The organism is Glycomyces artemisiae, from assembly GCF_003002955.1.
Classification (GTDB): Bacteria; Actinomycetota; Actinomycetes; order Mycobacteriales; family Micromonosporaceae; genus Glycomyces; species Glycomyces artemisiae.
Genome location: NZ_PVTJ01000009.1, coordinates 166588 through 221264, shown reverse-complemented (window position 1 = coordinate 221264; position 54677 = coordinate 166588). Strand labels below are relative to the sequence as shown.

Below are 54677 nucleotides of genomic sequence, written 5' to 3'. Positions count from 1 at the left end.
CATCCCGAAGGGAGCCCCCTTGGACGTCCTGTGCCTCGGCGAGTCGATGTGCGTCTTCGCGCCCGCGACCGCCGGACCCCTGCGCACGGCGGTCGAACTCCACGCCGGCGTCGCCGGGGCCGAGTCGAACGTCGCCGTCGCGCTCGCCCGGCTCGGCGCCCGCGCCGCCTGGCACGGCAAGGTCGGCGACGACCCGTTCGGCCTGCGCATCAAGGACGTCCTGGAGGACGCGGGCGTCGACTGCGCCGGCATCGCCACCGACCCCGCCCGCCCCACGGGCGTCTACTTCAAGGACCCCGGCCCGGACGGCACCGTCGTCCACTACTACCGGCGCGGCTCCGCGGCCTCGACCATGGCCCCCGGGCACCTCGCGGGCCTGGAGCCGCCCCGCATCCTGCACCTCTCCGGGATCACCCCGGCCCTGTCCGCGACCTGCGCGGCCCTCGTCGAGGAGCTGCTCGTCGACCGCGCCCTCGCCCCCGCCACCGTCAGCTTCGACGTGAACTACCGCCCGGCCCTGTGGCCGGTCGAGGAGGCCGGGCCCGCGCTCGCGCGCCTCGCCGACGCCGCCGACATCGCGTTCGTCGGCCTCGACGAGGCCCAGACCCTGTGGGGCGTCAAGACCCCCGAGGACGTGCGCGAGCACGTGCCGAACGCCCCCGTCCTCGTCGTCAAGGACGGCGGGAACGGCGTTACCGCGTTCGACGGCGGCGAGCGGCACTACGCCCCCGCCGAGCCGGTCGACGTGGTCGAGCCCGTCGGCGCCGGGGACGCCTTCGCCGCCGGATTCCTCTACGGCCGCTTGCAGGACGCGTCCGTCGCCGCCGCGATGCGCCTGGGCCACCGGCTCGCCGCCGGGGCCCTCCAGACCGTCGGGGACCTCGCGCCCCCGCCCGCACCAGCCACCGTTCGAGCCCTCCTGGAGGACCAGTGACCGTTGACCAAGGCGCCTTCTTCGACCGCCTCTTCGCCGACCAGCGCGTCATGGCGATCTGGCGGGGCCTGCCCGCCGACGAGACCGTCGCGCTCTCCGAGCGGCTGTGGGACGCCGGGATCGACCTCGTCGAGGTCCCGATCGGGCGGCCCGGCCAGGAGGAGGCGCTCGCCGCGGCCGTGAAGGCCGCCGAACCGCGCGGGCACCTCGTGGGCGCCGGGACCGTGGTCACCGCCGGGCACGTCGAGCGCGCCGCCGCCGCGGGCGCGGCCTACACGATCGCGCCGGGCCTGAACCCGGCCGTCCTGGAGGCCTCGCACGCCGCGGGCCTGCCGCACCTGCCGGGCGTGGCGACCGCGAGCGAGGTCGGCCTCGCGCGGGAGCTGGGCTGCACGTGGGTGAAGGTCTTCCCCGCGTCGTCGCTGGGCAAGGACTGGTTCAAGGCGATGAGCGGGCCGTTCCCCGACGTCAAGTACGTGGCCACGGGCGGCGTCGGGCCCGACGAGGTCGACGCGTACCGCAAGGCGGGCGCGTCGGTGATCGGCATGGGGTCGGCACTGGCGGACCCGGCGAACATCGAGAAGCTGCTGGGCTGAGGGCGGACGGGCCCGGTGGTATGTGACGCATTACCGCTGGGTCCCCTGCACAACCCTGCCGCGGAGGTACGACAGTGCGCGGAGTCCGAGGACTCCGCGCATTCGCTTGCGCCGCTGTGGGTCCGGTCGGCGGATCGGGCCCTAGAGCTTGCCGAGGAGCGAGACGACCGGGTGGCCGTCGAGGCGGTCGCGGCCGCCGAGGGCGGCGATCTCCAGGAGGGCCGCGCAGGCGGCGACGGTGCCGCCGAGCCCCTCGACGAGGCGGACCCCGGCGGCCATGGACTCGCCGGTGGCGATGACGTCGTCGACGAGGAGGATGCGGTCGCCCTCGCTCACGGCGTCCGCGTGGAGCTCGACGCGGACCTCGGCGTACTCGCCGCGGTAGGTCTCGACCGCGGCGCGGCGGGGCAGCTTGCCGGCCTTGCGGATCGGCAGGAGCGGCTTCCCTGCGCGGTCGGCGAGCGGGGCGGCCCAGAGGAACCCGCGGGCGTCGAACGCGGCGATCGAGTCGTACGGGTACGGCTCGCAGGCCTCCTGGAGGAGGTCGATCGAGGCGCGGAACGCGTCGGGGGCGGCGAGCAGCGGCGTGATGTCGCGGAAGCCGACCCCGGGTTCGGGGAAGTCGGGGACGACGGGCACGTATTCGGTCAGGTCCACGACGGCAACCTTAGCGGGCGAGCCGGGCGGCTTCAGGCCCCCGGCCGGAGCCGGGGGCCGCGTCTCAGCCCTTGAGGCCGGTCTGGGCCACGCCCTGGACCAGGAAGCGCTGGAGGAACAGGAACACGAACACCAGCGGCAGGATCGCCACGAGCGCGGCGGCGAACAGCTGCGAGAGGCTCACCGTCTGCGCCGTCAGGAACGTCGAGAGGGCGACCTGCACGGTCCACGAGTCCGGGGAGCGGCCGATGACCAGGGGCCACAGGAACGAGTTCCACGCGCCCACGAACGTGATCACCGCGATGGCCGCGAGGAAGCTCCCGGAGTTGGGGATCACGATGCGCCAGAACGCGCCCCAGTGGCTCAGGCCGTCGACGCGGGCGGCCTCCTCCAGCTCCCGCGGGAAGCCCAGGAAGTACTGGCGGCACAGGAACGCCGCGAAGCCCGAGAACAGGCCGGGGATGATGAGGCCCCGGTAGTCGGAGAGCCAGCCGAGGCTGGAGACCATGACGAAGCTCGGCACGAACGTGATCGCGCCGGGGATCATGAGGGTCGCCAGGACCAGGTAGAACACCTTGTTCGCGTGCCGCCAGGGCACGCGGGCGAGCCCGTACCCGGCGGTGGTGCACAGGAACAGGGTGCCCGCGGTGGTGAGGACGGCGACGATCGCGGAGTTGAGCAGCGACCGGGCCATCGGCACCGACGGGTCGTCGAACAGGCGCGAGAGGTTGTCCCAGGCGGGGTCGGGCGAGAACCACATCCAGCCGGGGGCGGTGATCTCCTGGTCGGTGGCGAAGGCGTTCCGCAGGATCAGGTAGAACGGGATGAGGAACAGGAGCGCGAGCACGGCGAGGATGATGAAGACCGCGACGTTCGCGCCCTTCGAGCCGATCCCGGGCCGGTAGCCGACCGGCTTGGCGCGCAAGGGTCTCGATGCCATGGCTACTTCTCCTCCGCGTTGCCGAATCCGAGGAACCTGCCCTGGAGGACCGTCACGATCGCGATGATGAGCGCCAGGATCAGCGCGCCCGCGGAGCCGCGGCCCAGGTCCTGCTGGGTCCCGAGCGCGGTCGTGTACAGGTACATCAGGGGCGGCCGGGCGTAGGCCTGGTTCCCGATGAGGTTGTAGAACTCGTCGAACGCCTGGTAGGCGGCGATGAGGATGAGCATGAGGACCGCCACGGACGTGGCCCGCAGCTGCGGGAGCGTGATGTGCCAGAACGTCTGCCAGCCGGGCTTGGCGCCGTCCACGTACGCGGCCTCGTAGAGGTGCTCGGGGATCTGCTGGAGCGCGGCGATGAACAGGATCATGTAGAAGCCGCACTGGATCCACAGGCGCAGCGTGACGATGACGAGCCAGTACCAGGGCGGGTTCGGGTCGAACAGCCACGGCACGTCCTCGATGCCGAACAGGTCGAGGATCGAGTTCGCCATGCCGTACCGCACGCCGTTGAAGATCGACATCTTCCACACCAGCGAGGCGACCACGTAGGAGCACGCGAACGGCAGGAAGAACACCGAGCGGAAGAACGCCCGCATGAGCCGGACCCGGTTGAGCAGCAGCGCCAGCGCGAGCGAGCACGCGAACGTGAGCGGGACGATGAAGGCCGCGAACACGGTGAACGTGACGAGGCTGTCGGTGAACGCCGCGTCCTGGAGCATCCGGGCGTAGTTGCCGAAGCCCACGAAGTCCTCGGGCAGGGGCGTCACGGTGTTGCGCGCGTCGAAGAACGACAGGTACGCGCTCCAGACGACGGGGATGTAGGTGAAGACGAGGAGCCCGATGAAGAAGGGCCCCACGAAGTACCAGAAGGTGAGTGCGGTCCGCCAACCGCCCGTGCGGCGGCGGGCCCGGGGGGCTCGGCCCCCGGTGCCCGCCGTCCCGGGCGCGGCGGTCTCGGTCGAGACGGCCACGGTGCCCCCGGTCAGCCGAAGATCGAGTCGAGCTCGGTCTGGATGGTCTGGGCGGCGGTGTCGAACTCGGCCGACGGGTCGGCGCCTTCGAGGACGATGTGGGTCATCATGTCGTCGACGGCGGTCTCCATGGTGGGCGTCCAGTTGGGGTCGTCGCCCCAGCCGAAGTCCTGGGAGATCTGGACGGCGGTGGCGGCGGGGCCCTCGGCGAGGGCTTCGGCGCCCGCGGCCATGGACTTGCGCGGCGGGATATGGAAGCCGTAGGAGAGGCACCAGTCCTGGATGTACTCCTCGTTGTCGATCCACAGCCATTTGGCGAAGGCTTTGGCCTCGTCGACGTGCTCGGACTTGGCGTTGACGAAGGTGGACCAGCCGCCGTTGTAGACGGTCTGGGCGCCGCCGCCGAAGCCGGGGAAGGGCATGACGGCGATGTCGTCGCCGTAGGTGTCGATGATCTGCGGGAGGGCCCACAGGCCGCACCACTGGATGGCGCACAGGCCCTGGATGATCGAGGACGGGTCCCAGGCCTCGGTGGGGGCGCCGATGAGGAGGGAGTTCGACTCGTGGAGGGCCTTCACCTGGAGGGCGCCGGCGATGACGGTGTCCTTGTCGAAGCCGATCTGGTGGTCCTCGGTGAGGAGGGTCTGCCCGGCGGAGAACACGATGGGCTGGAACAGCTTCGTGGCGGAGTCGTCGTTGCCGAGGAAGAGGCCCTTGACGTCGCCGGTGGTGAGTTCGGCGGCGGCGGCCATGAGGTCGTCGAAGGTGGCCGGCTCGGTGATTCCGGCGTCGGAGAACAGGGACGGCCGGTAGTAGAGGAACTGCGGGTCGTCGATCATCTGGATCCCGTAGACCTTGCCGTCGATCGAGTTGCGCTTGACGTCGATGTCGGTGAAGTCGTCGAGGACGCCGTCGAAGAGGTCGTCGAGGGGCACGATCTGCCCTGAGTCGACCATGGAGCGGTTGAGGTGGCTCTCGAAGACGTCGGGGTAGTCGCCCGGCTTGTCGGCGAGGAGTCCGGAGGAGAGGGCGGTGTCGTAGTCGCCGGGGACCCAGTTGATGGTGACGGTGGCGTCTTCGTATGCGGCGGCGTACTTCTCGGCGGCCTGCTGGGTTCCTGCCTCGCCGTACTGGTGGTACCACTGGTAGAGGTTGACGCCGTCGCCGCCGTCGCCGCGACCGGTGTTGGAGCCGCACGCGCCCAGTGCGCCCGCTCCGGCGGCGAGGCCGCCGAGCGCGAGCATGCGGCGACGGTTGAACGCCAGGCCGGCAAGCGCCTGCTTGGACGGACGGTCAGTGCTGAAGGCCATTTCTAGCTCCTCGCTACGTTGAGAGGTCGGAAGGGCTCCCGCGCGACTCCGGGTCATGGTCGACGCCGCAGCGGAGATTCGACATCCGTCGATTCGCCTCTCAGTGTTGCGAGGGTCACTCACTTTGTCAATGGGTTGAAGTAAGGCTCGTGGTAACGATTCGTGCGCGGTTCCGTTGAAAGCGCTCGGTTTTTGTGGGATGACCGGCCGATCGGGTCAGCGGCGGCTGCGGGACCCGACGGTGTTGAGCCGGTTCAGGTGGCCCTCCAGGGCGAGCGCGGCCGCGCCGAGGGCGACCATGTTGCGCTCCTGCGTGTTCCGCTTCAGGCGGGCGGCCTTGAGCGGAGCCTCCATGGCGTGGGAGGCGAGGCGGCGCTCGAACTCGGGAACGAGCGCGTCGCCGAGGGCCCAGGTGACCCAGCCGTCGAGGACGACCAGGTCGGGGTTGACGAGGTTGAGGAGGTTCGCGACCCCGGCCGCGAGGGACTCGGCGACGGTCTCGACGGTGCGGACCGCGGAGGGCTCCCCCGCCTCCCAGGCGGCGGCGAGCGCGGCCATGGCCTCGGTCTGGGAGCCTTCGGCGGCGCGGCCGTCCAGCTGGGCCCACTGCCACAGGATCGCGGGCGCTCCTACGTAGGCTTCGATGCATCCCTTTGCGCCGCAGCGGCACTGCGGGCCGCCGGGGTTGATGGTGGTGTGGCCCCACTCCCCCGCTGAGTTGGTGGCGCCGCGGTAGAGCTGCCCGCCGAAGGCGAGCCCGGCGCCCACGCCGGTGCCGAGGATGAGCACGGCGAGGCGGTCGACGCCGCGGCCGTCGCCGAACCAGAGCTCGCCGACGGTGATCGTCTTCAGGGGATTGTCCAGGTAGACCGGGACGTCGAGCTGGAGGCGCTCGGTCAGGAGGCGCCGGAAGGGCACGTCGTGCCAGTTCCAGTTGGGCGCGAACCCGGAGACGCCCCACGCGACGTCGACCTGCCCGGGGAGGCTCACGCCGACGCCGAGGATCGCGCGGTCGCCGAGGCGGGAGCGGACCTGGTCCATCGCGGAGGCGATGTGGCCGATGACCTGGTCGGGGCTGTTCTCGCTGGCCTCCATGCGCTCCTCGACCCGGTCCACCACCGTCAGGGCCAGGTCGTAGACTTCCAGCTGCACGTACGTCTCGGCGACGTCGACGCCGATCATGACGCCGCCGCCCGCGTTCGGGGCCAGGAGCGCCCGGGGGCGTCCGCCGCCGGAGTCCTCGCGTCCCACCTCCACGACGACGCCCAGTTCGATGAGGTCGGTGACCAGGTTCGACACCGTCGCCACCGACAGGTCGGTCTCGCGGGCGAGGATCTGGCGGGAGGTCGGAGCGTCCGCGATGAGGTGCCGCAGCACTGCGAAGCAGTTGCGCAGGCGGATATCGCGCGAGGTGGACTTCATGGCTGAATGCTACGGCGGGTGCGCCACTTTGTAAATGGGTTAGTTGAAGGGGGCCGTTCCAGTGGAGACACGGACGTTGGGCAGGACGGGCGCGAGCGTCGGGGTCGTGGGCTTCGGCGCGTGGCAGATCGGCGCCGACTGGAGCGAGGTCGGCGAGGACGACGCGACCGCGGCCCTGGAGGCCGCCGCCGACGCGGGCGCGACCTTCTACGACACCGCCGACGTGTACGGCGACGGGCGCTCCGAGCGCCTCGTCGGCGCGTTCCGGAAGCGGCACCCGGGGGTGTTCGTCGCGACGAAGATGGGCCGCCGCGCCGAGCAGGTCCACGGGAACTACAGCGAGCAGCACTTCCTGGCCTGGAACGACGACTCGCGCGAGCGCCTCGGCATGGACACGCTCGACCTGGTGCAGCTGCACTGCCCACCCACGAGCGTCTACGGCGACGACGCCGTCTTCGACGTCCTCGACGCGATGGTCGCCGACGGGCGCATCGCGCACTACGGCGTCAGCGTCGAGACCTGCGACGAGGCCCTCGCGGCCATCGCGCGGCCCGGCGTCGCCACGGTCCAGATCATCCTGAACCCGTTCCGGCAGAAGCCCCTCGATCGGGTCCTCCCGGCCGCCGCGGAGGCGGGCGTGGGGATCATCGCGCGCGTCCCCCTCGCTTCGGGCCTCCTGTCGGGCAAGTACACCGCCGACACCCACTTTGCACCCGACGACCACCGCAACTACAACCGCAAGGGCGAGGCGTTCGACGTCGGCGAGACCTTCGCCGGCGTCGACTACGCGACGGGCCTCGAAGCGGTCGAACGCCTCCGGCCGCTCGTGCCCGCGGGGATGACCATGGCGCAGTTCGCGCTCCGCTGGATCCTCGACCAGCGCGGCGTCACCGTCGTCATCCCCGGGGCCCGCAACGCCGAGCAGGCCGCGGCGAACGCGGCGGCCGCCGCGTTCGCGCCCCTCGACGCGGACCTCCACACCGAAGTCCGCGCCGTCTACGACGACCTCATCAGGCCGCAGGTCCACCACCGCTGGTAGTCAGCCGCTCCAGCCGCGCCAGGATCTCCGAGGCCGTCACCGGGTCGAGGTCCACAGGGCGCGGCGGGCGCCGCTCGTCGAACCACCAGCACGGCTCGCCGCGGGAGACCACGGCGCTCCTGACGGTCTGGTCCGGCGACTGCGTCGCCGCGCCCGCCCAGATCCCCGGCTCCAGTGCCACGGCGACCGTGAGGCCGCCGCCGGGCGACCAGGTGAGGCCCGGTTCGACCCCGGCGTCCTCGGGCTTGGCGCGCTGCCAGCCCTGACCCGTGGCGCCGAGGACCCGCACGGCCTCGATGACGGCGCCTTCGGCGCGGGCGAGGCCGCCCGTGGCGCGCTCCTCGTCGGTGAGCGCCAGCGCCGGGCGGGCGAGCTGGTCGAACGGCTGGAGGAGCTCGTAGTCGGCGAACAGTGCGATCCAGTCGCCCGTGCGCTCCCCCAGGAGGACCGGGTGGGCGAGGCGGACCCGGGCGTCCGCGGGCAGCGCGACCCGGGCGTCGTCGGCGTCGGCGTAGCTGCCGTCCTCGGCGATGCGGAATCCCGTTGCGGCGCTGCCGGTCCCGGTCCACCAGACGAGGCGCCGGGCGAGGCGGCGGTTGAGCGGGTGGCCCGCGATCAGCGCTTCGAACTCGGGGACGGACCAGGTGCGGGCCGCGACCATGGCCGCTTCGAGGCGGCGGACCTGGTCCCCTGCAACGGTGCGGAGGTCCTTCTTGAGCGCGGTGTAGCGCCGGTACGCCTCGCCCGCGGCGTCGGCGTCGTCCTTGGCGCCGGGCTTCGGGAGGGCCTTGAGGACCTTCCCGGTGCCGTCGGTGACGCGCAGCGCCAGGTGCTCGTCGGCCTCCACGGTGAACGTGCGGGGGCCGTAGTCGAGGACGATCGGCGCGCCGAGCCCCAGGTCCGGGACGAGCCGGTCGGCGAGCTGCTCACGGCGCAGGCCCAGTCGCTCGGCGGCCGCGGTGAGCCGGCGGCCCGCTTCGTCCTTGAGCCCCTTGAACTTCAGCTTCTCTGAAAGATCGTGGAGCGCCCGGAGCGCGGCCTCGGTGCCCAGCGCGCCGAGCACGGCCAGGCCCGCGGCGGCCCGCTTGTGCTTGTTCGCCTCGGGCCATGCGCGCACCAGTTCGGCGAGGCGGACCGCGGCGGCGTCGCTCGGGAAGTGCGCGAGCTGCGTGAGCGCCCAGCCGTCCTTCGCGGGGGCGCCCGCTGCGCACCACTGCTCGAACAGGGCGAGCCCGAACGCGGCGAGGGACTCCCGGTCGCAGGTCTCGGCGACCACCGCGAGGCCCGGGTAGGGGTAGTCCGGGGTCGCCAGCGCGAGCACGGTGGCGAGGTGGCCGACCGCGTCGATCGGGAGCGCGCGGTCGCGGCCTGCGGTGAGGACCTGCGGGAGCGCGGAGGGCACGAACCATGCGCCGGGCTTGGGAACTTTGACGCTGGGAGTGAGGGGGTCGTCGCCGAGGAGGGGCCGGAGTGCTCGGGCCGCTTCGGGTCCGTAGGGCGCGGCCGCCACCACGGCGTCGGTGCCGTGGCGTGTGGCGAGGTGGGTGAGGGCGGCCGCGGCGCGGCGGCGGAGGTCGTTGTCGGCGCCGAGGGCGTCGGGGACGAGGTAGGGGACGGCGGCGAGGCCGTGGCGGTCGAGCCAGCGGTGCGCGTGGGCCCGGTCGGGGGTGTCGAGCCGCGCGGCGGTCAGGCGGGCGGCGGTGAGGCTGAGGATCGGGCCGGGGAGTTCGGGGCCGGGTGCCTGGAGGAGGACGCGGTCGAGGACCCGCTCGCCGAAGCGGGCGAGGATGCGCCGGAGGTCGCCGGGGTGGTCGGGCGGTTCAGTGCCCTGCCAGTCGGCGAGGCGGGGGGCGGCCTGCTCCATGTCGCCGTAGGCGAGGAACGGGGTCAGGCGCCAGCCGTAGGCGTCGAGGCCGGGGAGTTCACCGAAGCTGCGGAGCCAGAACGCGTTGTGGTCGTCGGGGTCGGGGAGGGCGTTCCAGGCGTCGCGTTCGCCGTCGGCCCAGACCAGGCTGGCGTCGGCCGGGGGTTCGAGGCCGTCGATCACGATCGCCTTGGGGCGCTTGCGGGTCCAGGGCGGGGAGGTGAGCAGCGGCGGCAGGTCGTCGGCGTCGGGGACGCGGCCGGTCGCGGCGGCGAGGCGGTCGAGGGCGGCGCGCTCTGCGTCGGTGAGGTGGACTCGGAGCGCGGGGTCGGCCAGGGCGGCGATGGCCGCGAGCTCGGCGGGTTCAGTGGTGTCGGCGGCGAGACGGGCGGCGGTGCGGAGGGTGCGCAGCGGGAAGGCGGCGGCGGCCTTCGTGGCGGCCTTGAACGCGGATGGCAGGTCGAGGCGGGTGAGGAGGTGCGCGGCGGCGTCGTCGCTGGGGAGCATCGCGATGGCGTGCATGAGGTCGCCGCGGCCGTGGTAGTCGGGGTAGGCGTCGCCGACGGGTCCGGTGAGGACCGGGAGGGCGTCGGTGCCGAGGGTGGCGACGAGGGTGAGCAGGGCGTTGTAGCCGAGCCACGGGTCGTCGGCGTCGGCGAGGCCGACGGCGGCGATCTGGTCGGCGTCGGCGAAGGAGAGCCACAGGAAGTCGTCGTTGTAGGAGTGCTCACGGGACTGCATGAAGTCGGCTCCGGCTTCGAGGAGCCACGCGGGCTCGTCGGGCAGGAGGACCATGGCGGCGATGCGCTTGGCGGGGTGTCGCGGTGCGCGGCGACGGCGGCGACCGCGGCGGCGTACTCGTCGTCGGAAGCGGCCGCGAGGAGGGCCCGGACGGCGGGGACGCCGTGGTCGATCTCGCGGTCGAGGACTTCGAGGCGCCCGGCGGGGGTCTCGGCGAGGACGCGCCGGTGCAGCGGCGGCAGGTCGAGGTAGGTCTCGGTCTGCTCTTTGACCACGAGGAACTCGACGGCCGCGGCGGCGGCGAACGGCAGGCCGTGGTCGCTCACCCAGGCGTCGAACGCGGGCCGGAGCCACGAGCTCCCGTACAGCTGATCGGGTTCGGTGAGGAGCACGGCGACGGCAGCCGCGCCGCGGGGGTCGGGGGCGCCGTCCAGATGGGCGCGGCCCGCGGCGGCGTACGGGGCGTTCCCCGCGAGGTCGAGCGCGGCCCGCAGCCCGCCGTCGCGGTCGGCGCGCTCGCGGGCAAGGTCGGCGCGGACCTTCGCGTCGGCGAGCTCCACGGGCTTCTTGGCGGGGCGCCCCCGGCGGGGCATCACCCGTGAGGCCCAGGAGGCCGGGATCTTCAGCTTGTCCTCTTGCGGCACACGGGGTTTCGTCATCTGCGTCCTTCGCTCGGCCGGGAATACCGCACCGAGGATAGACAATCGGTGCGACATTCCCGTTCCGTCACGAATCGCGCACTAGTACCCCGTGGACATGCCGTCGACGGCGTCCTTGGCCTCCTTGAGGCCAAGGCCGGTGTGCTCGCGGTACAGCTTGATGGCCTGGATCTTGCGGCCGGAGCGGATCTCGGAGCGGACCTGGGCGAGCCAGGGCTCCTCGGGCGGGGCGGACTGGGGGATGCCCAGGTGGGCCATGATCATGTCGAGCTTGTACTCGATGCGGGACAGCGCCTGCATCGTGATGTAGTCGCGCGGTTGGGCCATGCGGTGTGCTCCTTCCTCAGGGCGCACATTGTGTCACTCGGCGGGGCGGCTCAGGTCGCGGCGCTCGGCGCCGGGCGCGAAGCCCGCGGACCGGTAGGTGGCGACGGCGCCGGGGAGGTCGGAGGGGGTGACCACCTCGACGCTGGAGGCGCCGAGGTCGCGGAGGGCGGCGGCCCCCGCGGCCGTGATCGCGCGGCCGAGGCCCTTGCCGCGGTGGGCGGGGGCGACGCCGAGGGGTTCGACGAGGCCGGGCCGACCGGGCCCGGCGGACCACACGGTGATCGCCGCGGCGGGCAGGCCCGCGTCGTAGGCGAGCAGGCTGCGGGCGTCGGCGTAGCCGGCCTGGGAGGCGAGGGCGCGCCAGCGGTCCGCGTTGAACCTGGAGCCCTTGAAGGAGGCGCGCACGATGGCCGCGTAGGCGTCGGCGGTGCGGGTGCCGACGGTCTCGACGCGGATGCCGGGGTCCGCGACGGGCTCGGTGAGACTGCGGTGGAGCGGGGTCCACGCCTCGCCGGGGATCCAGCCGCGGGAGGCGAGGACGTCGCGCAGGAGCGCGTCGGCGGGGGCCTCGACGTCGGCGCCGCCCTCGGGGAGGACGCCGCGGGCGGGGTCGGTGAGGTCGTCGGCGAGCCGCGCGGCGAGTTCGTCGTCTCGGCGCGCTTCGGGATCGGTCGCGAGGCGGGCGAGGCCGGGGCCGTCGAGGAGGGCGACGGCGAGGATCGTCCCGCCGCGGCTCCAGGTGCGCAGGGCGGCGGCGGTCTCGTCGGCGCCGAAGCGGAAGTACCAGCCGACGTCGCCGGGGTGGAGCTGGACAGGGAGGCCCTCGCGCTGCCAGTCGCGGAGGGCGGCGAGGACGGGGGCGGCGTCCTCGGGTGTATCGAGTCGGATCGTCATACCGGTGATCGAACCATCGCGGGCGCGCGGTGCGCCACCGGTTTACCGCAGGACACTGCTCTACCGGAGAACCCAGTCCGTCTCGGGAGTCGCGGTGAGCTCCACGATGCCGAGGTCGATGTCGCCGGGGCCGGGCATGACGCTGCCGGGGAGGGCGACGGTGGCGGCGCCCCAGGCGACGGCCGCGGCGAGCGCCTCGGGGCCGGAGCCGCCGTGGGCGAGGAAGCCCGCGAGGGTGGCGTCCCCGGCGCCGACGGCGCTGACGAGGGGCCGCGGGCGCGGGACGTGGGCGTGGTGGACCCCGGTGCCGTCCACCAGGATCGCACCGTCGGGGCCGAGGCTGGCGAGGACCGCTCCGGCGCCCGCGGCGCGCAGGGCCTGTGCGGCGTCGACGGCGTCGCCGAGGGTCGCGACGGCCGCCCCGGCGGCTTCGGCGAGCTCCTCGCGGTTGGGTTTGACGAGGTCGGGCCGGGCGCGCAGGCTCGCGGCGAGGGCCGGGCCGGAGGTGTCGACGGCGGCGCGGGCGCCCGCGTCGCGGGTGCGCTCGACGAGCACGGCGTAGAAGTCGGCGTCGACGCCGGGCGGGAGGCTCCCGCACCCGGCGATCCAGGAGGCGCTGCGGTCCAGTGTGGGTGTGATGGCGGCGATGAGGAGTTCTTCGATCTCGGTGGGCCGCATCACGGGGCCGGTCTCGTTGAGCTTGGTGACCGTGCCGTCGGCCTCGGCGATGGCGAGGTTGGAGCGGATCGCCTGGGAGACGGGCACCTCCTCGACGGCGACGCCGGCCTCGCTGAGCAGGTCGAGCAGTTCGGCCCCGGCGTGGCCGCCGGTGGTGAGGACCGCGCAGGTGCGGTGGCCGTTGGCGACCAGCGCGCGGGAGACGTTGACGCCCTTGCCCCCCGGGTCCACGCGGTCGCCGGTGGCCCGGTGGATCTCGCCGCGCAGGAGCCGGTCGACCGCGATGGTGCGGTCGAGGCTGGGGTTGGCGGTGACCGTGACGATCATGCGGACCTCCGATTCGCTTCGGTGCAACGCTACCGGGAACCGCGGGCCGATCCGTGCTTGAATGCGGGCATGGGCATCTCGATCCTCAGAGGCGACATCACGAAGCAGGCCGTCGACGCGATCGTCAACGCCGCGAACTCGTCCCTCATGGGCGGCGGCGGGGTCGACGGCGCGATCCACCGGGCGGGCGGCCCCGCGATCCTGGACGAGTGCCGGGACCTGCGGGCGTCGCGGTACGGGCGGGGCCTGCCGACCGGGCAGGCCGTGGCGACGACCGCCGGGAACCTCAACGCCCGCTGGGTGATCCACACGGTCGGCCCCGTCTACTCCGAGTCCGAGGACCGCAGTGCGCTCCTGGCCTCGTGCTACCGGGAGTCGCTGCGGGTCGCCGACGAGCTGGGGGCGGCGTCGGTCGCGTTTCCCGCGGTCTCAGCGGGGGTATACGGCTGGCCCGCCGAGTCGGCCGCGCGGATCGCCGTGGCGACCGTGCGCGAGACGGACACCCGGGTGGACGACGTGAGGTTCGTCCTGTTCAACGACGAGGTCTACGCGGCCTTCGAGCGGGCCATGGGCTGAGCTGTCGTACCCCGGCGGTACCGTCGGACGCCCGCCACCGACCGAAGGGGACCGCATGAAGACCCTCGACCCTGACGCGTTCGCCGCCGCCGAGCGGTACCTGGAACTGCACGCCAGACTCGTCGACCGGCTCCGGTTCGCGCACGCGTTCCGCGGCGCGCCGGGCGAGCTGGTGCGCAACGCCGTCGCCGCCTACCAGAACCTCGACGGCGGCTTCGGCCACGCGATCGAGCCCGACCTTCGCGGGGCGGGCGGGCAGCCGCAGGGCGCGGAGATCGCCTTCGGGATGCTCGAAGGGATCGCGGCGTCCGACGAGCCGCTGCTCCTGCGCGCCTGCGACTGGCTCGCCGAACATTCCACTGAGGAGGGCGGGGTGCCGTGGGTCCTCCCGAGCGTCCTCGACGACCCGCGCGGGCCCTGGTGGCAGCCGCAGGGCGAGAAGCCCCCGGCCGCGCTCAACCCGACCGCGCCCCTCGCCGGGCTGCTCCACGCGTTCGGCGTCGACCACCCGTGGCTCGGGCCCGCGACCGAGTACTGCTGGAACGCGATCGCCGAGGCCGGCGAGATCGGCGCTTACGACGCGCTGTGCATCCTGAACTTCCTCGAACGCGTCCCCGACCGCGACCGCGCCGAAGCCGAGTTCCAGCGCCTGCGCGGCCCGCTGCGCGGCAGCGCCGCGCTCGACCCTGACGCGCCCGGGCACGTCCACTCCCCCGTCGACCTCGCCCCGCGGCCCGACCTGATGGCGCGGCGGCTGTTCAGCGACGAGGAGATCGACCTCCACCTGGACCGGATCGTCGAGGACCAGGGCGAAGACGGCGGCTGGGCCCCGAACTTCACGATGTGGACGCCCGTGGTGGTCCACGAGTGGGGCGGGTACCTGACGCTCGCGCGGCTGAAGACCCTGAAGGCGTACGGGCGCATCGAGCAGTGAGACGGCCCCGCCTCGCGAGGCGGGGCCGGTCGCGGCGCTAAGCGGGTTTGCGGGCCTCGCCCGCGAGGTGGGGGCTGACCTTGAGGGGGTAGGGCAGGAACGGGAGCCGCTGGGGTTCGAGGCCGGACGTGTCGAACCCGGCGGCGGCGAGGTTCGCGCCCGTGTCGCGGGAGGTGTGGCAGCCGCCGAACACGTGCGACCAGAACACCACGTCGAAGAGGTATTCGAGCGCGCGGATGTTGCGGTTGGCGGAGGCGACGTGCTCCAGGAGCACGAGGCGGCCGCCGGGTTTGAGGACGCGGTGGATCTCGGCGAGCGCCCGGCCCTGGTCCTCCACTGAGCACAGCACCAGGGTCGCGACGACGGCGTCGAACGAGTCGTTCTCGAACGAGAGCTTCTCAGCCTGCCCTTCGAGCACGACGGCCTTGCGGCCCAGCTCCTCGGCGCGGGCGGCGGCGAGGTCCCGCAGGGCCTCTTCGGGTTCGACCGCGACCAGGTCGGTCACGGCCTCGGGGTAGTGCGTGAAGTTCGCGCCGTGGCCGCAGCCGACCTCCAGCACGCGTCCGCTCAGTCCTGCCAGGAGCCGCGCCCGCTGCGCGCCGAGTCCGCGGTCCTCGATGGACTCGGCGGCCTTGGGGTACCAGCGGGCGAAGAGGCGGTGGCTCCTTCGTGCCATGTCTACTCCTCGTCGTTCTGCGACCGGGCCAGGAGGACGACGGCGACCACGATGACGACGAGCAGGATCACGGCCACGAGGAAGGTGTCCACCGCGAACAGGGCGTTGAGGCCCCACGCGAAGAACGGGGCCATGACGACGAGCACCGCAGTCAGGGCGATCCACCGCGCGTTGCGGCTCATGAAGTCCATCGGCGCTCCTCCCGGGTTCCCCCCGAGCCTACGGGAGCGCCTCGCTGAGCGGGGTCGGGCCTAAGTTGGTGCGCGTGTTGGGCAGGTGGTCGCCGAGGTAGCCGATCCAGACCTTCCCGGTGGCGCCGCCCGCGTCGTCGAGGAAGTGCAGGCGCGGCGCGGGCGAGCCGATCGGCTGGAGCTTGATGTGGGCGGGCATGTAGACGCGGCCCGAGGGGTCCAGCTCGGTCGGGACGCGGAAGACCCGGGCCCGGTAGAACTTCGGGTTCCCCGACACCGAGTCGGACTCCTTCATGGACACCATGGTCGGGATGATGTGCGGCTCGCCGGGGAGCGGGCGCGAGCACCAGTCGTAGAACCCGCCGGTGAAGCGGTCCTCGGCGCGAGCGGCGGCGTAGGCGTCGAGGGCGCGCAGGGCGTCCCAGGCGCGGGCGGTCCAGCGGCGCCGCTGCCGCGGGTAGGTGACGTCGAGGCGCGAGACCTCGGTGTCGAGCGTGTCGGGCAGGTCGAGGCGGTGGAGGCGCTTGCGGGCGCGCTGCACGACGTCCATGAGGCACTCGGCGTCCCAGGGGCCCTCGGGGCCGTCGTCCTGGACGCCGTAGACGGGGTCGGCGTGCTCGGCGAGGCGGCCTTCGAGCCAGCGGATGCGGTCCTGCGCTTTGCGTTCGTGCTCTTGGAGTTCGACGTAGTCCATCTCCAGCCGGTCGTATTCGCGGCGGAGCCGTTCGAGCTCGTCGCCGCTCCCGTGCCGCCCGAGCAGGCCGGTGGTCTCGACGGCGCGGGTGAGGGCCTGGAGGTGCGCGGACATGGTCTTGATGAGCGCGGTGGTCTCGGAGTCGCCGCCGCGGGCCATGTCGACGAGCGCTTCGAGGACGGCGTCGTCGAGGTGGTCGGCGAGCCGCGCGGCGATGGCGGCCGCGAGGCCGCCGTCGTTGGCGGGGGCGTCGTCGTTCGCTGGGGCATCGTCGTTTGCTGAGGCGCCGTCGGGGACGGGAGGATCGGGGGCCGGAGCCGCTGCTTCGACGGGTTCGGGCGCGGGCGGTTCCGGGTCCGATCCGGGGTCCTTCGGCGCGGCCTGCTTGGGGATCTTCGGCGGGCGCGGGACGGCGATGGCCGCGGGACTCGGCGGGGCCGCGTGCAGGTCGGCGGGGTCGAGCACGCCGGACAAGACCCGGGCGACCCGCGGTTCGGCCTGGCGGACGTCGGTGGGGACCTGGCGGTGCGCCGACAGCTCGACGACGCCGGTGACGACCACGTCGAGCGCGGCGGTGCCGTGCTGGCGGATCGCGTTGCCGCCGCGCGGCTGGTGGCGCATCGCGTACGACTCCTCGCCGGGCCGCACGCCCGGCAGGTAGGTGCGGAGGCCGCCGCCGAAGACGCTCAGGTCGGGGCCGAGCCAGGCGTTCAGGTCCTCCTGGGTCTTCGTGTCGTAGAGGCGCGCCACGGACGCGACGCCCGCGAGCGCCTCGGCCAGGTGGTCGGCGCAGGCCGCGGCGACGGCGGGGTCGGTGCGGTCGACGGTGAGGACGATGAGCGGCACGGCCCGGTTCCGGTTCGCCAGCCGCAGGGTGAGGTCCTTGACCTCCTCGGGGCCGACGAGGTGCGCGCCCGCCTCGACCGGGACGGCCCCGTCGGTGGCCCGGCCCGTGGCGAGGTACGCGGGCATGAAGCCGGGGGCGCGGACGGGTTCGGCCGTGGGCGACAGGTCGCCCTCGACGGTGACGAGGACCCAGGAGCGCTCGGGCCGGCGCCCGGCGGCCCAGGTGGCGGTGGTGCGCAGGCGCCCGGCGCCGGTCGGCACGTCGAGGGCGTATCGGCCGCAGACCTCCGTGTCCGCCAACGTGGCGCGGGTGCGGCCGCGGGAGTGCTCCAGCAGCGGCGACCCGTCGTCCTCGACGCGCGCCCACGCGGCGAAGCACCGCCGCAGCCGGGGCCCGAGCCGTTGCCCGCCGTCGCGGAGCACTGCCTGGTAGAACAGCGTCACTGTGCCTCCAGCGGTCCCTCGGCGGCCGTAATGAGGGAACATGCTACTGGAGCGCGGGCCCCGCGTCGTCCCCCAAATCCGATAGGGACGGTCCGAGCGGGAATGCGGAACGGGCCCGCATCCTGGAGGATGCGGGCCCGCACGGCTCGACGGAGTCCGGTGAAACCGCTGTTCGGAAGCGGCTCAGGCGGTCTCGGCGGCCGGTTCGTCCTTCTCCAGGGCGGCCGGTTCCGGCGCCGGGTTGTTGGCCTTGTCGAGGACCGGCCCGCCCACGTCGCGCTCGGCGAGGTGGCGGCGCACCGAGTACCAGACCGCGGCGATCCACACGGCCGCGATGGCGATGTAGGCGATGACCTGGACGGTGTTCGAGGCGGCGATCCAGTCCGAGCGCAGGAGGGTGCGCGTGTTCGTCAGGATGATGACGCCGCCGACGGCCGAGCCGAGGACGCGCGGCGGGATGTGCCGCACCAGCCAGGCCGCGATCGGCGCGGCGATGAGCCCGCCGAGCAGGAGCACGCCGACCCACGCGAAGTCGATGCCCTGGCTGCCGAGCGCGAACAGGAAGCCCAGCGAGGCGGCCAGCGCGACGAGGAACTCCGAGGTGTCGATCGAGCCGATGACCTTGCGGGGTTCGATGCGGCCGCTGGCGAGGAGCGCGGGCGTGCCGACCGGGCCCCAGCCCCCGCCGCCGGTGGCGTCGAGGAAGCCGCCGACGAGGCCGAGCGGGGCGAGGAACCGCTTGCGCAGTGGCTTGCCGAGGTTGCGGCTGTCGAGGCCGCGGAGGGTGAAGCGGATGAGCAGGTAGAGGCCGAGGCCGAGCAGGATGAGCGACATGACCGGGGCGGCGAGCTCGGTGGAGAGCCAGGAGAGGAAGGTGGCGCCCGCGAAGGCGCCGACGGCGCCGGGGATGCCGATCTTGAGGACGACCTTCCAGTCGACGTTGCCGAAGCGCCAGTGGGAGGCGCCGGAGGCGAGGGTGGTGCCGATCTCGGCGAGGTGGACGGTGGCGGAGGCGGAGGCGGGGTTGGTGCCGATCGCGAGCAGCAGCGTGGTCGACGTGACGCCGTAGGCCATGCCGAGGCTGCCGTCGACGAGCTGGGCCACCAGGCCGACGATCCCAAGGAGGACGAGGGTTTTCACGGGGTTGCCTTCCGAGACGGTAACCGGACACATATCTCTACCAAATCTATGGGAAATATAGACAGGTTGCGGGTGAACGTCAACCGCCGGTCCCGAAACGCGGGATCGCGCGGCGCATCCTGGGATACGCGGTGCGGGAGTGGTCCGGCGGGTCGCCCGTTCCGGGATTTCCGCCCGATCGCCGGACACGGCCCCGCACGGGGGCCAGAATCGGCCCGAGAAGCCGCCGCCCGGCGGCGCATCGCAGGAAGGAAGGCGCCCATGAGTCAACTCATCGCCGTGGCCTACCCGGACGTCCCCACCGCACAGACGGTCCTCGGCAAGCTCGCGGACATGCAGAAGCGCGAGCTCATCAAGCTCGCCGACGCGGTGGTCGTCGAGCGCCGCGAGGACGGCAAGGTGAAGCTGCACCAGTCGACGTCCCTGGTCGGCGTCTCCGCCGCGGGCGGGGCGCTGTGGGGCGGCCTCATCGGCCTGCTGTTCTTCGCCCCCCTGCTCGGGATGGCGGTCGGCGCGGCCGCGGGGGCCGCGGGCGGCGCGCTCACCGACATCGGCGTGGACGACTCGTTCATGAAGCAGCTCGGGACCGAGCTGGCCCCCGGGACCGCCGCGCTGGTCCTCCTGGTCGTCTCGGCCACGGAGGACAAGGTCGTGCAGGAGCTCGGCGGCCAGTACCAGGGCAAGCTGCTCCAGACGAACCTCTCCGCCGAAGAGGAGGAGCGGCTGCGCGAGACCATCGACGCGGTCCAGGCGCAGCGCGCCTGACAGGATCGAGGGAACGGCGGGCGGCGGCTCCCAGCGCCGCCCGCCGTCCGTTTTCCCTGTTGAGAACTCTTCAAGCCCCGGTTCTGATTAGGCTCTCGGCATGCGCAGGGGCTCGGAGGGGGCGGAGATGCAGGGCTACAAGCGGTCCTATGTCGCCCCCAACACCGTGTGGGCCCGGATCTCCTCGGGCCACCCGGGATCGGCCCTGCTCCTGCGGCTGCTGCCGCTGATCCTCCTGGCGGCGACGATGCCGCTCGCGTTCGTGGTCCCCGAGATGGCGCCGTTCGCGGACTACGCGCTCGTGTTCCTGCCCGCGTTCACCGCGCTGGTGAACGGCCCGATCGCGACGGCGGCGGCGACGCTGGCGGTGGTCGCGATCGTCAGCGCGGGCGGCGACGCCATGGGGTTCCTCCCCTATCCGCAGTCGGCGTGGAGCGACCTGCCGCCGATCATCGCGGTCGGCGTGCTGTGCACGGTCCTGGCGTGGGCAAGGAACCGGATCGTGGCGCGGCTGCTCGACATGACGCTGGTGGCCGAGACGGTGCAGGGCGCGATCCTCCCGGACGTGCCGCCGGTGGTCGGCGGCGTGAAGGTGGCGGTGGCGTACCGCACGCACGACGGCAGTCCGGGCCTGGTCGGCGGGGACTTCTACGACGTGCAGGAGACGGATGCGGGGATCAGGGCGGTCGTGGGCGACGTCCAGGGGCACGGCCTGAACACGGTGCACCTGACGGAGGCGCTGCTGGGGACGTTCCGGGAGCGGGCGCTCGACGACCCGGACCTGGCGACGCTGACCGCGCGCATGGAGCGGCGGGTGCGGCTGCACAACCGGGGGCTCGACGAGTGGGAGCAGTCGTTCGCGACGGCGGTGCTCATCGAGATCACGCCGCGGCGGGACACGATCCGGGTGGTGCTCTGCGGGCATCCGGCGCCGCTGCTGGTGCGGGGCACGGCCGAGCCGATCTCGGCGCGGCCGATGCCGCCGCTGGGGCTGACGGACTTCGGGTTGCAGCGCACCGTGGTGCGGGAGGCGGCGCTCATGCCCGGCGACGTGATCGTGGCGTTCACCGACGGGTTCATCGAGGGCCGCAACGCCGATGGGCAGATGTTCCCGCTCATCTCGATGCTCAACGCCCACGTCGCCGCGGGCATCCGCGACCCGGACCGGCTGCACCGCAAGCTGAAGGCTGACTTCCAGGGCGGCGGGTACGTGCGCACCGACGACCTCACGGTCCTCATCATGCAGTTGCCGGGCTCGCAGGCCCGGTGAGCGCGGCGACGGCGGCCCCGCTGGTGCGGGGCCGCCGTCGATGCCGTTGCGGCCGTTGTTATTCGGCGGCGTGCTCGCCCGGGTCGCCGAAGTAGGAGCGCTCCGGGGAGACGTCGGGGTCGCCCACGGGGACGGCGATCGTGGCGGACTCGCCGTTGGAGAACGTGAAGACGAGCGTGACGCTCGTTCCCATGTCCACGTCCTTCTTCAGGCCCTCCAGGAGCAGGAACGAACCGGCCGTGGGCGCCAGGCGCATGATCTCGCCCGGCGCGAACTCCAGGGTGAAGTCGCGCTCGCCGACGAGTTCGTCGACGACCTCCTCCTCGGTCCCGGGGCTCGCGGAGGCGTCGGCGCTCGGGGAGGCCGAGGCGTCCGGGGAGGCCTCGCCGCTCGGACTCTCCGAAGCCTCGCCGCTCGGGCTCTCCGAGGCCGCGTCGGTCGGGCTCTCGGTCTCCTCGACCGCGACGACCTCGGTCGCGAGCGTCACGGCCTCGGCGTCCGGGCTCGTCACCGACTCCAGGGTCACGGCGGTCTCGTACTTGTTGCCGATCCAGACCCGCAGGGGCGCCTGGCCGCCTTCCGGGTAGGAGCCGTTGACCCCGAAGTCGATCTGGACGTTGCGCAGGACCATCTTCCCGGCGTCCGCGTCGATCCCGGAAAGGGCCGTCTGCATCTTGCTGGTCTCGGCGTGCTGGCCTGCGCCGCACCCGGTCAGGGCCAGTGCGAGGGCCGCGGCCCCGATCGCCGCGGCCGCCGCGCGCCGGGCCGCGCTCGCGTCTCGTCTCTCCACAAGCGCCACCGTACGGGCGGACGGGCGCCGGTCCCGGCAGCGACATACCGGTTGGCGAGGATCACGCGCCGCGGCTGCGGCCGACGGCCCGGTGGTCGAGTGCGGCGATGACCCGGTCGATGAGCGCGGGGTCGTGGCCGGGCGAGGACCGCATCTGGAGGAGCCGGGCCGTGGACGCGGCGATCATCTCGCCTTCGATGCGCTGCATGGCGTCGAAGCGCTCCACGATCCGCTCGGTCTCGGGGTCCTCGCGGTCCTCGACGAGCGCGGCGATCTTCTCGGCGCGGCGGTCGTACCACTGCTCCATGCGGGCGGCGACCTCGTCGTCCACCTCGCCTTCGCTGCGAAGCTGCCGCAGCCGCCGGGTGGCGGCCTTCCCGGCCTCGGCCATGATGCCGCGCACCGCCTCGGTCTCCTTGTCGGTGTCGGCCTTGACGCCGAGGAACGCGATGAGGCCGGGCAGGGTGAGGCCCTGCGCGAGGAGCGTCGCGATGACCACGACGACCGAGAGGAACTGGATCTGCTCGCGGCCGGGGAACGGGGAGCCGTCGGCGATCGTCTCGGGCAGGGCCAGCGCGGTCACGATCGTGACGACGCCGCGCATCCCGGCCCAGGCGGTGACGACGGCGAGCCGCGGGTGCTCCCCCAGCTGCTTCCAGCCCACCCCCATGCGGCCCAGGACGATCGCGAGGCCGAGCCACAGGGCCCGGACGGCGATCACGGCGCCCGCGACGGCGAGGGCCTTCCACAGCAGCTCGTCGACGCCGTCGCCCACCGCTTGGATGATGTCGACCAGCTCCATGCCGACGAGCGCGAACGTGAGGGCGTTCAGGGCGGTCTCCAGGACCTCCCACACCGAGCCCTGCACGAGGCGTCCCTCGTAGTCCTCGGGGTCGTTGGAGCGGGCGACGAGGTAGAACGCGGCGCAGATGACGGCGAGGACGCCGGAGGCCTTGACGCCGTCGGCGAGGAGGTAGGCGATGTAGGGGCCGGTGAGGCCGAGGGCGGTGACGACGCGGCTGTCGTCCACGAGGGACCCGAGCCGGACGAGGATCCAGCCGACGCCGAGGCCGATCGCGACCGCGGCGGCCGCGGAGTAGGCGAACAGGCCCGCCGACCCGATCGCGGAGACCGAGCCGGTGACGACGCCGAGGACGGCGACGTTGTAGAGGGTCAGGGCGGTGACGTCGTTGAACAGGCCCTCGCCTTCGAGGATGGTGACGAGGCGGCGGGGCAGGCCGAGCCGGTCGGCTATGGCGCTGACGGCGGCCGCGTCGGGCGGGGCGCAGATCGCGCCGAGGACGATCGCGGCGGTGACGGGCAGGACGGGGCTGATGGTGGCGGCGACGAGGGCGACCGCGGCGGCGGTGACGAAGACGAGGACCACCGCGAGGAAGATGATGGGCCGCCAGTTCGCGGCGAAGTGCCGCCACGAGTACTTGCGGGCCGCGGCCCACAGCAGGGGCGGGAGGAGCACCGGGAGGAGGTGCTCCGGATTCAGTTGCAGCGCGGGCATGCCGGGGACGAGGCCGAGCGCGAGCCCGTAGAGGCATATGAGCACGGGCGCGGGGACGCGCATCCACTCGGCGGCGGCGGTGAGGAGCAGCCCGCCCACGGTGAGGGCGAACAGGATCGCCACCAGTTCCATCCGGCCTCCGGTTCGGTTGTGCCTGGAGCGATCTTAGGCCGCGTCAACGGCGCTGGAACCTGCATTTATGGGATGGTTTGCCGCTATCGTTCCGCCTATGAGCACTGTCGACACCGCCGAGCGCCCTGCCGCGGCGGAGCCCGCGCCGCCGGTCCTGAGCAAGTCCCGCAGGAACCTCGTGTTCACCACGATCATGCTCGGCATGCTCATGGCGGCCCTGGACCAGACGATCGTGTCGACGGCGCTGCCGACGATCGTCGCGGACCTCGGCGGGGCCGGGCACATGGCATGGGTCGTCACGTCGTACCTGCTGGCGGAGGCGATCGCGTCGGCCGTGGTCGGCAAGTTCGGCGACATGTTCGGGCGCAAGGCGATCTTCCAGATCAGCGCGGTCGTGTTCGTCGGCGGCTCGGCGCTCGCCGGGTTCAGCGACGACATGGTGTTCCTCATCGTCGCCCGCGCGGTGCAGGGGCTGGGGGCGGGCGGCCTCATGGTCACCGCGATGGCGCTCATCGCCGACGTGATCCCGCTGCGCGAGCGCGGGAAGTACCAGGGCGCCATGGGCGCGGTGTTCGGCGTGACCACCGTGCTCGGGCCGACCCTCGGCGGGCTGTTCACCGACCACCTGTCATGGCGGTGGTGCTTCTACGTGAACGTGCCGATCGCAGTGGTCATGATCGCGATGGCAGCGGCCACGGTGCCGCGCGTGCGGTCCGCGGTGAAGCCGATCATCGACTACTGGGGGCTGATCTTCGTCGCGATCGGCACGTCGCTGCTGATCCTCGCTTTGGAGTGGGGCGGCGACGAGTACGCGTGGGACTCGACGACGATCCTCGGGATGTTCGCGGGCGCGGCCGTGGCGCTGACGGTGTTCGTGTTCGTCGAGCGGCGGGCCGCCGAGCCGATCCTCCCCATGTGGCTCTTCGGGAACCCGGTGTTCACGGTGTGCTCGATCCTCAGCTTCATCGTCGGGTTCGCGATGCTCGGCGCGATGACGTTCCTGCCGACGTACCTCCAGTACGTGGACGGCGTCTCGGCCACGGTCTCGGGCTACCGGACGCTGCCGATGGTCGCGGGCATGCTCACGACCTCGATCCTCTCGGGCGCGTTCGTCAGCCGCACCGGGCGGTACAAGGCGTTCCCGATCGCGGGCACCGCGTTCATGGCCGCGGGCCTGTACCTGATGTCCACGATGGGGCCGGGCACGAGCATCTGGCTTGAGTCGCTGTACATGCTGGTCCTGGGCCTCGGGCTGGGCCTGGCGATGCAGGTGCTCACGATCGCGGTGCAGAACACGGTCCCCTACGCGCAGATGGGCGCCGCGACCTCGGGGGTGACGTTCTTCCGGACCGTGGGCTCGACGTTCGGGACGGCGATCTTCGGGACCATGTTCTCCAACCACCTGACGCCGCTGCTGGCGACCGCGTACGCCGAGTCCGGGATCGACCCGGCCGCGGCCGCCAGTCCCGCTGCGCTGCACCAACTCCCCGACGACGTGATCGCGCCGGTCGTGAACGCCTACGCAGACTCGATCAACTTCGTGTTCTTCTGGACCGTGCCCGTCGCGGTCCTCGGGTTCCTCGTGGCGTGGTTCCTCCAGGAGCGGCCCCTGCACGACGCGGCCCGCGGCCGCGCGGTCGACATGGGCGAGGGCTTCGCCGCCCCCGACCCGTCCCCGTCGGAGGAGCGGCTCGCGCGCATGGTCGCCGACGTGATGCGCCGGGAGCGGCGCACCGTCTACACCGAGGTGTACGAGGCGGCGTCGGGCGCGAGCGCGCTCGACCGGGCCGGGTCGTGGGCGCTGCGGCAGGTCTACATGAGGCAGACCGCCGGGTTCGACGCGACGCTTCCGAAGATCGCCGCGGCCCACCGGCTCCCGCCGCAGGTGCTGCAACCGGTGTTCGTGCAGGCCGTGCGGGACGGGTTCCTCGCCGTGGACGCCGGGCGCCTGAGCCTGACGCCGCGCGGGCGCGCCGAGTTCGAGCTGTTCGTCTCGGCCTGGAAGCGCTGGCTCGACCGGCACCTGGACGACTGGAACCTGGCCGACCCGCAGGACCGCGAGGTCTTCAACCGGTCGGTCGCGCACCTGGCACGGGACATCGCCGAGCAGGAGTCGTTCCAGGAGGCCGACGGCCGCGAGTCCAAGGCGGAGGCGAGCGCCTAGGGCCCGTGCGGAGCTCGGGCCGTCCGGGGCCGTTCGGCCCCGGACGGCCCGCTCCGCTAGTGCGCGGTCTTGAACAGGCGCGGCAGGAGGTCGATCAGCGCCCGCTGCCACACGTCCCAGCCGTGCGGGCCGGGGATGATCGGCGCGAACTCGTGCTCGACCCCGCTGCGCTCCATGGCGGCGATCAGGTCGAGCGTCGGCTCGTACGTGAAGTCCTGGCGGTCGCCGGAGTACACCCGGAGCAGTTCGGTGCCGGCGTTGACGGCGCCGGTGTCCGTCCCTTCGGGAGGACCGCCGAACGCCGACATGGCGCCGATGTAGGCGAACGCGACGGGATGGGCCCACAGGGTGCTGAGCGTCTGCCCCGAACCCATCGACAGGCCCGCCAGCGCGCGCCGCCGCGGGTCCGCGCTCACGCGGTAGCGCTCCTCGGCGGCCGGGGCGATGCGCGTGGTGATCTCGGTCTGGAAGTCGACGCCGTTGCCGTTCGCCATGACCACGACCATGGGAACTATGGTCCCGTTCCGGTGGTGGCTGTCGAGGATGCGGTCGGCGTAGCCGACTTCGATCCAGTCGGACCACGTCTGGCCCCCGCCGTGCTGGAGGTAGAGCACGGGGTACGGCTCGGTGCGGGCGGGGTCGTAGCCCGGGGGCGTCCACACGTACGCCGAGCGGTCCGGATCGGCCGCGGTGCTGTTGTAGGCCATGACGTTGACCTCGCCGCGCGCACCAGCGGGGACCGGTGCGGTGTAGCGGCCCCTGATGGTGTCGCCGGGGACGGCGAAGGTGCTCCAGGCGGGCTCGGAGCGCACCGAGGACGGGTTGCGCGGGTCCTTGCGGACTGCGCCGTCGACCTCGAACTTGTAGTGGTAGGTGCCGCCTTCGAGCGGCATCGAGAGGCGCCACGAGCCGTCGTCCCGCCGGGTCATGGGCGTGCGGGGCCAGCTCCCCGCGGGGCCGAAGTTGCCCCAGACGGCGACGCGCGAGGCGTCGGCGAACTCGGGGCCGGCCTCGAAGGTGACGACGCCGCCGGCGTCGATCCACGGGGTGGGCGCCGTGCCGGGCGCGGAGGGCTCGTGCGCGGTGAAGGGCGGGTGGCCCTCGCTCGGGCCGTGGTCGGCGACCGGCCGGAACAGGCGCTGGGCGAAGTCGCGCAGGGCCGCCCGCCAGGTCCTCCAGGTGCCGCCGGAGGCGGGGTGGGAGCCGTCGGACTCGAATGCGACGCCGGCGGCGGTCAGCGCGGCTTCCAGCGCCGCGACTTCGTCGTAGGCGGGGTCAGTGATGTTGCCGCCGTAGACGCGGATGAGCGCGGTGCGGCCGTCGGTCCGGCGCAGCGCGTCGGGGCCGGCGTCCGGGCCGAGGCCGCCCGAGAGGACGCCGGCACTGGTGAACGCTTCCGCGGCGGCCGCCTCCAGTGCGGATGACGCGCCGCGGCCGATGCCGGCGACGGCGCGGTCGGCCGGGTCGGCGGAGACGCGGAACGCCGCCTCGACGGCGGGCACGAGGCCCTCGACGAGGTCCTTCGCCGTCGAGGAGCCGTCGGCCGCCACGACGACCATCGGCTCGGCGTCGCCGTCGAGCACGAGGCGGGCGAGGATCTGCGCGAGGCGGCCCGGCCCCGCCCATTCGCGGTGGCTGCGGCCCTCGTCCGGGAGGAGGTAGAGCGCGGGGTAGGGCGCGGCGCGGTCGGCGTCGTAGCCCGGCGGGGTCCACACGAGCGCCTCGGACGCCGCGCCGTCGCCGTACCGGATCGTGTCGAGCGCGCCGCCGTCGGCGGTGTCCGCCAGCCAGTCGGCGCCGGGGCCGGGCACGAACAGCGTGCCGAGGTGCGGCCGTGCGGCGGTCTCCGGATCGCGGAACGCGACGGCCTCGGCGTCCGGGGCGGGTCGCACGACGTACCGGTAGCAGTACAGGCCGGGGTCGAGCGGGCCGAGGGTGGCGACGCGGTCGTCGTCGCCGTCGGCGTGGAACTCGGTCCAGGTGCCGCCCGGCCCGAAGTCGCCCTGCACGGCGACCTGACCGTCCTCGACGCCGGTCGCCTCGCGGACGGCCCGGGCGGGCACGGTGAAGCGGTACACGTCCCGCACCGGGTTGTCCGGCACCTCGGCGACCCACGGGTCGCCTGCGGCGGACGGTGCTGCGGGCCCCGGGGGGTCGGGGACCGTCCGGGGCGCGTGGGACTCGTTCATCGGCTTCCTCCTCTGGAGCACGGCTTTTCGACCGGCCGGGAGGGGCGGCAGGCGCGAACGTCCGTACCAGATTGGTATATCGATAAAGCGATGTCAAGTGCGGAGTCGGCGCAGGTCCGGGGCTCCGGCGGAGGTCAGTCCTCGTCGGCGATGAAGGCGTACTTGGGGCCGAGGAGGGCCGCGATGATGGCGCCGGTTCCGGCCCAGACGAGGTTCATGCCGGCCATCTCCATGCGGCTCTCGGTGGTCTGCAAGTGGACGTTGTGGGCGAGGACGACCGTGGGCCCGCGGCCCGCTTCAAGGGCGCGGATGTCGAGCAGGTGCTCGGCCATGAGTGCGTCGCGGACGCCGGAGAGGCGGCTCCACCGGTCGGCTTCGGGGAGCGGCTGCGCGGCCTGGCGGTGGTAGCGCAGGAGCCCGGCGGCGGTGGCGGCGTTGACCCTCGCGCGGTGCCAGTCGGTCAGCGAGGTCGAGGCGATCCGCTCCGGCGCGGCCGCGTAGAGCGCGGCGCGCAGATCGTCGGCGATGATGCGGAGCGCTTGGGCCGCAGGGGTGTCGCCAGGGGATGCGGCCGGGTCGGTGACGGCCTCCATGCGGCTCCAGGCCTCGTCGTCGCCGGTGAGCGCGGCGATGTCGAGGTCGCGGCCGAGGTAGTCGCGGACGTGTTCGAGGTACGTGCGCGGGCTGGCGGCGGTGAATTCGAGGGGCGCGTCCATGCCGTGGAAGGCGACCCGGTCGGCCGGGTCGCGGCCCTCGTTCCATGCGCGCAGGCGGGCGACGAGGCGGCGGTTGACGGCGAACGCGCCGAACCCGTGGGTGAAGCCCTCCCCCATCGCGGTGTCGAGCGAATCCGTGCGGCCCTGCACGTAGTCGTCCACGGCGAACGCGGCGATGCGGTCGGACTCGAACACGATCGAGCGGGCGCCGTGCCCGAGGAGGCGGAGCGCGAGGTCGGCGCGGGCCTCCGCTTGGGGCGAGTCGCCGTGGGCGCGCTCGCCGAGGCCGATGACGTCATGGGATGCGGTGATCTGGTCGGTGTTCACGGCTTGAAACGTATCGTTGAAAGAACGGTTGAGACTTCGATCGGGTCTGGCGTTGGACCACTGCGGTAAAGTCTCAAACCGTGGGGAAACTGCGGCCTTCTGACCTGGCGCGCGAGCACGGGCTCACGGCCCAGGCCGTCCGCAACTACGAGCGCGACGGGTTCCTCCCGGCCGCCGAGCGCACCCCGAGCGGCTACCGGGTCTACACGGAGGCGCATGCGGCGGCGCTGCGCGCGTTCCTGGCGCTGGTGCGCGCGTACGGGCACGGCGTGGCGGGCGAGGCCATGCACGCGGTCCACAGCGGACGGATCGACGAGGTGCTCATGGTGATCGACCGCGGCCACGAGCAGCTGCTCCGGGACCGGGCCACGCTCGACGCGGTCACCGCCTCGGTGGCGCGGTTGGCCGAGCCGGAGGTCCCGGAGCGCTTCGCGCCCTACACGGTCGGCGAGCTCGCGTACCGGCTGCGGGTCACGCCCGCGACGCTGCGGAACTGGGAGCGGGCCGGGATCCTCTCCCCCGCGCGCGAACGCGCGACCGGGTACCGGCGGTTCGAGCGGGAGGACGTGCGGGACGCCGAACTCGCGCACCTGCTGCGGCGCGGCGGATACCCGCTGGAGCACATCGCGGCGGTCGTGCGGCAGGTGCGGACCGCGGGCGGCACCGAGGCGCTCGCGCAGTCCCTTGCGGACTGGCGGGGGCGGTTGACGAAGCGGGGGCTGGCGATGCTCGACGCGGCCGCGCAGCTGAGCGCGTTCCTCGGCGTCCGTGAGCGGCAGGGCCGTTGAGCGCCAAGCGGCCGCAGGCGTGCGCCCGCGGCCGCTGCACGGTCACCGCCGGTGCATCGGTGGGCCGTCCGTGCCCACGCTAACGGTCGCGGCGGGCCGCTTGAGGGGCTTTCGCGATGCGGCCGAGACGGATTCACGACAGTCGCGGGGCGTTCGCGGCGTGGTCGATGGCCTCCACGATGGAGTCGGCGGTGTGCGTGGGCCGGTAGTCGGCGGCGGTCCAGTCGCGGCCGAGGTGGAGCCAGACGCTGGGGACGCCGAGGCGGTGGGCGCCGAGAATGTCGGCGTCGTCCCGGTCGCCGATCATCCACGCGTCCTCCAGCGAGCCGTCCACGGCGGCCGCGGCGGCGCGGAACGGCGCCGGGTCGGGCTTGTCGGCGCCCACGGCCCCGCTGATCGTCCACGCGTCGACGAGCCGGTCGAGCCCCGCGTTGCGGATCTTCCCGAACTGGCCCTCCACGGGCCCGTTGGTGACGATGACGACGCGGTGCCCGGCGCCGCGGGCCCGGCCGATCGCGTCGGCCGTGGCGGGGTCGAGCCGGGCGTTGTCGCGCGAGCCGCGGTAGAGCGCGTCGACGAGCTCGTCCGCGGTGAGGTCGAAGTCGAGTCGCTCGCGTATGGCCTGCGCGACGACCGGACGGGGCGTGTAGCCGCGGTCATCGATCGGCATGATCCAGTCGGCGTGGTCGGCGGCGTGGCCGTGGGCGGCGAGGAGCGCGGTCAATCCGGCGCGGAAGCCCGCGTCGCGGTCGATGAGGGTGTTGTCGAGGTCGATCATCAAGAGCGTCACGGCACTGAGGGTAACCACCCCGGCCGGGAGCGGCGAGCGTCGCGGATCGCGATGGCGGCGTTGAGGAGCCCGATGTGGCTGAACGCCTGCGGGAAGTTCCCGAGCATCGCGCCGGAGGCGGTGTCGACCTCCTCGGAGAGCAGGCCGAGGTCGTTCGCGCAGTCCGCGGCGAGCGCGAACGCCGCCTCCGCGCGGTCGGGGCGGCCGGTGAGCGCCAGCGCCTGGGCGAGCCAGAACGTGCACATGACGAACGAGCCCTCGGTGCCGTCGAGGCCGTCGGTGCCGGTCTCGTAGCGGCGCAGGAGGCCCCGGGCGTCGCGCAGCTTCGCGTCGATGACGTCCACGGTGGACTTGAGGCGCTCGTCGGTGCCGGGCAGGAACCCGGAGGCGGGCATGGCGAGGACCGAGGCGTCCAGGTCGTCGTCGCCGAAGGCCGCGCAGAACGCGCCGACGCGCGGGTTCCAGCCGCGGGTCTCGATGGCCTCGCGGATGCGGTCGCGCTCGGCGGCCCAGGTGCCGACGCGGTCGGCGGCGACGTCGAGGCGGTCGGCGAACTTGACGGCCCGGTCGAGGGCGGTCCAGCACATGAGCTTGGAGTACAGGTAGTGGCGCGGCGCGCCGCGGGACTCCCAGATGCCCTGGTCGGGCTGCTCCCACTGGTCGGCGGCGGCGTCGGCCATGCCGGAGAGGAACTGCCGGGCGGGCTCGTCGAGGCCCTGGAGGTGGCCGCGCAGATGCCATGCGGCGTCGAGGAGTTCGCCGTAGACGTCGAGCTGCGGCTGGAGCCAGGCGGCGTTGCCGACCCGCACGGGCCGGGAGCCGCGCCAGCCCGCGAGGTGGCCGAGTTCGCGTTCGGAGAGGTCGTGCTCGCCGCCGATGCCGAACATGATCTGGAGGGGCTGCTCGGGCTGGTAGTGGGCGGCGGCACGGGTCATGAACTCGAAGAACTCGACGGCCTCGCCGTGGCAGCCCGCTTCGGCGAGGGCCTGGACGGTGAAGCTGGCGTCGCGCACCCACGAGTAGCGGTAGTCCCAGTTGCGGCCCGCGCCGACGGCTTCGGGGAGGGAGGTGGTGGGGGCGGCGACGATCGCGCCGGTGGGCTGGTAGCGGAGCGCTTCGAGGACGAGGACCGAGCGTTTGACGAGGGGCGCGAGGGGCCCGTCCCAGTCGGGGTGGGCGTCGTGCCAGTCCTGCCAGCCGATGAGGGTCTCGTCGAGGGCGGCTTCGACGGCTTCGGGGGTCCATGCGGGCGGCGGGTCCTGGGCGAGGTCGGCGGTCTGGACGCAGAAGTGGAGTTTCCGTCCTTCATCGAGATGGAGGCGGGCGGTGGCGCCGTCGTCGCCGAAGTCGAGGCGGACGGGGCTGGTGAGGACGAAGCGGGCGGGGCCGCCGGTGGCGAGGACGCCGCCGGGGATGCTGGTGAAGATCGGGTTGACGAGGCCGTATTCGGGGCGGGGGCGGAACGCGAAGTCGACGTCGAGTTCGCCTGCGGTGCATTCGATCGTGCGGAGCGTGGCGATGGGGGCGCGGGCGGCGAGGCGGATGCGGCCGCGCTCGGTGGCGGGGCCGAGCGCGAGCGCGTCGGTGAGGACGGCGGTGCCGGTGTCGGTGGTGAAGACGGTGCGCAGGACGAAGGTCTCGCCGACGTAGGCGCGTTCGGTGCGGTAGGGCGCGGCGGGGGTGAGGGACCAGTGGCCCGCGTCGGGGTCGAGGAGGCGGCCGAGGACGGCGGGGCTGTCGAAGCGGGGGCGGCAGAGCCAGTCGATGGAGCCGTCGGTGCCGACGAGGGCGGCGGTGTGGCGGTCGGAGAGGAGGGCGTAGTCCTCGATGGGGCGTCCGCCCTCCGGTCGCGGGTCCGTCATGGTGCGCTCCTCTCCGCCTGGGCGGGAGCGTACTCCGGTTCGGGTCGCGACGTGCGGCGGTCCTCGATGCGCGCGGGGTGGTCCTGGTTCCACACCGGCCGGTGCGGTCGCAGTACGGTCCGGTTGCCGGAATTGCACCGTTCCGGTCTCTTGAGGAGCGGCGCTGGTGGACGGTCCTTTGGGGACGCCGCCGGCTCCCGGCGCGGGCCGGGAGCCGGTGCGGCCGTCAGGAGCGGCGGTACTGGGCGGGCTTGTAGGCCTCGTCGCCGAGCTCGGCGGCGGCGTGGCGGGCCCAGTAGGGGTCGCGCAGGAGCTCGCGGCCGATGAGGACCGCGTCGGCCTCGCCGTCGGCGAGGATCTTCTCGGCCTGGCGCGCTTCGGTGATGAGGCCGACCGCGCCCGCGGGCAGGCCGGCCTCGCTGCGCACGCGGGCGGCGAACGGGACCTGGTAGCCGGGGCCGGTGGGGACGGCGGCGTTCGGGAGGGAGCCGCCGGAGGAGACGTCGAGGAGGTCGATGCCGTGCTCGCGCAGGACCGCGGCGAGGCGCACGGTTTCGTCGGCGGTCCAGCCCTCGGGCTCGATCCAGTCGGTGGCGGAGACGCGGAAGAACACGGGGACGGTCTCGCCGACGGCGGCGCGGACGGCGTCGGTGACCTCGACGGCGAGGCGGGTGCGGTTCTCGAAGGACCCGCCGTACTCGTCGTCGCGGCGGTTGGAGACGGGCGAGAGGAACTCGTGGAGGAGGTAGCCGTGGGCGCCGTGGATCTCGACGACCTCGTATCCGGCGGCGAGGGCGCGGCGCGCGGCGGCGGCGAACGCGGCGACGACGTCCTGGATCTCCTCGCGGGTGAGGGCGTGCGGCACGGGCCGGGACTCGCTGAAGGCGACGGCGCTGGGGGCGACGGGGACCCAGCCGCCTTCGTCGGGCGCGAGGGCGCGGCCGCCGTTGAACTCCAGGTCGGAGGTGGCCTTGCGGCCCGCGTGGGCGAGCTGGACGCCGGGGACGGTGCCGTGGGCGCGCATGAGGTCGGTGAGGCGGCGGTGGGCGGGGACCTGGTCGTCGCTCCAGATGCCGAGGTCGCCGATGCTGATGCGGCCTTCGGCGGTGACCGCGGTGGCCTCGACGAGGATGAGGCCGGTGCCGCCGACGGCGCGGGAGCCGTAGTGCTGGACGTGCCAGTCGTTGGGGGCGCCGGTGCCGGGCCCGGAGGTGTCGGCGCTGTACTGGCACATCGGGGCCATCCAGGCGCGGTTGGGGAACTCGGTGCCCCGGATGGTGAGCGGCGTGAACAGGTTGCTGGTCATGGTTCCTTCAGTGTGTGCGGGCGGTTCCTGGGGGGCGGGGCCGCCGGTCCGGCGGCCCCAAGGGTACGTCTATCCGATGAGTTTCAGCAGCTCGTCGGCCGCGGCCTGCGAGGACTGCGGGTTCTGGCCGGTGACGACGTTCCGGTCGACCTCGACGTGGGAGGCGAACGGCTCCCCGGCCTGGAAGTTGATCCCGGCCTGTTCGAGGCGGGTCTGGAGCAGCCACGGGGCCTTGTCGCCGAACGCGCCGAGGTGCTCTTCGCGGTCGGTGAACCCGGTGATGCGGTAGGCGGCGAACGGGTTGACGCCGTCCGGTTCCGTGGCGGGCAGGAGCGCGGCGAGGCCGTGACAGACGAGGCCCACGGGCTTGCCGGAGGCGAGCGCGTCGGCCAGGAGCGCCCCGGCGTGCGGGTCGCCGGAGAGGTCCTCCATGGGGCCGTGGCCGCCGGGGACGTAGACGGCGTCGAAGCCGGCGAGATCGACCGCGGCGAGGTCGACGGGCGCGCCGAACTCGGGCGCGGTGGCGACGGCGTCGCGGAAGCGGGCGGCGGCCTCGTCGCCCCCGGCGAGGCCCGGGTCGAGGCTGACCGGGTCGGCGGGCGGCACGACGCCGCCGGGCGTGGCGACGGTGACGGCGTGCCCGGCGTCCTTGAACGCCTGGAGCGGGACGACGGCCTCTTCGGCCCAGAAGCCGGTGGTGTGCCTGGTGCCGTCGTTCAGCGTCCACTCGTCGGAACCGGTCATGATGAACAGGATCTTCGCCATGGTTACTCCCCCTGTGGTTCGGTCTGGCTACTCGTCGAAGCTCGCGAAGTAGGTCGCGGCCATGTCCTCGTCGCCGTGGCCCTGCGCGGAGGCGCGGCGGAAGCGCTCGGCGCCGGCCTCGGCGAGGTCGAGGCGGACGCCGTTCGCGGCGGCGGCCTCGACGATGAGCCTGGTGTCCTTGAGCGCGGTGTCGAGGCCGAAGCTGGCCTGGTCGGTGGCGCCGTCGAGGATGAGCGCGCCCTTGGCGTGGGCGTACCCGGCGTCGAGCGGGCCGCCCTGGATGAGGTCGTAGAAGCCCTGCGGGTCGACGCCGAGGCCCTTGGCGAGGGCGAGGACCTCGCCGATGCCGTGGGTGAGGACGAGGACCCAGCTGTTGGCGACGAGCTTGAGGCGGGAGGCGCTGCCGTCCGCCCCGTCGGCGCCGGTCCACACGGTCTTGGCGCCGATCGCGTCGAAGACGGCGTTCGCGACCGGGTCGTCGGCGGGCCCGGAGGCGAGGACGGTGAGCTGCCCGGCTTCGGCGGGGGCCCTGGTGCCGAGGACGGGGGCGTCGAAGAACACGAGGCCGTGCTCGGCGGCGACGGCGGCGAGCGCGCTCGTGCCGTCGAGGCCCGCGGTGGTGGACTGGATCCAGCGGACGCCGGGCTTGAGGGCGGGCGCGGCCTGGGCCATGACCTCCTGGACGGCGGGGCCGTCGTAGAGGATGGTGAGGACCGCGTCGGCGCCCGCGACGGCCTCGGCCGGGGTGTCGGCGACAATGATCCCGTCGGCGGCCAGGGGCGCGGCCTTGTCGCGGCTGCGGTTCCAGGCGGTGACGGCGTGTCCGGCGCGGGCGAGGTTGCGGGCCATGGCGGCCCCCATGATGCCGGTGCCGAGCACGGTGACGTGCAGCTGTTCGCTCATCGGTTCTCCTTCGGTTCGCGGCGTCGAGTCTGCCGAACTCCGGGGCCGCGGGTGCCCCGTTCCGCCGCCAACAATACTTGCAGACGCGGGCTAATTGCAAGCGGTGGTATTTGTTGCATGGCTTATACCGTCGTGCGCTAGGATGGGGTACCGTTCCGGCCCCGAGGGAGGATGACCGTGACCGCGGCCCCGGAGACCACGACCGCGCTGGCGCAGCACTGGTGCGCGCTGTCGGTCCTGCACGAGCGCATCGCCGACCGCATCGGGCGGCGGCTCGAAGCCGAGCACGGGCTGAGCGTGCGCGAGCTGTCGCTGCTCACCGTCCTCGACCGCCAGAGCGAGGGCCGGCATCTCCAGATGCGGCAGGTCGCCGACGCGATCGTGCTGAGCCAGAGCGCGACCACGCGCCTGGTGACCCGCATGGAGGACCGCGGGCTCCTCGCCCGCACGATCTGCAAGGACGACCGGCGCGGGATCTACACCGACGTCACCGCCGCGGGCCGCACGCTCCTCGCCGAGGCGGCGCCGACCCACGACGCGGCGCTGCGCGAGGCGCTCGACGAGGCCCGCTCCGACCCGGACTTCAAGCCGCTCGTGGAGGCGCTGGAGCGGCTCGGCTGATCTCGTAAACCGTTGGGGCCCTTGACGGAGGCCCAGATCCGGTCGGGCAGGTACGCGAAGGCCTCAGTGATGTCGTCGGCGCCGGGCATGCCCACGAGCCAGCGCGTCACCGCCTCGGTCACCGGTCCGATGAGAAGGCAGCCCAGGAGGCTGTCGGGGACGTCGACGATCCGCCCGGCCTCCACGTGCGGGGCGATCCACGCGAGGATCGCCGCGAGCTGCGGCGCGGTCTCGGCGAGCATCGCCTCGGTGGGGCCGACCAGGTGCGCCTGGTAGGGCATGCCGAGCAGGAAGTGCGCTTTCGCGCGGTGCTCGGTGCACCAGTCGAGGTAGGCGGTGACGCAGGCCTGGACGCCGGTGCGGGCGGTGCGGCGCGGTTCGACGGCCGCGACGAGCCGGTCGAGGAGTTCGCCGCTGAGGCGCGCGTAGAGCGCGGCGGTGAGCCCGTTGAAGGACCCGAAGTGGTGGTAGAGGCTGCCGACGCTGACGCCGCTGGCGTTGATGACGCCGGTCATCGTGTAGCCCTCGGGGCCGTTGCGCTCGTAGAGGTCGAGGGCGGCGGACAGGAGCCGCTCGACGGTCTCCCGCCCGCGGGCCTGCTTGGCGGCCATGGGTTTGACGGCCGGGTGCCTGACGGTCGCAGGCTTGACGGCCACGGGTTCGACGGCCATGGCGGCGGGGTCAGGACTTCCAGAACTTGGCGGCGATGTGGGCGAGCCCGTCGCGCTGCGTGCGGCTCTTGAGGACGGCCTCGAACTTGTGGTTGAGGTAGAGGCCGGGCAGGGCGGCGTCGATGCGGAAGACGTTGCCGAGCCAGCGGGCCGGGCGGCCGCCGTCGAGCTCCCACAGCTCCACGATGCGGTCGTTGGGCTTGATCGTCATTCTGATGTGGACTCCGAGGTATTCGATGTCGGCGGTGCGAAGCCAGCCCAGGGCCTCGGCGTCGGGATACCCGTCGGGCATCGGGTTCTCAGGTCCGCTCATTCCGGGCCCGCCATTCCATGCATTGATGACAATCCGGTCTCCATCATCGCAGACCACGGTATGCACGCAACTGCCGCACAGAGTGACACCGGGTCTCCAATGCCCAGGATAGTAGGCGCACCAGACGGGTCGGTCGGCGGAAGCGGGCCGCGGCGGGCCGGGACGTGACCGGCGACCAGCGGGGCGCGCCCGGAATGTCCGGGCCCTTGCGGGGCGCCGATACTGGGCGGATGAAGCTCAGTCGCGGCGTCTCCGTGTTCCTCCTCGCGTTCGGCGTGTGGTCGCTGATCGTATGGTCGACCTTCGTAAAGAATCTGTTCAAGGACGTCAGCGGCCTCGCGTTCGACGCCGCGGGTGATCCGACGGGCTATTTCTGGGTGCACCTCGCGCTCGCGGTGACCTCGTTCGGGCTCGGCGTCGCGATCGGCGTGATCGGCCTGCGGGGGCTCCTGGCGAGCCGCCGCGCAGGCCGCGACTGAATCCTGAAGGGACGTTCCGACCCGTTGGCGACTCGCCGCGGAGTCGGGAATCCGACGCGGATCTTTTTCACCCGATCGGGCCGGAAAGCGCTCTATTCCGAGGGCGCGCCGCCGCACCGGGGCCCGGCGGCCCCGGTCAGGCGTCCTCCAGCTCCCGCATCGCCTTCGACACTTCGTCGAGCTCGCGCTCGTCGGCGTCGTGGGCGAGGTGGGCGGCGAAGCGCAGCAGCGCCCAGGCCTTGACGCGCTCGGCGTCGGCGCCGAGGCCGTCGGCGACCGCGCGGAGCAGGTCGCGGCCGCTGTGCGGGCCGTACAGCTCCTGCGTGAACAGGAAGTACCCGCCGTCGAAGGCGCGCTCGGCGAGGTAGGGCTTCGGGTCGATGACGAGCCACGGCTCCCGTTCGGCCGACACGATGTTCGTCAAGTGGGTGTCGCGGTTGGCGATGCCGGTCTCGGGCGCGTCCGCGAGGTCGTCGCAGCGGGCCAGCGCCTCGCGAAGCCGGTCGTCGCCGAGGCGGCGGCGCACGTCCGCGTCGGGATCGCGGTACTCCGCGCGCCAGGCGTCCAGCATCTCGGTGGCGGCGGGCAGGTCCGGGAAGCCCGCCGCGGGTTCGTAAGGGCGCCAGAGGCGCCGGTACAGGCCGGTGGCGATCCCGATGCGGCGCCAGGCGGCCGCCGGCGTCTTGTGGCCGAAGAAGCGGGTGGACTTGAGCCGGTTGCCGGGGACGGCCTTCTCCATGAGCATCGCGCCGGTCGCGGGGTCGTAGTCGTACAGCTCGACGGCGCCGTCCCCCTGGTATCGGTGCAGCGCAGTCGGTTCGCCCCGGTTCTCGTCGTCGAGGTAGATCACTTTGAGGACGGCCGGGGAGTCGTCCTCGCGGCGCACCGGGACCACGTACGAGTGCGACCCGCCGTCGTAGGGCGGCCCGTCCATGCGGAGGGACCATGTGCGCTTGAGGCTCCAGACCGTCCTGGGGAGGTCGTCGAGCCACGCGCGGCCCGACTCGCCGTGCCAGTTGAGGACGTCGCGGCGGACAGAGGAAGGAACCACACCAAATCGCATCGGTACAGTATCGAGCACTCGGATTCGCCGACGCAATCCGCATATGCGTTTGCAGGCGGGAATCAGACCACTGCGGACGGTGTCAGGACGCGAAGGCGGACACGGCGTCCGGCACGGCGTCGTCGCCGCCGCGCAGTTCGAGCACGCGCCGCGTCACCGACGGGGTCTTGAGGATCTCGGCGAGCACCGCGGCGACGTCCGCGCGCGTCACCTCGCCGCGTCCCGCGGGCGGGTCGGCGAGCAGGACCCTGCCCGCGGGCGGGTCGTTGGTGAGCGCGCCGGGCCGCACGATGACCCAGTCGAGGTCCCTCGATTTGAGGTCCTCCTCGGCGGCGGTCTTCGCCTCGATGTAGGCGGTCCAGACCTCGTCGCGCGACGGGTCGGGGTCCTTCCCCGCGCCCATGCTGGAGATCTGGAGGAAGCGGCGCACGCCCGCCGCGACCGCGGCGTCGGCGAGGAGCACCGAGGCGGCCCGGTCGACGGTCTCCTTGCGCGCGGCCCCGCTCCCGGGCCCGGCGCCCGCGGCGAACACGACCGCGTCGACGGCCCCTTCGGTCTCGGAGGCGAGGAGCCCCGCGAGGTGCTCGGCGTCGGCCTGTTCGAGGTCGAGGACGATCGGGCGCCCGCCGATCGCGGCGATGTCCTCGGCCTGCTCCGGCTTGCGGATCAGCCCGGTGACGGAATGTCCTTCTGCGGCCAGGATCTCGGTCAGGAGCAGCGCGATCTGTCCGTGCCCTCCGGCGATGACGACATGCATACGGCCCACCCTAACCCGCCCCGAGGCGCCCCGCAGCAGTTGCGCCCGCGGGACCGCACCCGCACCCCTCGCCGGCGCCGCTCGCCAAGGGGCACTGCATGGTTGCGGCCCATCCACCGCCGCGGCCGTTAGAGTCGCCGCATGCCTCGCCTCATCCTGCTCAACGGCGCTCCGGCGGTCGGGAAGTCGACGCTCGCGCGGCGGTACGCCGCGGACCGTCCGCTGGCGCTCGTGCTCGACCTGGACCAGTTGCGCCGCACGCTGGGGCGCTGGCGGGACGATCCGGGCGGGGCCGGGCTGCGGGCCCGGTCGATCGCGGTCGCGATGGTGCGTGAGCACCTCGCGGCCGGGTACGACGTGGTAGTGCCGCAGCTGGTGGGTCGGGTGGAGTTCATCGAGCGGCTCGCGGCCGCGGCCGCGGAGTCGGGCGCGGGGTTCGACGAGGTGTACCTCCGCGACGACGCCGACCGGCTCGTGCGCCGGTTCGCCGAGCGGGCTCAAGCGGCGGTGGACCCGGTGCATGTCGAGGCGCGGGAGATCCTGGACGGCGGCGAAGCGCGGCTGCGGGAGTACCACGAACGCATGGAGGCGCTCGTTCGCGAACGGCCGCAGGCGATCGGGGTGGAGAGCGTGCCGGGCGACGTCGAGGCGACGTACCGGCGGCTGCTGGCGGCGATCGGCTAGGCGCTCTTCTTCGCGGAGCGGCGGCGGAGGAGGGCGCCGACGGCCCAGCCTGCGATGAAGATGATCGCGAACATGATCCACATGGGCGTCTCGACGCGGACGACCCACAGCTTGACGCCGACGGTCTCGGTGTTGGCGAGGATGAACCAGACGGCCAGCGCGATGATGACGACCGCCGTGATGAGGCGGCGCAGTCCCCTGCCGCTCTTGCCGTCGCCTGCGTCGGCCATCGCCCGCTCCTCGCCTCGTGCCGGTGTCCGGTCAGTATGGGCGGGTCGGCGGGGCGCGGCGGCGGTTCGGGGAAATCGGGGCGTCCCGGCGGGCCGGAGCCCGCCGGGACGCGTGGTCAGCCTGCGTACGGCGCGGCCGCGGCCTGGGCCGCGGTCATGATGGCGCCCTCGTTCGCGGGCCAGAGGGTGTCCTCGACGCACGAGAACGCGGGGAAGAACCCGCCGCAGTTCCCGAAGTCGGGGCCGACCTCGAAGGTGAACGAGGCGACGCCGAGTTCGCCGTAGGCCATGTCGTCGGTGGTGCCGCTGGTGCTGTAGCCGACGGTGTCGTCGTTGGTGCCGACGAGGTAGCCGTTGGACTCGGCCATGTCCGCGCCGAGGGCGCGCAGGGCCGCGTCGTTCGGCGCGGCGTCGGAGGTGAAGCCCCACGGGACGATGATGTACTCGCCGTAGGAGTGGAGGGTGAGGAAGACGTCGCGTGCGTCGTCGGGGGCCGGGTCGTTCTGGTCCTCGCCGCGCTGGTCGGGGTGGAGGGCGCGGAGCCAGTCCTCGATCGCCTGCGTCTCGGGCTCGGAGGCGCCGGAGGCGCCCTGGTAGGTCTCGGAGCACGGGTTGGTCGAGTCGGCGCCCCACTCGAAGGACGAGTTGCGGTTGAGGTCGATGCCCGCGCTGGAGCCGCAGCTGCCCGCGGAGTCGTTGACGTTCTTGCGCTGGAGGACCGGGTCGTCGCCGCCGGAGGAGACGACGTCGACGCCGTCGGGGTTGACGACGGGCACGACCCACACTTCGGTGGTGTCGAGGAGGTCGGTGACCTCGGTGTCGGTGCCGTAGCCGGCGACGAGCTCGTCGATCCAGCGGAGGGCGATCTCGCCGGTGGCGATCTCGCGGGCGTGGATCTGGGCGATCAGGGAGAAGCGGGGCTTCGCCGAGTCGGGGTTCTGCTCGCAGTCGCCGTCGGCGACGGCGGTGACGCAGATGGCGTAGATGTCGTGGCCGCCGTCGTTCTGGGTCTTGAGCCAGGAGTCGCCGATGTCGTACAGGCGGGTGAGCGACGGGTTGGCGTCGGCCACCTCCTGGAGGTGGGACTCGATGGCGTCGACGGTGCGGTAGCCGCCGTAGTAGGTGCCCTCCTGCTGGGCGGTGGCGCCGAGCTCCTTGTAGACGGTGTCGAAGAACTCGGGGTCGTGGCCGAGGGCGCGGAGGTCGTCGGCGACGCTCTCGTCGCCGATGATCTGGGCCTCGCCGCCGTGCTCGGCGGCGATGTCGAAGCCGAGGGCTTCGAGTTCGGCGACGTCGTCGGCGGTGAGGCCGTCGACGGTCCAGGTGACGGGTTCGGTGGAGGTGGACGGACCGGCGGGGTCGGCCTGCGCGGTGTACGCGGCGGCGCCGGTGGCCGCCGCGGCGACCCCCAGGGCGGCGCCGGCCGCGGCGAGCCTTCGCTTCATGTGCATGTGTCCGTTCCTTTCTCGGCGCGGCGATCGTGACGCCGCGCCGAAGGGGAGGCCAAAGGGAGTCTAATCATACAATTGACCGACAAGTCCCGATACTTCCGACAATTTCGGACACAGTGGATTCGGTTGTGGACGTTGGGTTCTGCTACGCGGCAGCGGCGGTGTCACCTGCGAGGAGGGCTTCGATGACCTGTGCGACGCCGTCTTCGGCACTGGTGGCGGTGCGGTCGGTCGCGGCCTCGACGGCCTCGGGGTGGGCGTCGCCCATCGCGTAGGAGCGCCCGGCCCAGGCGAGCATGGGGGCGTCGTTCGGCATGTCGCCGAAGGCCACGACTTCGTCGGGCCCGATGCGGCGCTCCTTGCACCAGGAGGCGAGGCCGAAGGCCTTGTCGGCGCCGCGGGCGTTGAAGTCGAGCATCCCGAAGTCGCCCCAGTGGCACATGGAGAGGCCGCCGAGGTCGGCGGTGGCGACGGCCGCGGCCATCTCCTCGCCGGTGCGCTCGGCGCAGTAGACCTTGAGCTTCACGGCCCGCTTGGCGCGCTTGAAGACCGCGTCGACACCGGTGGCGAAGTCCCAGTTCGTGGAGCCCACGAGCGGGCGGTACGCCTCCTCGCCGATGATGCCGGTGCCGGTCTCGACGGCGAAGACGGCGTCGGGGAGGCGCTCGGCGACGGCCGCGGCGGCGCGGCGGGCGGCGCCGAGGCGGATCGCGCGCAGGACGCGGATGCGTCCGGTCGCGGGGGCGTAGTCGATGGCGCCGTTGGCGCAGATCGCGCCGTCGAGGAGGGGCAGGAGGTCGGTGAGCACGTCGACGCCGTAAGGGGTGCGGGCGGTGACGGCGACGATCGCGACGCCCTCGGCGCGGGCGGCCGCGAGGGCGTCGCGGGTCCGCTCGGAGAGGATGCCGCCGGGGGCGAGCAGCGTACCGTCCAGATCGGAGGCGATGGCTAGGGGTTTGAGCACCGCTCTAGTATCGCCCGGCCCGGCAAACGCGGCAACCGCCGCGTCGGGGAGCCGACACGCGGCATTCATCCGGATGCATTCCGCTGGGGCCCAACGAGTTGCGAGTTCGTAGTGATCGAGGGCACGTTTTTGTTGACCTTCAAGTCAAGAACAGGTTAGGCTTCTCCGCATGGGCAGGCCGAAGGAATTCGAACCGGACGAGGTCGTCGCGCAGGCGATGGAGGCGTTCTGGACCGGCGGCTACGCGGGGACCTCCCCCGCCGACCTCGCCGAGGCCACCGGCGTGGGCAAGGGCAGCCTGTACCACGCGTTCGGGTCCAAGCGCGAGCTGTTCGGCAAGGCGCTGGAGATGTACGGCCGCGGCGGCGACGAGCTGACGCAGGCGTACCTGAACGAGCCGGGGACCGCCAAGGAGCGCATCCGGGCCTACCTGGAGTTCCTGGTGGACACCGACCTGGAGGCCCCGGTGCGGCGCGGCTGCCTCGCGGCGAACACCGCGCTGGAGCTGGGCGGCCGGGACGCCGAGGCCACCGAAGCGGTGCTGCGCATGACGAACCGGACCATCGAGCTGCTCACCGAGCGGCTGCGGCGCGGCCAGCGCGACGGCGACGTCGCGGCCGGGGTCGATCCGGAAGCGCAGGCGCTGCTGCTCATGAACACGATCGTCGGGCTGCGCGTCATGGCCCGCACGTACGACGGCCCCGTGCTGCACGGGATCATCGAGTCCGCCCTGGCGGGCTTCTAGCTCGAACCGCGCCCTCGCGAGAGGGCGTTTTTCTCACCCTGATTTTTGACCTGTAGTTCAAGAATAAGTTCGACCACTGAGAGGCGACACCATGGAACTGGGACTCAACGGCAAGACCGCGCTCGTCACCGGGGCGAGCCGCGGCATCGGCCTCGCGATCACCGAAGCCCTTGCGGCCGAGGGCGTCCGGGTCGTGGGCGCGGCCCGCACGGTCACGCCGGAACTGGAGAAGGCCGCGGCGGCGGCCGTCGCGGCGGACCTGTCGACCCGCGAAGGGGCCGAGGGGATCGTGGCCGAGGCCGTGCAGGCGGTCGGCGGGATCGACTTCCTGGTCAACAACGTCGGCGGCGGCGACGCCGACCGGATGGTCGTCGGCGGATTCCTCGACATCCCCGACGAGCAGTGGGCGGAGGTGTTCGGGCTCAACCTGTTCAGCGCGGTGCGCACCACTCGCGCGGCGCTGCCGGGGATCATCGAGCGGCGCGGGGCGGTCGTGAACATCTCGTCGGGGAGCGCGCGGGTGCCGACCGGCTCGCCGGTCGCGTACGCCGAGGCGAAGGCCGCGCTGACGCTGTTCTCGAAGCGCCTCAGCGAGGAGGTCGCGCCACTGGGCGTGCGCGTCAACACGGTGTCGCCGGGCGTCATCGGGTCGCCGCTGTGGCGCGACGAGGAGCGGTTCGGCGGCAAGGTCGCCGAGGCGTTCGGGGTGCCGCACGCGGACCTGCTGGCGGGCATCCCGTCGCAGTTCGGGATCGCGTCGGGCCGCATCGGCGAGCCCGAGGAGGTCGCCGACCTGGTGGCGTTCCTGCTCTCGGACCGGGCGCTGAACATCCACGGCGCCGACCACGTGATCGACGGCGGGACCCTCAAGGCCGCGTAGTGGAATGCGGGCGCGGTCACGGCCGCGCCCGCTCCGGCGCGGGTCCCGGCGGGGGTGTGCGAGAAAGGGACTGTCGGACCCCTGTGTCACGGTTGCATCACGGGTGCAACCGCGGCGCACGAGCGGTCGTCGGATCACCGGCGACCGTCCCGGTTCGCACCGCCGTCCTACGGTGGACGGACAACACCCGTCGAAGGAGCCCGTCATGACGTACAACCCGCCCCCGCACTACAGCCTCGGCGACGGCGAGCCCCAGCAGCCGCAGAGCGCCCCGCCCGGGTACCCGCAGCCCCAGAGCGCCCCGCCCGCCTACTCCCCCGCCGCTCAGCCCGCCGCCCCCGGGTACGTGCCGACCCAGCCGATGCAGCCCGGCCTCTCGCAGCCGCTCACGCAGCCCCTGCTCGCGCCCGGACCGCCGCCGCAGCGGCGCTCCGCGATGGTGCCGGTTCTGGCCGTGGTGGCGGTGATCGGGTTCGCGGGCGCGGCCCTGTCGCTGGCACTGTGGCTGCGCACCAGCGGGGACCTCGACGACGTGTCCGCGCAGATCGAGGACCGCGAAGCCGAGATCGCGCAGCTCCAGGAGGACTTGGAGGCCGCCGAGACGCAGGTGGGCGACCTCGAAGTGCAGGCCGCGGACGCGGAGTCCATGCGCGCGTGCCTCGACGACCTCAACTGGTACTACGCGACCGAGGCCGAGTCCGAGGAGGAGGCCCAGGCCGAGCTGGCGCTCCAGGAGTCGTGCGCGACCTGGCTCTGGTAGCAGCGCTGCTGTGGAAGTCCTCAGCGCTCGCCGCGGTGGCGGGCGAACGCCGCGGGGATGCGGAGTTCATGGCCTCGGAAGAGGTCCATGGCTCCGGCCTCCTCGCGGGTGATCCAGCGGGCGTCGGAGGCTTCGAGTTCGGCGAGGCGCAGCGGCTGCTCCGGATCGAGGGCGGCCGCGGTGAAGCTCATGATCATCGGCATGCGGGAGTCGCCGAGTTTGGTGTCCCGCTTGTCGAACGCCCACGACAGGCCCGTCAGCTCGACGTCGAGGCCGGTCTCCTCGAAGGCCTCGCGGACCGCGGCGAGGCCGACCGGCTCGCCGACCTCCGCGGCGCCGCCGGGCACGGCCCACTGGCCGGTGTCGGTGCGCCGGATGACGAGCAGGCGGCCGGTCTCATTGAAGATCGCTGCATCGGCACCGGTGGCGACGCAGTCGGCGGCGAGGTCGCCGCAGTCGATGCGCGGGTAGTCGACGTCAGCGGCGACGGCCGAGTCGCAGAGGGACAGGACCCGCTGCTGCCGTTCGCGCTCGTAGAAGTTGTCGCTCACCGCCAGGGACTCCTTGGCGAGCGCGGCGGCGGCGTCGAGGAGCTGGCGCACGACCGGGCCGACCGCGAGCGGTCCGTGGTCCGGCTCCTGCCCGGATGCCGAGGGGTTGAGGCTCGGCACGTCCCCTTCGAGGTCGGGCTCGGTCGGTTCGAGGAGGGCCGCCGCGGCGGCCGCGTCGAGGTGGGTCTCCAGCTCGTACACGAGCAGGAACGTGTGGGGGCACGGCAGGCCCGCGAGATCGGTGTCCGCGATGGCGACCGGCTCGGCGGGGGCGCGGGTCCGCAGGGCCGCGGCCGCGGTCTCCAGGCGCTGGCCGAGGGTTCCGGAGGTGTGGCTGAGGCGGCGGCGCCGCACCAGGCGCGTGCCGTCGGCGCAGTCGATGCGCAGCTCGGTGCCGGGGATGGGGGTGCGCAGGCCCGTGTCGGCCCGGTAGACGGCGAGGATCGCCTCGTAGGGGCGGTGGTCGATCTGGGCGAGGAGCGCGGCGGCGAGTTCGCGCAGGCGGTGCAGGCGGGCCTCCTCGTCGGGTCCGGCGCCCCAGAAGAGGCCGTTGGCGGCCTCGGCGCGGAGGATCCCCGAGAGGCGGGCGAGGCCGTTGGCGGCCTTGAGGTTCGCGTCTGCGGTGTCGGCGGGCATGGTGCTCCTTCGCTTCGGTTCGCGGCGCGGTCAGATCGTACGCTGCCCGACGGCCGCGCGGGCGAGGCTCAGCGCGTCCTGTGTCGAGGCGATCAGCGCGGAGTCGCCGAGCCGCTCGCGGATCTGGAGGACCTCGGTGAGGACGTCGACGGCGAGGTGCGGGCGGCGGGCGTCGATGAGGTGCTTGCCGTAGTGCTGGAGCGTGAAGTGGACGAGCTCGGGGCAGCGGGTGCGGGCGAGCTCGATGGCGCGGCGGTAGACCGGTTCGGCGGCGTCGAGGGCGCCGGGGTAGCGGTGGGCGTCGCCGAGGTTGACGAGGGCGGCGACCTCCTGGTTCGGGGTCTCGGCGCGCTCGACGGCGGCGGCGAGGACCCGCTGCGCGGCGGCGTAGTCGCCGAGGGCGACGAGCCCGACCCCGGCGAGCCGCAGTTCCGGCTGCGGCAGGCGGGGTTCGCGGGCGAGCTCGAAGTGCACGAGGCGGCGGAGCTTGTCCGGCTCGGTCGCGTACATGCGGCCGTCCTTGCCGGTCGCGACGAGTTCGGCGATCTGGTGGCGCTCAGCTGACAACGCGCATCCCCCTTCCGGGCCCTGGGGCCGCGCCGAGGCGGCCTGAGCCGAGGATAGAGCCGGATCGGCGCCCTTGCCCAGACCCGTTCAGGTGCCGTTGCGGCTCAGGGCTTGCGGAGGACGAGGCCCTGGTACTGGTCGATGCCGCGGTCGATCGGCAGGTGGACGGCTTCCACGAGGTCGAAGTGCTCCCGGGCGAGGCGCTCGATCGCGTCGGCGGTGAAGAACGAGAAGTACCGCTTCGGCTCGTACGCGTCGCCGTCCCAGACCCCTTCGGAGTCCTCGCCGCCGTACTGTCCCCAGTAGAGCAGGCCGCCGGGGGCGAGGACGCGGGCGATGCCGTCGAGGACGCCGGGCAGCTCCGCTTTCGGCACGTGCAGCAGGCAGTTCATACCGAAGACGGCGTCGAAGGCGCCGTCGGGGAAGTCGAGGTGCGCGAAGTCCATGACGCGGGCGTCGAGCCCGTTCGCGCGGCAGTGGGCGACGAGCGCGGGCGAGAGGTCGGTGCAGGTGACCGCGAAACCGTCGTCGGCGAAGGCGCGGCCGCTGACCCCGTGGCCCGCACCGATCTCCAAAAGGGACTTCGCTCCGGCCTCGCGCAGGTGGGCGGCGAAGCGGGCGCGCTCGGCGCGCTTCCAGGGGGCGTCGTCCATGCCCGCGCGGTCGTCGGCGCCGGCGTCGTAAGCCGCACGCAGGTCGGCCTTCACTTCCTCGTATCGCATGGGACCGATGGTGCCCGAGGGGTGCGACACCTCAGCGCAGGCCCGCTTCCGAGAGGAGGCGCTTGCGGGTCTTGGCGGGGAGGCGGTCGACGTAGACGGTGCCTTCGAGGTGGTCGGTCTCGTGCTGGAGGCAGCGGGCGAGGGTGCCGGTGCCGTCGATGCGGATCGGGTTCCCGGCCGGGTCGAAGCCCTCGACGGCGGCGGTGGAGGCGCGCGGGGTGTCGGTGAACGGGCCGGGGACCGAGAGGCAGCCCTCGTCGCCGACCATGAGGTCGCGCGGCGGCGGGGGCAGGATGAGGACGGGGTTGACGACCGCGGCCACGGTGCGCTCGCCGTCGGCGTCCTCGCAGTCGAGGACGAAGACGCGGGCGTCGACGCCGATCTGGTTGGCGGCCAGGCCGACCCCGTTGGCGGCGTACATGCTCGCGAACATGTCCTCGACGAGGGACGCCAGCGCGTCGTCGAAGTCCTCGACGGGCCTGCACGCGCGGTGGAGCACCGGGTCCCCGTAGTGGACGATCGGCCGGACGGTGCCGGTGTCGCCCGGGTTCGGTCCGGTGCTCGGGTCGCTGGCGGTCACTGGTGCTCCTCGGTTCGGTGGCGGCGCTTATTGCAAGTCTATGGCAACAGTATCCGGAGCGATGTCGGATCCCTCCCGACCGATAGCGGTTCGTTCCCGGACCGTGACGCACCGCGAGGATCGTTGGAAGCGGCGGCGGATCCCTGGCCGCCACCCCTCCTACCCCTTTGCGAGGCAGCACATGCGCACTTTCAGGATATCCATTGTGGCCGCCGCGGCGGCGCTGCTCCTCTTCGGCTGCTCGGACGCGGGCGGCGGGTCGGACGAGGCGGCGGACGGCGCGGACGGCGGCGTCGCCGTCGACGAGGGCGCCGCCGAAGGCACCGAGGGCACTGGTATCGCCGATCCGCAGGTCAGCGCCGGTGAGCGGGCCGTGGTGTACGAGTCGGCGCTCGACGTCGAGGACCCCGACCCGGACCGGGTGGCCGAGGACGTGTGGGACCTCGCCGAGTCGTTCGGCGGGTACGTCACCGCCGACGAGCGGGACCTCACCGCCACGGACGACGGCGTCGCGGGCACCGCGCGGCTGACGATGCGCATTCCGTCGGAGCACTTCCAGGAGGCCATGGACGGGCTGACCGCGCTCGCGGAGACCGAGGTGAGCCGGTCGGTGACCACTGAGGACGTGACCGAGGCGGTGGTGGACCTGGAGTCGTACATCGCGACCAAGAGCGCCAGCGTCGACCGCGTGCGCCAGCTCCTCGCCGACGCGGACTCGGTGATCGCGATCCTGGACCTGGAGTCCGAGCTGGCGACGCGGGAGGGCGAGCTCGCTTCGCTCCAGCAGCAGCTCGCGGACCTGGAGGACCGGATCGCGCTGTCCACCATCGACTTCACGGTGACCGCGCCGTACCAGGAGCGCGCGGAGGCGGGCTACACCGGGCCGGACTCGTTCTGGGACGGGCTCGTGATGGGCTTCGACGGGGCGCTGGCCCTGGTCGTGGGGCTGTCGGTGGCGGTCGGCGTGATCCTGCCGTTCCTGCCGCTGGTCGCGCTCGGGTTCACGGCGGTGCTGGTGCCGCTGCGGTGGCGCGCGAAGCGGCGCAAGGCCGCGCCCGCGGCGGCGGCCCCGTTCCCGCAGGCCCCGCCGCTGCCGAGGGAACGGGTCTGAGACGCGCCCGAAACGTCCCCGCGGGCCGGTCGTGAGAGACTGGCTCGCGTTCGGTCCACTGCCCCGAGAGGACGTACCCCTATGCGCCGCGTCGCCGGTTGGGTCAAACCCCTGAACACCGTCATGTCCCCCGCCCTCGCCAGGGCGGTCCGCAACCCGGACAAGGCCTTCGAGCAGGCGGTGGCGAAGGCGGAGCAGGCCGCGGGGGCGAGCGCCGACATCGACCCCGCGTTCATCGAGGACTACCGGGACCTGATGCGCCGCTTCGCGAAGGTCCGCGACATCTCGTACCTCGGCTGGACCGCGACGGTCTCGGAGCTCCAGATGCGCATGGAGAACCGGCTGCGGATCAAGCGCCTCCACGCCGAGCACCCCGAGATCGCGCACCAGCCGATCGACCGGCCGATCGTGGTCGTGGGGCTCCCGCGGACCGCGACCACGCTGGCGCACAAGGTCATCGCCGCGCCGGACGGCAACCGGGCGCCGATGATGTGGGAGTTCCACCACGCCGACCGGTTCGACATCGACCCGAAGCTGCGCGAGCAGCGCCTGAAGAAGGCCCGCCGGATCTCGGCCGCGGTCAACGTGATCACCCCGATCTGGGAGACCATCCACCCCAGCACCGCCGAGACCCCCGAGGAGTGCGTGCTCGCGCTCCCGCACGGCCTCCAGTGGGGCACGCGGTTCAAGCTCAACGGCTACCGGGAGTGGCTCGCGAAGCGCGACTTCGTGCCGGACTACCGGTACCTCAAGCAGTTCCTCCAGGTGCTCCAGACCGGCGACCGGACCCGCCGCTGGGTCCTCAAGTCCCCGTTCCACCTCTACAACCTGGACGCGCTCCTCAAGGTCTTCCCCGACGCGCACATCCTGTGGACGCACCGCGACCCGCAGACCGTCATGGGGTCCTGGTGCTCTCTTGTGGAGACCGGGACGGCGCTGTGCAACCGGCACTACGACACCTACGCGATCGGCCGCGAATGGCTCGACTCGCTGTCGTGGATGGTCGAGCAGGGCCGCATGTCGCGCCTGGACATCCCGCCGGAGCGGATGGTCGACGTGTCGTACCACGCGCTCACCGCCGACCCGTACGGGCAGCTCCCCCGCATCTTCGAGCGCCTGGGCCTGCGCTGGAGCCACCGCGAGGAGGGGAACCTCGACGACGTGCTCGCGCGGCCCGGCATGCGCCGCAACCACGAGTACTCGCTGGAGCGGTACGGCCTCGACGCGGACATGGTGGACGCGGCGTTCGGCGACTACTCGAAGCTGGTGGCGTCGATCCGTTAGGGCCGCAACGGTTCGAGGTCGAGGGCATCGGACCTGACGACCTCCAGGGCGCGGGCGACCGCGCCGAGGCTGACGACCCCGCCGCCGAGCGTGGAGGCCACCAGTTCGGGCCCGGGCGGGTGGGCGAGTTCGCCGAGGCGCTCGGCCGCGCGCTTGAGGACCGGGTCGAGCGACGCGGCGACCGCGCCGGCGAGGACGATCCGCTCCACGTCGAGCAGGCCGCCGAGGACCGCGCAGATCCGCGCGAGCCGCTCGGCCATCCGCTCGGCGAGGCCGAGCGCGGCCGGGTCCCCGGCCGCGGCGGCGGCGAGGACGAGTTCGGCGCCGAGGGACTCGGCGGGGGCGGTCATGATCGGGCTGCCCGAGTCGGCGGTGCCCGCGGCGCGGGCTTCGAGGGCCCAGCGGCGCAGCAGGTTCCCGATGCCGTGGGTCGAGCCGACGCCTTCGACGAGGGTGAGCAGCCGCAGCTCCCCCGCCGCGCCGGAGCGGCCGCGCACGAGGTGGCCGTCCACGACGTAGCCAGCGCCGAAGCGCTCGCCCGAGACGAGCGCGATGTACGAGGAGGCGCCCGCGCCCGCGCCGTGCGCGCCTTCGGCGAGCGCGGCCAGGTTCGCGTCGTTCTCGACCTCGGTGCGCCAGCCGCGGCCGCGGAAGTGCGCGGCGTAGCCGGGGTTCATGCGGGCCCAGAAGCGCCGCTCGCCTTCGGGCGAGGCGCCGTCGAGGTCGGTGGGGGCGGGGACGCCGACGGTGATGCAGAGGACGGATTCGGGCAGGGCGCCGGCGCGGTCGAGGGCTTCGGCGATCGTCGCGTCGGCGACGGCGAGGCGCGCGGCCGGGTCGTCGCCGTCGGGGTCGACGTCGCGGTGGGCGCGGGCGAGCTCGCGGCCGCGGAGGTCGGCGGCGGTGGCGGTGATGCAGTGCTGGCCGGCGTCCACGCCGAGGACGGTCCCCGCGTCGGCGCGCAGCTCGTAGCGGCGGGCGGGGCGGCCCTTGCGGTACTCGCTTCCAGCGGCGCGGGCGTTGGGGAGCTCGGCGAGCCAGCCGCGGTCGACGAGCTCGTCGCACAGGGCGATCACCGTCGAGCGGGTCAGGCCCGTCGCGGCGATCACGTCGCTCGCGGTGAACGCCGCGCAGTCCCAGGCGCGGTCCAGGACCGCCGCGGCGTTCGCGCGCCGCTGCGGGTGGGTCCGGTCTTCGGTTTCCGTCACAGGTCTTGACACCTCGCCTTCGCTGCCTCAGTATGGCTTGGGTGATTTGATTTTGGTACTAGATTTAATCACGCGATCATTCCGGCCCGCGCCCCGGCGCGGCCCACCACCACCGAAAGGCACCCAAGATGGCTGCTCAGACCGGCGCCGACTGGTGGCGCCAGGCCACCGTCTACCAGATCTACCCGCGCAGCTTCGCCGACGCGAACGGCGACGGCATCGGCGACCTGCCCGGCATCACCTCGCGCACGGACTACCTCGCGCGGCTCGGCGTCGACGCCGTGTGGCTCAGCCCGTTCTACCCGTCGGCGCTCGCCGACGGCGGCTACGACGTGGACGACTACCGGAACGTCGACCCGCGCCTGGGCACCCTCGACGACTTCGACGCGATGGTCGCGGCCCTCCACGGGGCGGGCATCAAGCTCATCGTGGACATCGTCCCGAACCACTCCTCGAACCGCCACGAGTGGTTCCAGGCCGCCCTCGCCGCCCCGAAGGGGTCGCCCGAGCGCGACCGGTACGTCTTCCGCGACGGCCTCGGCGAGAACGGCGAGCTGCCGCCCGCCGACTGGGTCTCGATGTTCGGCGGCCCGGCGTGGACCGCGGTCGGCGACGGCCAGTGGTACCTGCACCTGTTCGCGCCCGAGCAGCCGGACTTCAACTGGCACAACGAAGAAGTGCGCGCGGACTTCCTGAAGACCCTGCGGTTCTGGTCCGACCGGGGCGTGGACGGCTTCCGCGTCGACGTCGCGCACGCGCTCGCGAAGGACCTCCCCGCGGACCTGCCGTCGCAGGCGCAGCTCGACGCGATGGACAAGGCCACCGGCCTGCACCCGCTGTGGGACCGCGACGAGGTCCACGACATCTACACCGGCTGGCGCGCGGTGTTCGACGAGTACGACCCGCCGCGCATCGCCGTCGCCGAGGCGTGGGTCAACCCGGCCTCGCGCCGGGCCCGCTACGCCAGCGCCGCGGGCCTGGGCCAGGCGTTCAACTTCGACCTGCTCGAAGCGGACTTCGACGCGGCGGCGTTCCGGGGCATCATCACCGAGAACCTGGAGCAGGCCGCGGCGTCGGGGTCCTCCACGACGTGGGTGTTCTCCAACCACGACGTGGTGCGCCACGCGACCCGGTACGGCCTGCCGCCCAACGGGGACGAGCCGCGCAAGTACAACCGGGCGTGGCTGCTGTCGCGCGGGACCGATCCGGAGCTGGACGCGGCGCAGGGCCTGCGCCGGGCGCGGGCCGCGACGCTGCTCATGCTCGCGCTGCCGGGGTCGGCGTACCTGTACCAGGGCGAGGAGCTGGGCCTCGGGGAGGTCGCGACGATCCCCGACGAGGCGCGGCAGGACCCGACGTTCTTCCGCAGCCCGGGGGTGGATGTGGGCCGCGACGGCTGCCGCGTGCCGATCCCGTGGACCGTGGAGGGCCCGTCGTTCGGATTCGGTTCGGGCCCTGCGCATCTGCCGCAGCCGGACTGGTTCGGGAAGGTCTCGGTGGAGGCCGAGGACGGCGACGCGGCCTCGACGCTGTCGCTGTACCGGCGGGCGCTGGAGCTGCGGCGGGAGCTCCAGTCCGACGAGACGCTGGAGTGGGTGCGCTACCCCGCCCCGGACGTGCTGCACGTGCGGCGCGCGAACGGCTGGGAGGCCGTGGCCAACTTCGGGAAGGAGACGCTGCCGCTGCCCGAGGGCACGCCGCTGCTGTCGAGCGGCCCCTTCGACTCGGGCGAGCTGCCGGGCGAGACGACCGTGTGGCTCAAGCGGGATTAGGCGGTGAGGGAAGGGCGCGGCGGGAGTCCCGCCGCGCCCTTCGCGCTATTCGAGGGACCAGACCTGGACGTCGCCGCCCATGGAGCCGGTGACGGCCACCGGGTGGCCGGTCACCTCGGTCACCGCGGTGTCCTGGAGGAGGTCTTCGCCGGTGTGCGGGGCGAACAGCTCGCCGATCTGGGTGCCGTCCTCCAGGTCGTGCAGGCTCAGGCCCTGGTCGCCTTGGAGGAGCCCGGTGGCCTCGCTCTGGAGCTCCACGATCCATGCGCGCGTGACGGCCTGGGCGAGCTCCATCCCGGGCGTGCCGTACGGCTCGGCGGCGGCGAGGTGCCAGCCCTGGACGGAGCCGTTCGCGGTGACGGTGAGGCCGAGGGCCTTCCCGGCGGCGCCGCCCGCGGCGAAGGCGGTGACGTCGTAGGCGAGCTGGTCGAAGGTGCCGGTGGTGGCCTCGCCGGTGGCGAGGTCGTTGACGAAGACCCGGTTCTCGGACACGCCGACCTGGCGGAGGGTGCCGTCGACGTCCTCGATCTGCGTGAAGTCGGCGTACCCGGTGGACACGTCGGCGATCGCCTGGCCGTTGACGAGCTGCACGACCTCGTAGTCGGTCATGTAGGCGGGCACGCCGTCCCACACCCCGGCCCAGTAGACCGTGCTGTAGGACGCGTCGCGGGTGGCGAGCGGGTGCTCGGGGTCGTCGGCGTACCAGACGGCCTCGGTCCCGTAGTCGCGCGAGAAGACCAGGGTCCGGCCCTCGTACTCGAAGGCCATGAGCACGTCGAGCGTGTCGGAGTGGCCGCGGAACTCGCCGGCCTTCTCGCCGGTCTCCAGGTTCCAGACGCGGACGATGTAGTCCTCCCCGGCGGTGATCGCCACGGGGACGTTGTTCGCCATGCCGGTCTCGACGGCGGTGACCGCGCCGACGTGGGCCTGCGGGAACTCGCCGACGAGGTCGCCGGTCACGGCGTCGGCGATCGGGACGATCCCGTCGGAGGCCTCGGCGTTGTTCTGGTCCTCGCCGTTGTTGGAGGAGGCGTTCTGGTCCTCCTCGGTGCTGCTGTTCTCGCTCTGCGGGTCCGAGCCTCCGGCCTGGTCGGAGGTGGTGTCGTCGCGAAGGTAGCGGAGACCGATGAGGACGGCGAGGGCGAGGACCACGACCGCGGCGGCCGCGCCGACGACGGACAGGCCCTGCTTCGACTTGATCCAGGGCGTCGATTCCGGTTGCGGCGCAGGATAGGCGGGGCTCTGCGGGTACTGGACGGGGGGCGGGCCCTGGGGCGCGGCCATGGCGGGCTGGGTGACCGGACTCGGGTGGGACGGGACGGCCTGCGGGGTGGGCTGGGGCGCCGAGGGATGCATCAGGGGCATCGTCTGGTTGGTGTCCGGCGCGGGCGGCGGGAGGACCGGGGTCGGCTGCGGCACAGCGGACTGCGGGGCGGCGGTCTGCGGGGGCAGGGCCGGGCTGGGGATGCTCACCGGGGACGA

The 54677-nt window shown here is 72.9% G+C and carries 53 protein-coding genes and 1 pseudogene (1 of these 54 running past the window's edge); 19 read left to right on the top strand and 35 right to left on the bottom strand.

Annotated features, from left to right (window positions below):
• The first annotated feature begins 19 nt into the window (after positions 1-19).
• Both B0I28_RS21960 and B0I28_RS21955 read left to right on the top strand, forming a co-directional pair.
• Positions 20-934, top strand: coding sequence for a sugar kinase (locus tag B0I28_RS21960; RefSeq protein WP_181245900.1), 915 nt, complete (start codon positions 20-22; stop codon positions 932-934).
• Entirely contained in the window at positions 931-1530 is a 600-nt protein-coding gene (locus B0I28_RS21955; protein WP_245889063.1) for a bifunctional 4-hydroxy-2-oxoglutarate aldolase/2-dehydro-3-deoxy-phosphogluconate aldolase, read from the top strand. The genes B0I28_RS21960 and B0I28_RS21955 overlap by 4 nt, the downstream gene beginning before the upstream one ends.
• A gap of 141 nt (positions 1531-1671) precedes the next feature.
• Here the strand turns inward: B0I28_RS21955 and B0I28_RS21950 are convergent, their stop codons facing one another.
• From B0I28_RS21950 to B0I28_RS21930, 5 genes are all read right to left on the bottom strand, one after another.
• The gene (locus tag B0I28_RS21950; protein WP_106365997.1) at positions 1672-2187 is read right to left on the bottom strand and encodes an adenine phosphoribosyltransferase; all 516 of its coding nucleotides are present in this window, start codon (positions 2185-2187) and stop codon (positions 1672-1674) included.
• 64 nt (positions 2188-2251) lie between these two features.
• Positions 2252-3127, bottom strand: coding sequence for a carbohydrate ABC transporter permease (locus B0I28_RS21945; RefSeq protein WP_106365996.1), 876 nt, complete (start codon positions 3125-3127; stop codon positions 2252-2254).
• Between the two features lie 2 nt (positions 3128-3129).
• Positions 3130-4101: a carbohydrate ABC transporter permease gene (locus tag B0I28_RS21940; protein ID WP_106365995.1), complete on the bottom strand. Its 972-nt coding sequence runs from the start codon at positions 4099-4101 to the stop codon at positions 3130-3132.
• 11 nt (positions 4102-4112) lie between these two features.
• Positions 4113-5411 carry an ABC transporter substrate-binding protein gene (locus B0I28_RS21935; RefSeq protein WP_106365994.1) on the bottom strand — a complete coding sequence of 433 codons (1299 nt, stop codon included), beginning with the start codon at positions 5409-5411 and terminating at the stop codon, positions 4113-4115.
• 216 nt (positions 5412-5627) lie between these two features.
• Positions 5628-6833, bottom strand: a complete 1206-nt coding sequence (locus B0I28_RS21930) for an ROK family transcriptional regulator (protein ID WP_106365993.1) — start codon at positions 6831-6833, stop codon at positions 5628-5630.
• A 61-nt stretch (positions 6834-6894) separates the two neighbouring features.
• On the opposite strand from B0I28_RS21930, the gene B0I28_RS21925 reads away from it, so the two are divergent.
• Complete coding sequence (locus B0I28_RS21925; RefSeq protein WP_106365992.1) at positions 6895-7872, top strand: aldo/keto reductase; 978 nt, start codon at positions 6895-6897, stop codon at positions 7870-7872.
• Here the strand turns inward: B0I28_RS21925 and B0I28_RS21920 are convergent.
• Positions 7844-10531, bottom strand: a complete 2688-nt coding sequence (locus B0I28_RS21920; RefSeq protein ID WP_106365991.1) for a DUF4132 domain-containing protein — start codon at positions 10529-10531, stop codon at positions 7844-7846. The genes B0I28_RS21925 and B0I28_RS21920 overlap by 29 nt on opposite strands.
• Before the next feature lie 29 nt (positions 10532-10560).
• On the opposite strand from B0I28_RS21920, the gene B0I28_RS21915 reads away from it, so the two are divergent.
• Entirely contained in the window at positions 10561-11079 is a 519-nt protein-coding gene (locus B0I28_RS21915) for a hypothetical protein (protein ID WP_106365990.1), read from the top strand.
• A 138-nt stretch (positions 11080-11217) separates the two neighbouring features.
• Here B0I28_RS21915 and B0I28_RS21910 read toward each other — a convergent pair whose 3' ends face one another.
• The 3 genes from B0I28_RS21910 to pfkB are packed head-to-tail and all read right to left on the bottom strand — an operon-like array spanning position 11218 to position 13362.
• A complete protein-coding gene (locus B0I28_RS21910) occupies positions 11218-11463 on the bottom strand; it encodes a ribosomal protein L7/L12 (protein WP_106365989.1) in 246 nt (81 codons plus the stop codon).
• 33 nt (positions 11464-11496) lie between these two features.
• Positions 11497-12357, bottom strand: a complete 861-nt coding sequence (locus B0I28_RS21905; protein ID WP_106365988.1) for a GNAT family N-acetyltransferase — start codon at positions 12355-12357, stop codon at positions 11497-11499.
• Positions 12358-12417: 60 nt separating this feature from the next.
• Complete coding sequence (pfkB, locus tag B0I28_RS21900) at positions 12418-13362, bottom strand: 1-phosphofructokinase (RefSeq protein ID WP_106365987.1); 945 nt, start codon at positions 13360-13362, stop codon at positions 12418-12420.
• A gap of 69 nt (positions 13363-13431) precedes the next feature.
• Between pfkB and B0I28_RS21895 the strand changes: the two genes are divergently transcribed.
• Positions 13432-13938, top strand: a complete 507-nt coding sequence (locus B0I28_RS21895) for an O-acetyl-ADP-ribose deacetylase (protein WP_106365986.1) — start codon at positions 13432-13434, stop codon at positions 13936-13938.
• A gap of 55 nt (positions 13939-13993) precedes the next feature.
• Entirely contained in the window at positions 13994-14872 is an 879-nt protein-coding gene (locus B0I28_RS21890; protein ID WP_106365985.1) for a hypothetical protein, read from the top strand.
• A gap of 37 nt (positions 14873-14909) precedes the next feature.
• Here B0I28_RS21890 and B0I28_RS21885 read toward each other — a convergent pair whose 3' ends face one another.
• The 4 genes from B0I28_RS21885 to B0I28_RS21870 all read right to left on the bottom strand — a co-directional run bounded on the left by B0I28_RS21885 (position 14910) and on the right by B0I28_RS21870 (position 18863).
• Positions 14910-15548 (bottom strand): class I SAM-dependent methyltransferase, encoded by a 639-nt coding sequence (locus B0I28_RS21885; RefSeq protein WP_106365984.1) that lies wholly within the window; start codon positions 15546-15548, stop codon positions 14910-14912.
• A gap of 2 nt (positions 15549-15550) precedes the next feature.
• On the bottom strand, positions 15551-15739 hold the full coding sequence (locus B0I28_RS21880; RefSeq protein WP_106365983.1) for a hypothetical protein: 189 nt from the start codon (positions 15737-15739) through the stop codon (positions 15551-15553).
• Positions 15740-15767: 28 nt separating this feature from the next.
• Positions 15768-17723 (bottom strand): hypothetical protein, encoded by a 1956-nt coding sequence (locus tag B0I28_RS21875; RefSeq protein ID WP_106365982.1) that lies wholly within the window; start codon positions 17721-17723, stop codon positions 15768-15770.
• A 183-nt stretch (positions 17724-17906) separates the two neighbouring features.
• Complete coding sequence (locus tag B0I28_RS21870) at positions 17907-18863, bottom strand: sulfite exporter TauE/SafE family protein (RefSeq protein WP_106365981.1); 957 nt, start codon at positions 18861-18863, stop codon at positions 17907-17909.
• A 261-nt stretch (positions 18864-19124) separates the two neighbouring features.
• Here B0I28_RS21870 and B0I28_RS21865 point away from each other — a divergent pair, with 261 nt between their 5' ends.
• Together B0I28_RS21865 and B0I28_RS21860 are read left to right on the top strand one after the other, a co-directional pair.
• Positions 19125-19628, top strand: coding sequence for a DUF1269 domain-containing protein (locus B0I28_RS21865; RefSeq protein WP_106365980.1), 504 nt, complete (start codon positions 19125-19127; stop codon positions 19626-19628).
• 100 nt (positions 19629-19728) lie between these two features.
• A complete protein-coding gene (locus B0I28_RS21860) occupies positions 19729-20898 on the top strand; it encodes a PP2C family protein-serine/threonine phosphatase (RefSeq protein WP_106365979.1) in 1170 nt (389 codons plus the stop codon).
• Between the two features lie 58 nt (positions 20899-20956).
• Here B0I28_RS21860 and B0I28_RS21855 read toward each other — a convergent pair whose 3' ends face one another.
• Together B0I28_RS21855 and B0I28_RS21850 are read right to left on the bottom strand one after the other, a co-directional pair.
• Positions 20957-21688: a copper chaperone PCu(A)C gene (locus B0I28_RS21855; protein WP_106365978.1), complete on the bottom strand. Its 732-nt coding sequence runs from the start codon at positions 21686-21688 to the stop codon at positions 20957-20959.
• A gap of 61 nt (positions 21689-21749) precedes the next feature.
• Positions 21750-23336 carry a cation:proton antiporter gene (locus tag B0I28_RS21850; protein WP_106365977.1) on the bottom strand — a complete coding sequence of 529 codons (1587 nt, stop codon included), beginning with the start codon at positions 23334-23336 and terminating at the stop codon, positions 21750-21752.
• Positions 23337-23433: 97 nt separating this feature from the next.
• On the opposite strand from B0I28_RS21850, the gene B0I28_RS21845 reads away from it, so the two are divergent.
• Positions 23434-25500, top strand: a complete 2067-nt coding sequence (locus tag B0I28_RS21845; RefSeq protein ID WP_106365976.1) for an MDR family MFS transporter — start codon at positions 23434-23436, stop codon at positions 25498-25500.
• A 56-nt stretch (positions 25501-25556) separates the two neighbouring features.
• On the opposite strand, the gene B0I28_RS21840 is transcribed toward B0I28_RS21845, so the two are convergent.
• Positions 25557-27689, bottom strand: coding sequence for an alpha/beta hydrolase-fold protein (locus tag B0I28_RS21840; RefSeq protein ID WP_106365975.1), 2133 nt, complete (start codon positions 27687-27689; stop codon positions 25557-25559).
• A gap of 134 nt (positions 27690-27823) precedes the next feature.
• Entirely contained in the window at positions 27824-28732 is a 909-nt protein-coding gene (locus B0I28_RS21835) for an erythromycin esterase family protein (protein WP_106365974.1), read from the bottom strand.
• A gap of 80 nt (positions 28733-28812) precedes the next feature.
• Here B0I28_RS21835 and B0I28_RS21830 point away from each other — a divergent pair, with 80 nt between their 5' ends.
• Entirely contained in the window at positions 28813-29520 is a 708-nt protein-coding gene (locus B0I28_RS21830; RefSeq protein WP_106365973.1) for a TioE family transcriptional regulator, read from the top strand.
• A 133-nt stretch (positions 29521-29653) separates the two neighbouring features.
• Here the strand turns inward: B0I28_RS21830 and B0I28_RS21825 are convergent, their stop codons facing one another.
• From B0I28_RS21825 to B0I28_RS21805, 5 genes are all read right to left on the bottom strand, one after another.
• Positions 29654-30310, bottom strand: coding sequence for an HAD family hydrolase (locus B0I28_RS21825; protein WP_106365972.1), 657 nt, complete (start codon positions 30308-30310; stop codon positions 29654-29656).
• Positions 30307-32172, bottom strand: coding sequence for a glycoside hydrolase family 15 protein (locus B0I28_RS21820; RefSeq protein ID WP_106365971.1), 1866 nt, complete (start codon positions 32170-32172; stop codon positions 30307-30309). The genes B0I28_RS21825 and B0I28_RS21820 overlap by 4 nt, the downstream gene beginning before the upstream one ends.
• Before the next feature lie 226 nt (positions 32173-32398).
• Entirely contained in the window at positions 32399-33478 is a 1080-nt protein-coding gene (locus B0I28_RS21815) for an NADH:flavin oxidoreductase/NADH oxidase (RefSeq protein ID WP_106365970.1), read from the bottom strand.
• Between the two features lie 69 nt (positions 33479-33547).
• Entirely contained in the window at positions 33548-34243 is a 696-nt protein-coding gene (locus B0I28_RS21810) for a type 1 glutamine amidotransferase domain-containing protein (protein ID WP_106365969.1), read from the bottom strand.
• Between the two features lie 27 nt (positions 34244-34270).
• Positions 34271-35146 carry an NAD(P)-dependent oxidoreductase gene (locus B0I28_RS21805; protein WP_106365968.1) on the bottom strand — a complete coding sequence of 292 codons (876 nt, stop codon included), beginning with the start codon at positions 35144-35146 and terminating at the stop codon, positions 34271-34273.
• Positions 35147-35317: 171 nt separating this feature from the next.
• On the opposite strand from B0I28_RS21805, the gene B0I28_RS21800 reads away from it, so the two are divergent.
• Entirely contained in the window at positions 35318-35767 is a 450-nt protein-coding gene (locus tag B0I28_RS21800) for a MarR family winged helix-turn-helix transcriptional regulator (RefSeq protein WP_106365967.1), read from the top strand.
• Between the two features lie 452 nt (positions 35768-36219).
• On the opposite strand, the pseudogene B0I28_RS28345 reads toward B0I28_RS21800, so the two are convergent.
• Together B0I28_RS28345 and B0I28_RS21790 are read right to left on the bottom strand one after the other, a co-directional pair.
• Positions 36220-36378, bottom strand: a pseudogene (locus B0I28_RS28345) (TetR/AcrR family transcriptional regulator); the annotation flags it as partial.
• Between the two features lie 70 nt (positions 36379-36448).
• Positions 36449-36751, bottom strand: coding sequence for a hypothetical protein (locus B0I28_RS21790; RefSeq protein ID WP_146148194.1), 303 nt, complete (start codon positions 36749-36751; stop codon positions 36449-36451).
• Positions 36752-36981: 230 nt separating this feature from the next.
• Here B0I28_RS21790 and B0I28_RS21785 point away from each other — a divergent pair, with 230 nt between their 5' ends.
• Complete coding sequence (locus B0I28_RS21785) at positions 36982-37230, top strand: SCO4848 family membrane protein (RefSeq protein WP_106365965.1); 249 nt, start codon at positions 36982-36984, stop codon at positions 37228-37230.
• Positions 37231-37366: 136 nt separating this feature from the next.
• On the opposite strand, the gene B0I28_RS21780 is transcribed toward B0I28_RS21785, so the two are convergent.
• Both B0I28_RS21780 and B0I28_RS21775 read right to left on the bottom strand, forming a co-directional pair.
• Positions 37367-38281, bottom strand: a complete 915-nt coding sequence (locus B0I28_RS21780; protein ID WP_181245899.1) for an aminoglycoside phosphotransferase family protein — start codon at positions 38279-38281, stop codon at positions 37367-37369.
• Between the two features lie 94 nt (positions 38282-38375).
• Positions 38376-39050 (bottom strand): SDR family oxidoreductase, encoded by a 675-nt coding sequence (locus B0I28_RS21775; protein WP_106365963.1) that lies wholly within the window; start codon positions 39048-39050, stop codon positions 38376-38378.
• Between the two features lie 141 nt (positions 39051-39191).
• Here B0I28_RS21775 and B0I28_RS21770 point away from each other — a divergent pair, with 141 nt between their 5' ends.
• Positions 39192-39734, top strand: a complete 543-nt coding sequence (locus tag B0I28_RS21770; protein WP_106365962.1) for an AAA family ATPase — start codon at positions 39192-39194, stop codon at positions 39732-39734.
• Here the strand turns inward: B0I28_RS21770 and B0I28_RS21765 are convergent.
• The 3 genes from B0I28_RS21765 to B0I28_RS21755 all read right to left on the bottom strand — a co-directional run bounded on the left by B0I28_RS21765 (position 39731) and on the right by B0I28_RS21755 (position 42379).
• Positions 39731-39964 (bottom strand): DUF1049 domain-containing protein, encoded by a 234-nt coding sequence (locus tag B0I28_RS21765; protein ID WP_106365961.1) that lies wholly within the window; start codon positions 39962-39964, stop codon positions 39731-39733. The two genes, B0I28_RS21770 and B0I28_RS21765, sit on opposite strands and share 4 nt — an antisense overlap.
• Positions 39965-40080: 116 nt before the next feature.
• Positions 40081-41415 (bottom strand): M14 family zinc carboxypeptidase, encoded by a 1335-nt coding sequence (locus B0I28_RS21760; protein WP_106365960.1) that lies wholly within the window; start codon positions 41413-41415, stop codon positions 40081-40083.
• 145 nt (positions 41416-41560) lie between these two features.
• A complete protein-coding gene (locus B0I28_RS21755; protein ID WP_181245898.1) occupies positions 41561-42379 on the bottom strand; it encodes an HAD family hydrolase in 819 nt (272 codons plus the stop codon).
• A gap of 169 nt (positions 42380-42548) precedes the next feature.
• Here B0I28_RS21755 and B0I28_RS21750 point away from each other — a divergent pair, with 169 nt between their 5' ends.
• From B0I28_RS21750 to B0I28_RS27435, 3 genes are all read left to right on the top strand, one after another.
• A complete protein-coding gene (locus tag B0I28_RS21750) occupies positions 42549-43124 on the top strand; it encodes a TetR/AcrR family transcriptional regulator (RefSeq protein ID WP_106365958.1) in 576 nt (191 codons plus the stop codon).
• A gap of 91 nt (positions 43125-43215) precedes the next feature.
• Positions 43216-44004, top strand: a complete 789-nt coding sequence (locus B0I28_RS21745) for an oxidoreductase (RefSeq protein WP_106365957.1) — start codon at positions 43216-43218, stop codon at positions 44002-44004.
• 205 nt (positions 44005-44209) lie between these two features.
• Positions 44210-44764, top strand: a complete 555-nt coding sequence (locus B0I28_RS27435; RefSeq protein WP_181245897.1) for a hypothetical protein — start codon at positions 44210-44212, stop codon at positions 44762-44764.
• Positions 44765-44784: 20 nt separating this feature from the next.
• On the opposite strand, the gene B0I28_RS21735 is transcribed toward B0I28_RS27435, so the two are convergent.
• The 4 genes from B0I28_RS21735 to def form a co-directional block, all read right to left on the bottom strand.
• The gene (locus B0I28_RS21735) at positions 44785-45951 is read right to left on the bottom strand and encodes an NUDIX hydrolase (protein ID WP_106365956.1); all 1167 of its coding nucleotides are present in this window, start codon (positions 45949-45951) and stop codon (positions 44785-44787) included.
• Positions 45952-45981: 30 nt separating this feature from the next.
• On the bottom strand, positions 45982-46518 hold the full coding sequence (locus B0I28_RS21730) for a tetratricopeptide repeat protein (RefSeq protein WP_106365955.1): 537 nt from the start codon (positions 46516-46518) through the stop codon (positions 45982-45984).
• Positions 46519-46622: 104 nt separating this feature from the next.
• Entirely contained in the window at positions 46623-47240 is a 618-nt protein-coding gene (locus B0I28_RS21725; RefSeq protein ID WP_106366031.1) for a class I SAM-dependent methyltransferase, read from the bottom strand.
• Positions 47241-47271: 31 nt separating this feature from the next.
• Complete coding sequence (gene def, locus B0I28_RS21720) at positions 47272-47820, bottom strand: peptide deformylase (protein WP_106365954.1); 549 nt, start codon at positions 47818-47820, stop codon at positions 47272-47274.
• Between the two features lie 181 nt (positions 47821-48001).
• On the opposite strand from def, the gene B0I28_RS21715 reads away from it, so the two are divergent.
• The gene (locus tag B0I28_RS21715) at positions 48002-48931 is read left to right on the top strand and encodes a DUF4349 domain-containing protein (RefSeq protein ID WP_181245896.1); all 930 of its coding nucleotides are present in this window, start codon (positions 48002-48004) and stop codon (positions 48929-48931) included.
• 81 nt (positions 48932-49012) lie between these two features.
• Positions 49013-50215, top strand: coding sequence for a sulfotransferase family protein (locus B0I28_RS21710; RefSeq protein ID WP_106365952.1), 1203 nt, complete (start codon positions 49013-49015; stop codon positions 50213-50215).
• On the opposite strand, the gene B0I28_RS21705 is transcribed toward B0I28_RS21710, so the two are convergent.
• Entirely contained in the window at positions 50212-51423 is a 1212-nt protein-coding gene (locus tag B0I28_RS21705) for an ROK family protein (RefSeq protein ID WP_106365951.1), read from the bottom strand. The two genes, B0I28_RS21710 and B0I28_RS21705, sit on opposite strands and share 4 nt — an antisense overlap.
• Positions 51424-51551: 128 nt before the next feature.
• Between B0I28_RS21705 and B0I28_RS21700 the strand changes: the two genes are divergently transcribed.
• Complete coding sequence (locus B0I28_RS21700; RefSeq protein ID WP_106365950.1) at positions 51552-53195, top strand: glycoside hydrolase family 13 protein; 1644 nt, start codon at positions 51552-51554, stop codon at positions 53193-53195.
• A gap of 45 nt (positions 53196-53240) precedes the next feature.
• On the opposite strand, the gene B0I28_RS21695 is transcribed toward B0I28_RS21700, so the two are convergent.
• Positions 53241-54677, bottom strand: the 3' portion of a protein-coding gene (locus B0I28_RS21695) for an Hsp70 family protein (RefSeq protein ID WP_106365949.1). It continues 1080 nt past the right edge of the window; 1437 of the gene's 2517 nt are visible here — the last part of the coding sequence; its start codon lies off the right edge, out of view; it ends in the stop codon at positions 53241-53243.

Excerpts from the sequence above, each read along its gene's own strand:
- B0I28_RS21840 (WP_106365975.1), bottom strand. The coding sequence starts at position 27,689 with ATGAACGAGTCCCACGCGCCCCGGACGGTCCCCGACCCCCCGGGGCCC.
- B0I28_RS21845 (WP_106365976.1), top strand. The coding sequence starts at position 23,434 with ATGAGCACTGTCGACACCGCCGAGCGCCCTGCCGCGGCGGAGCCCGCG.
- B0I28_RS21735 (WP_106365956.1), bottom strand. The coding sequence starts at position 45,951 with ATGCCCGCCGACACCGCAGACGCGAACCTCAAGGCCGCCAACGGCCTC.
- B0I28_RS21930 (WP_106365993.1), bottom strand. The coding sequence starts at position 6,833 with ATGAAGTCCACCTCGCGCGATATCCGCCTGCGCAACTGCTTCGCAGTG.
- B0I28_RS21885 (WP_106365984.1), bottom strand. The coding sequence starts at position 15,548 with ATGGCACGAAGGAGCCACCGCCTCTTCGCCCGCTGGTACCCCAAGGCC.
- B0I28_RS21945 (WP_106365996.1), bottom strand. The coding sequence starts at position 3,127 with ATGGCATCGAGACCCTTGCGCGCCAAGCCGGTCGGCTACCGGCCCGGG.
- B0I28_RS21710 (WP_106365952.1), top strand. The coding sequence starts at position 49,013 with ATGCGCCGCGTCGCCGGTTGGGTCAAACCCCTGAACACCGTCATGTCC.
- B0I28_RS21910 (WP_106365989.1), bottom strand. The coding sequence starts at position 11,463 with ATGGCCCAACCGCGCGACTACATCACGATGCAGGCGCTGTCCCGCATC.
- B0I28_RS21865 (WP_106365980.1), top strand. The coding sequence starts at position 19,125 with ATGAGTCAACTCATCGCCGTGGCCTACCCGGACGTCCCCACCGCACAG.
- B0I28_RS21790 (WP_146148194.1), bottom strand. The coding sequence starts at position 36,751 with ATGAGCGGACCTGAGAACCCGATGCCCGACGGGTATCCCGACGCCGAG.
- B0I28_RS21880 (WP_106365983.1), bottom strand. The coding sequence starts at position 15,739 with ATGGACTTCATGAGCCGCAACGCGCGGTGGATCGCCCTGACTGCGGTG.
- B0I28_RS21765 (WP_106365961.1), bottom strand. The coding sequence starts at position 39,964 with ATGGCCGACGCAGGCGACGGCAAGAGCGGCAGGGGACTGCGCCGCCTC.
- B0I28_RS21890 (WP_106365985.1), top strand. The coding sequence starts at position 13,994 with ATGAAGACCCTCGACCCTGACGCGTTCGCCGCCGCCGAGCGGTACCTG.
- B0I28_RS21760 (WP_106365960.1), bottom strand. The coding sequence starts at position 41,415 with ATGCACATGAAGCGAAGGCTCGCCGCGGCCGGCGCCGCCCTGGGGGTC.
- B0I28_RS21770 (WP_106365962.1), top strand. The coding sequence starts at position 39,192 with ATGCCTCGCCTCATCCTGCTCAACGGCGCTCCGGCGGTCGGGAAGTCG.
- B0I28_RS21935 (WP_106365994.1), bottom strand. The coding sequence starts at position 5,411 with ATGGCCTTCAGCACTGACCGTCCGTCCAAGCAGGCGCTTGCCGGCCTG.
- B0I28_RS21850 (WP_106365977.1), bottom strand. The coding sequence starts at position 23,336 with ATGGAACTGGTGGCGATCCTGTTCGCCCTCACCGTGGGCGGGCTGCTC.
- B0I28_RS21800 (WP_106365967.1), top strand. The coding sequence starts at position 35,318 with ATGACCGTGACCGCGGCCCCGGAGACCACGACCGCGCTGGCGCAGCAC.
- B0I28_RS21775 (WP_106365963.1), bottom strand. The coding sequence starts at position 39,050 with ATGCATGTCGTCATCGCCGGAGGGCACGGACAGATCGCGCTGCTCCTG.
- B0I28_RS21700 (WP_106365950.1), top strand. The coding sequence starts at position 51,552 with ATGGCTGCTCAGACCGGCGCCGACTGGTGGCGCCAGGCCACCGTCTAC.
- pfkB (WP_106365987.1), bottom strand. The coding sequence starts at position 13,362 with ATGATCGTCACGGTCACCGCCAACCCCAGCCTCGACCGCACCATCGCG.
- B0I28_RS21815 (WP_106365970.1), bottom strand. The coding sequence starts at position 33,478 with ATGACCAGCAACCTGTTCACGCCGCTCACCATCCGGGGCACCGAGTTC.
- B0I28_RS21750 (WP_106365958.1), top strand. The coding sequence starts at position 42,549 with ATGGGCAGGCCGAAGGAATTCGAACCGGACGAGGTCGTCGCGCAGGCG.
- B0I28_RS21895 (WP_106365986.1), top strand. The coding sequence starts at position 13,432 with ATGGGCATCTCGATCCTCAGAGGCGACATCACGAAGCAGGCCGTCGAC.
- B0I28_RS21905 (WP_106365988.1), bottom strand. The coding sequence starts at position 12,357 with ATGACGATCCGACTCGATACACCCGAGGACGCCGCCCCCGTCCTCGCC.
- B0I28_RS21745 (WP_106365957.1), top strand. The coding sequence starts at position 43,216 with ATGGAACTGGGACTCAACGGCAAGACCGCGCTCGTCACCGGGGCGAGC.
- B0I28_RS21725 (WP_106366031.1), bottom strand. The coding sequence starts at position 47,240 with ATGCGATACGAGGAAGTGAAGGCCGACCTGCGTGCGGCTTACGACGCC.
- B0I28_RS21920 (WP_106365991.1), bottom strand. The coding sequence starts at position 10,531 with ATGGTCCTCCTGCCCGACGAGCCCGCGTGGCTCCTCGAAGCCGGAGCC.
- B0I28_RS27435 (WP_181245897.1), top strand. The coding sequence starts at position 44,210 with ATGACGTACAACCCGCCCCCGCACTACAGCCTCGGCGACGGCGAGCCC.
- B0I28_RS21785 (WP_106365965.1), top strand. The coding sequence starts at position 36,982 with ATGAAGCTCAGTCGCGGCGTCTCCGTGTTCCTCCTCGCGTTCGGCGTG.
- B0I28_RS21805 (WP_106365968.1), bottom strand. The coding sequence starts at position 35,146 with ATGAGCGAACAGCTGCACGTCACCGTGCTCGGCACCGGCATCATGGGG.
- B0I28_RS21810 (WP_106365969.1), bottom strand. The coding sequence starts at position 34,243 with ATGGCGAAGATCCTGTTCATCATGACCGGTTCCGACGAGTGGACGCTG.
- B0I28_RS21715 (WP_181245896.1), top strand. The coding sequence starts at position 48,002 with ATGCGCACTTTCAGGATATCCATTGTGGCCGCCGCGGCGGCGCTGCTC.
- B0I28_RS21820 (WP_106365971.1), bottom strand. The coding sequence starts at position 32,172 with ATGACGGACCCGCGACCGGAGGGCGGACGCCCCATCGAGGACTACGCC.
- B0I28_RS21860 (WP_106365979.1), top strand. The coding sequence starts at position 19,729 with ATGCGCAGGGGCTCGGAGGGGGCGGAGATGCAGGGCTACAAGCGGTCC.